The following is a 57671-nucleotide window of genomic DNA, read 5'->3' on the forward strand; positions in this document are numbered from 1 at the left end:
ATCGTCGACTACATCACCGGCGAAGCCGTCAAGGAGACCCCTAAGGAGAAGGTCCGGCAGCGAATCGTACGGGGATTGCTGCACGAGTACGGCATCGCCGTGGAATACATGGCCAGTGACTTCCCGGTCACTGTCGACAATGGCGGTGGGCGTAAGCGGACCAAGAAAGCCGATATCGCGATCTTCGACTCGGAGGAGCACACCCAGGACAACCTGCGTCGGGTGGTCGTCTGCAAGCCCGAACCGAAGAACGGCAACACGGTCACCAAGATCCGCACCCATGAGCAAGCGACCAAGGAGCTCGACGAGCTCAAAGAGCTCATGGGCAACGAGAACGTCCCCGAGCTGAAGTACGGATTGTGGACCAACGGGGTCGACCTGTTCTACCTCCACAAGGAAATCGGACGCTGGGGAACTACCTACGAGCCGCGGGCGGACTGGCCACAGTCCAGCGAGTCGTTGGGCAGCCGTAGCGTCGCATCGCACGCCAGGCTGCGTAGCGGCGAAGAAGACATGCTGCGTACCGCGTTCCGCCGGTGCCACAACTACATCCACGGCAATGAAGGTCTGCCGAAAGACGCCGCGTTCTGGCAGTTCATGTACCTGCTCTACGCCAAGATCCACGACGAGCAGGTCAACCGCAACGGTGGTGCCCAGTTCTACGCCGCCTTCGACGAGCCGTTCACCGACGATGGACGCGGCAAGATCCGCGAGCGGATCGACAATCTGTTCGCCCAGGTCAAGAATGCCTATCCGCTGTTCAGCGCACGGGACGAGATCACGCTTTCGGATCGGGCGCTAGCGTTCATCGTCGGCCAGCTCGCCCCGTACAACCTCGCCGACACCGAGATCGACGCCAAGGGAGCGGCCTACCAGGAGCTGGTCGGCAACAACCTGCGCGGTGACCGGGGCCAGTACTTCACGCCGGTGCGTGCGGTGCGGCTGATGGTCGACATCCTCGCGCCGCAGGAGCACGAGCGGGTACTGGACCCTGCGTGCGGCACCGGCGGTTTCCTGCGCGAAACCCTCGCGGCGCTGCTGAAGCAGTGGCGCGAGAACGAAGGCATAGGAGACGAGCTCGATGCCGAGGAACAACGCGAGCGACACCGGCAACGGCTGAAGCGGTACGTGGAGAACAACCTCTTCGGCGCCGACTTCGACCCTTTCCTGGTGCGCGCGACGAGCCTCAACCTGATGACGGTCGCCGGAACGCAGGGCAACGTCTATCACATGAATTCCTTGGCGTTTCCGGACGGCACACTGCCCGGCGTGGAACCCGCGCGAGCGGAGATTCGGTTCGGCAGCGTCGACGTGTTGATGACCAACCCGCCGTTCGGTTCCGACATCAAGATCACCGACGAGGATGTTCTGAACCGCTACCGCGACGGGGTCGCCCAGTCCTGGACGCGCAGCAAGGAGACCGGGCTGCCGGTGGCAAGTAGTACTCCGGTGACAGGTGTGTCACCGGAGCAGCTGTTCATCCAGCGTGCCGTGCAGTGGGTCAAGCCGGGTGGACGGATCGGTATCGTGCTACCCAACGGCATCCTTTCTAACCCAGGACCGTCGGACGAAGCCATCCGGCGCTGGATCCTGGAGAACTGCTGGGTGCTGGCCAGCGTGGAACTGCCGGTGGAGGCATTCATTTACGAGGCCGGGGTCAACATCCTCACCACCCTGCTGTTTTTGAAGAAGAAGACCGATGAGGAACGAATGGCCAAGGACATGGGTGCCGACCAGGAGTACCCGGTGTTCATGGCCATCGCCGAGAAGGTCGGCGTCGACCGTCGAGGAAACCCTGTGTACAAGCGTCATCCGGACGGCGAGATCGTTCTCGACTACGAGACCAAGCTGGAGACCTTCCGAATCGGCGGGCAAAAGCGGGAACGTACCCTGCATCGCACCGTCAAGGTCATCGACGATGACCTGCCCGAGATCGGTAGGCAATACCATCAGTTCCGCGTTGCGCACCCCGAACCAGGCTTCACACCGGAGGGCACACGGTGAAGATCATCAACCCGGACAACCCGGTAAATTCCGCTTGGCTCGTCGAGCAGGGGTACCGTCTTGATCCGCGTCCCTACCTCTCCGGTGCTTTCGAAGCCCGCAAGCTCCTCGAACGGCTGCCCATGCGGAAAGATCCGCTCCAGAGTCTCACTGCAGGGTACAATGGTGGCATCTTCAATGGACCGAAGTTCCGCCGGATCTACGTTAAGGATCCGGAGTACGGCGTACCATTTCTGGGTAGCACGGACATTATGGAGGCAGACCTTAGTTGGCTTCCTTTGCTCTCCAAGGCTGACGCAAAAAAAATTCCCTACCTTGAAGTGCGTGAGGGTATGACACTCATATCATGCTCGGGCACGGTTGGGCGAATGGCGTATGTCCGTCCTGACATGTCAGGATTTTGGTCATCCCAGGATGTATTGAAAGTGGTGCCGGATGATAACAAGATTAAATCAGGGTACCTGCACGCTTTTCTCGCAAGCGAGTATGGGCAGTCGCTAATCACCGGCTCGGCGTACGGGGCGATAATTCAACACATCGAGCCATACCACATTGCTGATCTCGGAGTTCCTCGGTTCGAGGAAGCGCTGGAAAATCGGATTCACACTCTTATTCAAGAGGCAGCCGAGCTGCGCGCTTCATACCAGGCCGGTGTAGTCGCCGCCACGGAAGATCTTTTCACCAGCGCAGACCTGCCCGAGCTTACTAACTTTCAATGGCACAAGCAGCCACGCGATCTGGGTTTCAGCGTTTCTGGAGCGAACTCGACAACCTTGCGTGCTCTCAATTTCAGCCCACGTGTCCAGCAAGTTCTTGAGACTCTGCGTTCTGTCCCCCACTGGACCCTGGGTGAAATTTGCGAGGGTGGTCAACTCAGTCGTGGTAACAGGTTTACGCGGATCGATAGCGGCCCCGAACATGGGGTTCAACTTGTTGGTCAGAGGCAAGGATTTTGGTTGCGCCCGCAAGGGCGGTGGGTGACTGTTTCTGACGGTCGTGCCTCGCAGCTGCTGCCAGTTAAGGAAACTATACTTATCGCGGCCCAAGGTACCCTGGGTGAAAATGAAGTATACTGCCGACCGATATTTGCGGCAGGGCGTTGGTTGAACTATGCATTCTCTGAGCACTTTTTGCGAGTATTGCCAGGTGCAAACGATCTGCCTGGCGCGTACCTGTTCGCTTTGCTACGTTCCAATGCAGTGTTTCGTGTCTTTCGCTCAATGAGTGCTGGCGGTAAGCAGCAGGACATCAACGCTGAACTTCGCAAGGGTCTGCCTGTACCACTGTGCACCCCCGAGGACCGGGAGCGGATCGCGGAGAAAGTTCGTCAAGCCTATCGCGAGCGGGACCTCGCGGATGATAAAGAAGACGAAGCGTTGCGGTTGCTGGATGAGGCGGTGCGAGAGGCGGCACGTTAATGGCGGAGATCCTGGGGGGCGGGCCTCCGGTCAACGATGACGAGCGAGCGGTGCTTGCACGACTGCGGGACCATGGGCCGGAGCACTGGTTGGTGCTGCACAACATCGAGATCCCAGCCAGGAACGAGACCTTCGAAGTCGATTTGGTGGTAGTCACCGACCGCGCGGTGTTCGTGGCAGACGTCAAGGGCACTCGGGGCCGCATCGAGGTGGCTGGGTCGAAGTGGCTCCCTTCGCGTAGGCAGCCGTTTCACTCGCCGGTCGCGAAGCTGCGTGGGCACGCTCGCAGGCTCAAGGGCCTGCTTGAAAACCACCGCACTGAACTCACCCGTGCCTACACCGCCCCGCTGGTCGTCCTCACCGGACGAGATGCCGAGCTCGTCGACCCGCAGCAGCGGGATGCGGACAACGTCACCACATTCGATGAATTCATCGCTTACATGGATACCGGCTTCGAAATTCCCAGCAGGTTTGCCGATGGCGTTGCCGAACTGGGCCAAGCAATCGTCGAAGCCCTGCACGGTGCGGTGCGCCGCCCACAAGGACCCCCGAAGATCGGCGGCTGGGAGATCGTTGAACGCCTCGGTGGGAACAGTGAGGTCACCGAATACCGGGCACGCAACCTCGACGCGCCGGAAGGTGCAGGCACGGTCCTGCTGCGCGTCTACCGCGCCGACCCGTTCCTGCCGGAAGCCGAACTCTCGGCACAGCAGCGTCGCCTCGGCAACGCCTACGTCGCTCTCTCCCGCATGCCGCCGCACCCGAACATCGTCACCGCGCGACATTTCACCAGCGTGGAAGACGGAGCCCGGTTCGTGCTCGAACTCGACGACACGCACGGCAGACCGCTGCTGCGCTGTCTCAACGAGCCGGAGCTGGCACTGGGCACGGACACCAAGCTGCGCGTGATCCGCGATGTCTTCGCCGGGCTCGCACACGCGCACTACAACAAGGTGATTCACCGGGCACTGAGCCCGTCGACCGTGGTCATCGCTGACGACGGCCGCTCGCTGTTGACCGGATTCGACCATGCTCGGCTCGGCCCGCCTCGAACGGAAACTGTGGTCGATCAGATCCCCGAAGTCGTCGATCCGAACTACCGCGCCCCGGAGTGCCACCGTGATCTTCAGGCGCACAGCCCAGCCTCGGACGTATACGCGGCTGGGATCCTTGCCTATCAGTTACTCACCGGCGAACTGCCGTTCGGCTCGTCGACCGAACAGTACAGTCAGGCCAGCGTGCTACCGCCGACTCCACTGGCCGAGGCCGGAGTGGACGCCAAGCTCACTGAGCTGTTCACCGCCATGTGCGCACAGCAGCCGGATGAACGACCTCGCGCCGCCGACGCGCTACGCGAATTCACCCGCATCGTCGGTGCCGGCAAACGCAACCGTCGCAGTATGCCGAAACAGGTAGAGAACACCGGCAGTTCTGGCACCACGCGCAGCAAGGACTTTTTGCTCAATCTGCCGGAAGGCCACGAGCTGACCCGCAAGTTCACCATCCGCCGCAAACTCGGCAAGGGCCACTTCGGTGCCGCTTACCACGTGTTCGACATGATCGCCGACACCGACTGGGTGCTCAAGCTGATCCTGCGGGACCGCGACTCGGTGATTGAGCGCATGAAGCATGAGTACCAGGTGTTGGTGAACCTCGAACGACACCCGAACGTGGTGCGCGTCGCAGACGCGAACTTCCTGCCCGACAACGAAACCCCGTACCTGCAGTTCGAATACGTCGACGGTCGCGACCTCGGATCCCTGACCTCCGGCGAACAACCGCTCGGCCCAGCCGACGTGCTGCGGTTCGGCATAGAAGCTGCACGCGGAATCGCACACCTACACCGGCACGGTGTGTATCACTGCGACATCAAGCCCAGCAATCTGCTGTGGACAGAACAAGGCTGCAAGATCATCGACTTCAATGTTGCGGTCACCTCGGACTCCACCTTGCGCCACGGTGGTGGATCCACGCGTTACCTACCACCCGACCTCGACATCAGTGCGCAACCGTCGGCCGCCGACCTGGCCGACCGGGACACCTACGCTCTCGCGCTGAGCCTGTACGAGGCGCTCACCGGTGCCTACCCATGGGATACCGGACACCCGCCACCGGGTGAAGAACCTGCACACCCAGCCGTGTGGTCCGGAGTGCCTCCGTTGGCGCCCGCCTTCGTGGAGGCACTGCTCAAGGCCATCGCGCCACAACGCAGCCAGCGATACGGCTCGGTGAGTGAATTCCTCGATGCCTTGTCCGGGATCACCACGGTCTGGGTGGAACCACCGGAAAGGCAGTTGCCCGAGCCGGGCGAGTCCGCAAGGGAGTCCACCAACGCTTTCGTGGACTACCTCCGCACGCTGTACAGCCAGAGCACAAGTACCAACCAGGGAACCAGAGGCAAGGATCCCACTCGCAGTGACCTCTACGTCACCAGCGCTCTGGATGATCGTCTGCTGCCGGACGTGCTCGCAGGGCATTACCGGCTGGTGATCATCACCGGCAACGCCGGCGACGGCAAGACCGCGTTCCTGGAACATCTGCTTGAGCGGGCACGTGACGAGCAGGCTTCATTCTCGACCGCCCGAGAAAACGGCGCGAGTTTCACCCTCGGTGGCATGGAGTTTCACACCAACCATGATGGCAGCCAGGACGAGGGGGAACGCGCCAACAATGCCGTGCTGGCGGAGTTCTTCGGTCCGTTCTCGGGTGAACCCACCGGTTGGCCGGACGACCAGAGCAGGGTTATCGCGATCAACGAAGGCAGACTCGTCGACTTCCTCACCGAACACGCAGGCGATTTCACCGAGCTCGGTAAGCTGGTCAACGCCGGGCTCGCCGGACACAGGCTGGACAGCGGCGTTGCGGTGGTCAACCTGAACAACCGTAGCGTGCTCGCCGACCCTGAGGGCACCGGCTCGATCTTCAGTCGAATGCTCGACCGGATGACCAGACCCGAATTCTGGCAAGACTGCGCATCGTGCGAGATCTCGACGCACTGTTACGCCCTGCACAACGCTCGCACCTTCGCCGACCCCACGGCGGGCCAACGCACGATCGAACGGCTGCGTTCGCTGTACCAGCTCGCTCACCTGCGCGGTCGCCTGCACATCACGTTGCGCGACCTGCGTTCCGCGCTGGCTTACACGTTGACCTCCGGACGTTCCTGCGCTCAGATCAAGTCGCTGTACGAGCGCGGACGTGGACAGGAGATCCTGGACGCCTACTACTTCAACAGCTGGATCGGCCCTGAAGGAGGCCATGACCGGCTGCTCGCCGAGTTACGTGAGCTCGACGTCGCCGAAGTGCCAGCACCGTCACTGGAGCGCCGTTTCGACTACGCCGGTCCGGACACTGGCAGCGCCACCATGAGCTTCGACCAGCGTTCCGGTTACGACCTGGAACTGCTGAGCGCCCGGTTTGAACAGCTTCCGCGCGGCAGCGCCCCCGACCTCACTGCGCATCGCGACTACATCGCCGCAGCGAAACGCCGATTCTTCTTCGAATCCCTCGAGGATATCCGGTCGGCGAGCCTGCTGCCGTACCAATCAGCACGGATGTTCCTGGACGTGTTGGCGAGCCCCAACTCAGTGGGCGAGCACCTCGGCGAGATCATCGATGCGATCAATCGTGGCGAGGGCCTGACCACGCCGGATGCCCTCGGTGACGCTGTAGCCTTACGCGTGCGGCACGTGCCGAACGGCACGATCAGCAGCTACCGGTTGTTCGACAAGGACAAGTTCACCCTGCACACCGCAGGCGCGCCCGAATCGCGGTATCTGGAAGGGGAGCACGACCACCTGCTGCTGCGCTATGTCGATCCCGGGGGCCAGCAGGCAGGGCTTGCCATCAAAATCGACTTGTATGAGCTGCTGTACCTGCTGCGCAGAGGTCACGTGCCCAACACCAGTGACAGCCAGGGGCGCTACCTGAGCCTGACAATGTTCAAGAACGCACTCTCCGCCGTGCCGTATCAAGAAGTGCTGCTTACCAACACCGGACGTGATCTGCATCGTGTACGCAGGGAGCCCGGCGGCAGGCTCGTCATGGAAGCGCTCTCGGAGGTGCGATGATGGGATTCGACCGTAAGGACCGCGAGTTCCGCCATCCCGGCGTGAGCTACCTCGAATTCAAGCAGATGGACATGGATCGGGTCCTTACCGCCTTCCTGGCCCGTCTGCGACACAATGGGTTGCCCAGCAGGCTCGCCCGCTCCACAGACTTGACCGTAGAGCCGTTCGTCTCTGAGTTTCTCGAACACCCCGAGTCGTTCTCCGGCTTCGATACCGAAACCACCCAGCGCTGGGTTTCGACACACCTGCTCGACATGGTCAACCGGGGCAAAGCCAACGAGGCGGTGGCCGGACCGCGGCCGCTCCACGGATTCACCTACCGCTTCCGCAACAGCAAACGCTCCCGCCCGTACGGGGCGGACGAGCAGCTCTACGAGATGCTGCTCCACGCCAGAGGCGATGTGGGTAAGCAGGCATTGGAACACCTGCGGAGCTTCTTCTTCGCAGGCATCGATCCGAGCACCGACGCACCGGTCACTGACGCCGAGATCGACGTCGAAACGCAAGCATTGCTGCACTTGTCCACAGTGGATAAAGTGGAGGACCGTCCGGACACCAGCAAGCCACGCAAACCACACCCCCCACTGTGCCAGGCAGCCGTGGACCTGCTCGTCGACGACGTGCTGCGGTTGCTGTTCCACAAGCGGTTCATACCGCGTTCGGTGCTCGTGGAGTACCTGAAGACGCTGTTCGCCTTCCACCTGGCGCTGTATCACCTACGGTTGATCAAGCTACTGCCGAACCTGGTGTGGCGCGAGAACACTGGCATTCGGTGTGTACGCAGCGAATGCGGCACTGACCTCAGTCTGGCCGCACACGGCTGCGGCTGCCCTGTGGGGCTGTTCCTCGATGTTGCGGGAGAGCCCGGAACCCGTGCGGCGGAACTCGCCGAACGTAGCGCAGAAGTGTGGTTCGGTCGCATACCGGAGTTCGTGCGCTCGGCCTACGCCATCAAAAAACTCGACGAGTTCGCTGAGAACCAGGCGAGAGTTGGCAAGCTACGGAGGCCGGCATCCGGGGTGTTCGGCGTGGCCGATGTGCTGAAGCTGCTCAGCAGTGCACGCAAAACCGACCGCAACAACTACTTCGATATGCGCATCCGCGGCATCGTCGAGGATTCGGCCGGTGCGGATGGTGAGCTGGATCCCGAGATCAGCACCATTCTCGGGCTGGGGCTGGACACCTTTACTACATACGTGGAAATGATCACTGCGCATCGTGGCCAGTACCACCGTGGCTACATCGTCGATGCGCTGGACTCACTGCTGCTGAAGAACCGGTCCGGCGCCCTGATCACTCAACCCCGGGGCGGCAATCGTCGATTCATCCTGGACTCGCGGCTGCTGGAGGTGCTGCTGCAGGTCTCTCTGCTCGCGCCCGGCGGGCCGACGGGGTTTCGGACAAAGGCGATGCGCGTCGACGAGTTTCTCACTGTGCTGCGTCGTCGATACGGTCTCCACATCAGCCAGCTTCCGGAAGGCGACGGATTTTCGTCGGTGAGTATCGCCGATCGTGCGGCGTTGCGGGAGAACGAAACGGCGTTCAGCACGAAACTGCGCGAGATCGGATTCTTCTCCGACCTCTCCGATGCCTACCTGACGCAGACCATCAGCCCCCGTTACGCGGTGGGCGAAGAGGGGAACAAGTGAGCACGACCGGTTTGCGGGAACTCCGGCAAGAAGACTTGTATGCCGAGTTGGAAGAATTGCTCGTGCCTTGGCTGGCCAGGGTGGCGGGGCAACGCGAACCCGGCCACTGCATGCGCGTCGGAGATCTGGACACCTCCCTGGCCATCCGGCTGTGCCGCAGGACGCGCCGCTGCGTACCGGCCGCGCAGGTCTACGTGCTGCGTTCCGGTTCTGAAGGCGCCGACGATGTAAGCGTCACGAGCACCAAACTGGTCGAACTGCGTAATCCGGAGACCGACGGTTCAGCTCGACCGCCGCTGCTGGTTTTTGTGCCCGCAGGTACCAAGGCCAGTGCGGAAGACTCGTTCGGCCTGGCCACCTTCGAAGAGCTCGACCTCGGTGATGTCTACACCGAGCTTTGCGAGGCTCTGCGCGCTGAACTACCCGCCCAATTGCGCTCGGCAGTCGATGAGCTCTTCGGTCTCATTACCGAGGCGCAGTGGCCCCATGCCGACGAACTGGCACGCACTCGGTACCTGCTCACGCTCAAACTCAACGACTTCGACAACACTGCGGCAGGCGCCGCATTATTCGAACTGGGACTCATCCCCGACTTTGGCTTGTTCACGGACCTCAGCCAAGTGCTGCGTCGCGCTGCGTGCAACATCCACCACGCCAGATCAATGGCAACACCGACGCGCCCCGAACGTGGTCGCGTGATCGACCTCGGCTTGACCGACCCCGCCTACACAGCTCGCCTGGCAGAGTTTGCCGTGAGGGCTGGTCTGGAAGACCCCAAAGCATGGACACGACGCATCGTTGTCGACCGAGAAAACTGGGGACTGGCATTTCAACACTGGCCGTTGCCGGAAGAACTCACCCATGAACGAGTGCGAGTCGACGTCGGTGAACTGCCGCTGCGCCGTGCCGGAGAAAATCCCGGGGACCACGACGACCAGATCCGCAGCACGATCATCGGCCAACAGTACCTTCCCACGGGTGCACAAGGGACGAACCAGCTCGCCGTGAGCTTTCAAGTCTCGCCCGCCCCACGGCAGGTTGCTGGCCTGTCCCGATTCATTGTCGCTCTCATCTCCGAAGACAGCGGACCCACTGGCGTCGTGACGTCCGTGCGGGTCGGAACGAAAAGCAAAACCGAATACAAGGCGACGCTGAAAAAACTCAAGAAATCTCAGCTTGAGAACGGCTGGCACTTTATCCGCGTCTCCGGTGTTGATACCGAAGGTGTCCCATATCCCATGGAGACAGCGGGCGAATCCGGTGCACCGCCGCATGAAAGTCAGCGCTTCTTCGTCATCGCCGACGGTGACGCGGAAGAACCCGCGGAACCACGAGTGCGCCGGGAAGAAGGCCTTACCCAAGCCAAACTCCGGTTGAGCTTCGACGTGCTCGCCGATGGCCGGGCACCGACGGGCATCACCTGTACGGCAACGGGCTGGAAGAACGGTCCCGAAAGCAACGTGGTACGTGCTGTATTCGCTGGTGAAGCCATTGTGGATATCCGGCTGGCTGCAAGGCTGCGCGAGATAGAACGAGCCATCCTCACCGAATCGGCCGAAGCCGCTGCACGACGACTGACCACGGCTGGAACACTGCTGCACGAACCCGGTGTGAGCCAAGCCGACGACGAAGTGTGGCGAAAGTTTCTCGTGGCGCGTCGTAACCTGTTCGAACAAATCAGTGGTACTGATCAGCTGGTTGTCGAAGGACGCGATCTCGCGGATATGGCCGAGTTGGCACTCGACTACGGACGTGCGTACCAGGCGCTCGTGGCGCATCGACTGCAGCAGACTGAAGAGGGCAGGATCGCACGGGCCTGCCTGGCAGCCGTGCTCGCCATCGACACGGTGGTTGTCGAATTGCCCGGCGAGGGTATGGACGCCGGTGAGGAAGTCGCGATTGTCTCGCCCACGCACCCGCTGCGGCTGCTGTGGCTCGTCACATGGACCAAACTCGGTTGGTCATGGTTGAACTCGGAACTTCCTGCCAGTGGCGCCGCACTCCGTTCTGCCAAGTCCGCGCTCTTCGACGATCTGGCTCCCCTGGGATTTCCGCTGGCAGTACCGCGTGCTGACGGTAGATTGCTGATGGCGGCAGACGATCTCAACCCGTACTGGGGCGCGCTTGCCGCCACCGACAGTCCCGATCCGCAAGGCACGCTGCGAGCTTTGACGAGCGTCCTCGGTAAGAGCGCGCAAAGTTCTTCGCGTCCACCGGTGAGTGGTCAGGCGCTCGCCGACCGAGTTGAGAGATACCTGCGAGCTCATCCGTATGTCACGACACTGACCATCGCCGCAGTGAACCCCGGACGCGCGGAGGCCCTGGCCGACATGCTGGTGCAGCTGCAACGGCGGGCAGAATTCAGCGATCTACGCTATGACCTCCGACTGTTCTTCCGCGACCCGGATGTCCCCGATGCGGGCGGTGCGCTGGTAGAGCTGTTGCACGGCGAATGGAACACCGCACACGAGGTAGAACGATTCCGTGAGCCAAGCGCGGGGCTGACACCGAAGCTTTCGGTGTCGCTGCGTCCGCTGGAAGAGTTCAGTTCTGCTTCCACCGAGCACACCGTGCACCTCACTATCTTGTTCGACGCGTTCGGCGGAGAGACTTTCGAGGTGGGAACGGGAGCCGAGCGCCATCACGTCACAGTGCACGGCCTTGCTCAGGAGATGCGCTCGCACTACCAGGTTGCCGAGGAAATCGCTTCCTGGCGCAAGGTGCCGGTACACGGAAGTGCCCATCCACTGCCGGGAAGTTCAGAATTCAGCGATCTCATGGGGCAGTTGCCAGGACTGATGTCGACCGCGGCGGCAACTGTGAGTTCGGGACAGGTCAGCCGGCAGTTCGTTCCGTGCGTGACGTTGAACCTCGACGCCGCCGACCGTACTCTCTTGCACCAGGCGCATCGCAGCAGTGACTGGGTCATCACCATCGACCGCACCATGGGCATGGAGCTCTTCGACTCTCCCAGCAGTGCGCAGCGCAGCGAGTATGTTATCGACCACAGTGCTCCCGATACCAGCACGCTCGGTCACCATATTGTGGTGAGCTCACGCTCGGTCGATGAGCTACGGGCGCTGCTGCTGCCCGCCATGAGCCAACACGACGTGAACATCGAGGCCCGTCATGTTGGTACTTTCTTCGACCAGTTGCGCCAGCTTTCCGGCAGACTCGCTTTCAAGATCGCCTCAGCAGCTCCCAACCAGCGCACCGAAATCCTCGGGCTCGCCCTGGCGCGGCTTTACCTCGCTTACCAAGGAGTGCTTGCCAACCAGTTGCTCGTTCCGCTGGACGCGCATCTGGAACTCTACAGGGATGCGAGGGCGCAATCGAGTGAGTTCGCGGTACGTCTGGACCGCACGGATCTGGCTTTGTTCGATCTCGATGCAGAGCAGCGCGTCATCACCTGCAGCCTGGTGGAGGTGAAATGCGCCTCCTCGGTGCCGGATCTGGCTGCTTACCAGCGACTCAAGGATCGCATTACCGAGCAGCTCAATCGCAGCGCCGAAGTGCTCGCCGAACATTTCGACCCACGCCACCGACGTCCTGACCGACCGGACCGAGTTGTCAAGAATGCCGAGTTCTCTGCGATGCTGCGCTTCTACCTCGATCGCGCACAACGCCACGAAATTATCGGCGAATCCGCCACGCGCGAAGCGAGCTGGCTCCTGGATCGGCTTGATGAGGGGTACCGGATGGAGTTCACGCGTACCGGTCTGATCTTTGATCTGGCCGGCACCGACACCGGTGTCGAACTGGAAGGCGGCATCGAGTTTCATCGAGTGGGTCGTCAGCTTATCGATGAGCTCATCGAACACATCCCCACAGACCCCGTGCTCGCGCGCCAGGGTGGCGAAGAAGGTACCTCTGCCGATGTTCGCTCCATTGAGCTCACGACACCGCGCTTGGAAGATGCTGCATTCCTGCGTCCTGCTCGGGAACGCAGCACTCGCGACGAGGACGAGATGCTCGATGATTCACCGATCGAACTCTCGCCGGAAGAAGGTATGCCCAACGCAGCGGAGGAAGATCAGGAGGCAGCGTCACCTGTTTCGGATGTGGAAGAGCAACACTTCGGTGACGAGGGGCAGCAACTCGTCTCGCAGCCGGACATCATCACCGGTACGGACAAAGGCACACCACAGTACGGGGTGATTGGAGAGGTAGCCGGACGTAAGGTCGGCATCGATCTCAACGAAACACACACGATCAGCTTGTTCGGTGTTCAAGGAGGCGGCAAGAGCTACACGCTAGGTTCGCTCATCGAAATGGCCTCGCTTTCCGCGCCGCCCGTGAACCAGTTGCCGCAACCACTCGCGACGATCGTCTTCCACTACAGCAAGACCAAGGATTATCCGCCAGAGTTCACCAGCATGACTGCGGCGAACGATGACCTGGGGCAGATTGAGCAACTACGTGAGCGCTATGGCGTCGCCCCTCGGGCGCTCGAGGATGTCGTGCTTCTCACTCCAGAGGACCAGGTGGATGCACGGCGGAGAGAGCACCCCAATGTACAAGTGCTTCCGCTGAAGTTCGGGTCTTCTGAGCTCAGGGTTGACCATTGGAAATTTCTTATGGGAGCTGTTGGAAACCAGGCAAACTACATCCGACAGGTTCAGCAGATCCTTCGCAAGAACCGGTCGAATCTTACTCTGGGAAAGATCCTGGATGACGTGGATCAGTCCGGTATGCAGGATCACCTGAAGCGGCTTGTCCAGGACAGGCTCAATTTCGCTTCCGAGTACATCGACGACAGTGTTCGAATAAAAGAGATTGTCCAGCCTGGTCGCATGATTATTGTTGACCTGCGTGATGAGCTGATCAGTAAAGACGAAGCGCTGGGTCTGTTCGTTGTACTCATGGAAATATTCGCTGAAGCTCAGTCCGGCGAGAGCAGATTTAACAAGCTCGTTGTTTTGGATGAGGCGCACAAGTACATTGACAGCCCCGAATTAGTGTCCGGTCTTGTCGAGAGTGTGCGCGAGATGCGACACAAAGGCATGAGTGTTCTTGTGGCTAGCCAAGATCCTCTTTCGGTGCCAGCGCAACTGATATCACTGTCGGATCACATCATCCTGCACAAGTTGAACTCGCCTGCATGGTTGAAGCACATCCAACGTGCCAATGACCCGTTGTCGTCGCTTACAATGACCAAGATGGCCAATCTTCGGCCGGGTGAGGCGTATGTTTGGGCTAATAAGGCCACCGACTCTGCTGTAATGAACGGGGCGGTTAAGATCGACTGCAGACCTAGGCTGACCAAGCACGGCGGGGCGACCAAGACTGCGGTCGATCCGTAATAGCGCGACGGTGAGCATGAGCGGACTGCGGCTTGAGCCAGGGGAATCAACCGTATGCGTCTCGCGCATGTCACCGGATGATACTCGTAAGATCACCAGTTGTGACGGAGCAGTTGATGGCAGTGGGGCGTCGTGCGGCCAGGGCGATTTTGATCGATGACCGTAGTCGGTTGGTGTTGATCAAGCGCACGAAGCCGGGGCAGGAGCCGTATTGGACGGCGCCGGGCGGTGGTGTTGAGGACAGCGATAGCTCGGTCGAGGAGGCGCTGTACCGGGAGCTGATTGAAGAGCTGGGGGCGGAGGTGGCTGGGGCTTCGCAGGTGTTCCTGGTCAGTTCTCCTTCGGATGCGGGAATCGCGGTTCAGTACTTTTTCGTAGCTCGCCTGACCAGGCTGGATGAAGCAGCGCGGAGTGGCCCTGAGTTCAGCGATCCGTCTCGAGGCGGTTATGAGGTGGACCGGATCGACCTGCGTGGTGATGACTTGGCATCGGTCGACTTGAAGCCAACTGCGCTGAAGGAGTTCGTCCTGGCCAATCGTGAAGCGCTCCTGGCCGAATCAGCTACCCTCTGTTGAGTCTCGGTAGGGAGCTCACCGCGGCTACGCAGTAACCCGGCCCGTACTGGCGTGGTATCTGTTGCTCATCGCGGTCACCGCTGCTGTTACCGGTGTTCTTCTTGCTCAAGGCTCCATAGTTGGGCAGGGGCAAGTCGAAAATCGCGCGCGTGACTGAAGATCTCTGCGGGATGCTGATACCCGCGGTTCAAGGCGCTGACGGCTCCGATGAGCATCCGATGGGACACGACAAGTACGTGGCCGTTTTCGTTGGCGAAGCTGCGGGCAGCAGTCATGGCTTCGGCTGCTCGTTCGGCAAAGGCACGGAGACTTTCGCCGCCGGGAAGTGAGCTGTCCGGCTCTTGGGAGCGCTGCTTGCGCCACTCCTGGTAGTCGGGAGGGTATTCAACAGCATTCCGGCCGAGTACGCAGTACGGGGCGCACCATTCGGCGAACGCCGCGAGTGGTTCTGCCAAGTGTGCGCCGAGCGTGCCGGCCACGATGGAGGCCGTTTGCCGAGCTCTGCGTAGCGGGCTGGGAACGACGAGGGACAGCAGCCGATCGCGTTGGCGAAGGTATCGAGCGGTGACTTCAGCTTCGACAGTGCCGCAGATGGTGAGGGGACTGTCAGGGCGGGCGTGGGATCCGGAGCGACGGAGCCCGTCGTCGCAAGTGCCGTGGCGCATCCAGAGCACGGTGGTGGTCATGTCATGCACCATCCTCCGTCGACGGTCAGGCATTGACCGGTTATGAATCCAGCGTCGGACGATCCCAGGAAGTCGACAGCGGCTGCGATATCGCCGGGCTGGCCGCGCTGTTTGATGCATTGGCGGTCGAGTTGGCGGGCAACCATCGCTTCATGGTCGGAAACCACGGTGTGCTCAGCGGGTACTTCGATGGATCCCGCACGGATGCAGTTGACGGTGACACCGTGCGGTCCGAGTTCTCGGGCCAGTGCACGGATGAGCCCTTCGAGTCCGCTCTTGGCGGCAATGTATCCGGCGAGATCCACGCGGCCGAGCTGGGTAAGTACCGAGGACACGGCGATGAGGCGACCGTGTCCACGTGCAGCGAATGCCGGAGTGGCGATCCGGGCACAGGCGGCATGGGTGATCAAGTTGGTCTCGATCTGTTGACGGAAAGCGCCGAGGCTCAGATCACTCCACGAGATACGTGGATAGGCGCCTGCGTTGGAGACGAGGACCGAGAGTCGAGCGGCCACGTGGGTGATTTCCGCTTCGAGGGCGAAGAGGTGATCATCGCAGGTGAGGTCACCTATCACGCTTGTGACCGTGGCACCGGCGCGTTCGGCACTGGCTACGACGCTTCGGAGATCGTCGTCGTAGGTGAGGTGAGTGAGGACCAGGTCGTAGCGCGCCGCCAGGCGGGTGGTGATGGCGGCACCGATGCCGGAGCCGGCTCCGGTGATTACGGCGACAGGGCGGGGCACGGCAGGTGGTCTCCATTCTCCAATGGGGTAAGGGCAAGGAAGCGCGGGAGCGTGATGGCCGGGTCGAGCGCTTCGGCCAGCAAGGCCAGCGAGAGCGCGGCGTCGCGTGTTTCGAGGTCGGCGAGGTGGTAGACAGCAAGCAGCCGCATCACGAGGTAGGGGCGCAGCCAAGCCATGAGGTCGTCGACGCCGAGATACTCGGCGAATGGATGGACGATCTCGTTGAGATAGCGGTGCATAACATGTCGACGAGCCGTACTGGGGATGTGCCGATAGACGATCCTCAGGCAGGAGTTGTCGTACTCGGTATCGAGGATGGGCTCGGCAAGGCTGCTCGCGGCGAGTGCGGACGGGTGGTCGCGGAATACCGTGGGGTTGTAGTGCGGTGTGAGCCAGGCACCGTGGAGGCGTTGATAGAGCAGGAAGCAGGCGAACTCGCCCGCCAGTGCGTTGAGTCCGCCAGTGTCGTAGTCGAACCACACTGGTCCGGTAGTCGGTGACCAACCGATGTTGACGTCGGTGGGATCGCCCTGAGTGAGAGCTGCCCACACCGGGTTGTGATTGGCGAAATAAACCCGTAGCCAGGCCATCAGGTCGGCGAAGTCGAGTGTGTGCTCTCGACTGTTGATCAGCAACCGAAGCGCGGATAGGTCCGACGGGCGCAACTTCCGAGCGCCTGTTGTGATACGCCATGGTGTATCGGGTCGGTAATAACGGTCCAGTCTGCCCTCCGAGCCGGCGCGGTCTCCGTAGAGCTTGCTGACCGTGTTGGCATTGGTGGTACGGCACAACGTGCGTGGGATGACCTGGCGGTAGTGGCCGAAGACAGCGGAGAGGCAGACATCGAGGCGGCGTGTGTCGTCGGTGCGATCGACACGAGTGATCTCGTCGAGCAGCAGTCCGGCATCGTGGCCGAGAGGGGGCCACCGTCTGTACACGTGCACGGTCCACCGGCCGAATCGCCGCGACCCGAATAACTTCGGTACCGGGTAATACGCGCGAAGCCGTTCGTGTCCGGCGCGTTCATCGCGCGCTTCAGCGTGGTGCGGATTGGCTTTGACGAAAAACTGATGTCCTGCCCACTCGACGTGCCAGGTGTGGTTGGCGGTGAAACGTCGGTGATGTGCGATCCTCAGCATGATTGCCTACCTGGTGGCGAGTTGACCGGCGAAGTCGGCAATGAGCTTGGCTGGGATGTCGGTCAACTTCGCCGCATCCGACCACAGGGCATCGTCGAGATGGTCGCGAACGGGGCATCGATCGGCTGCCGCGAGCATCTGGGAGAAAGGGGTGGCGATGGCGTGATGGCGATCGACGCCGGTAGTCCACTTGGTATACGCGTGGCGGCCGTAGAGTCCGATGACTTGGGGGCCGGTTCCGTCGAGACGCTTGGTGAGTGCGGCCAAGTGGGTGAGTCCGGTGTCGTTGCCGATCACGATGTCGGCCGAAGCGAACACATCGAGGCAATCCACGGCATCCAGTCCTGCCAGCACCTCGAACTCGGCACGGTGAACAGATGTTGCCTCGGTGCTGGTGATCATGGTGAAGCGCCATGGTGCGGGGTATCTGTTCGCGAGGACCTGAGCGATGTGAGCGAAACCGTCTGCCCCGTAGTCCTTCCGATTCGGTCGGCTGGTCGCCGAGACGAATACGAGATGGAAAGGCCGTGCTTGTTCATGGGAAATGAACTGCGGCAGCGGCGCATGGTCAGCAGGTAGCCGAACACCGAGGGTTTGCTCAGCGGCCAGGTAGTAACGCATCGGCAGTGCGGCGTGGACCTCGACCTGCCCACCGTCCAGCAAATCCAGCCATGCCTGGGGTTTCTCGGGAATTGCGTAAAAGGCCGGTCCATTGCCGTGCCTGCTGCGGACCGTATGCGCCCCCTCGTGGTGCTCCGTGTTCAACGGCAATCGGCATCGTCGCATCAGACGTGCTCGCGGACCTCGATAGTGCAACTTCCCGTCGTTTCCGGCACTCTCTGCGAGAGCACGAACCAACGCCAGCGCAAGAAGAACATCACCGAGCCCGCGGTCGCCCAGAACGACCGACCAACCATGGCGCTGTATCACTTCCGCATGGCCGGTGTGCGTAGGACCTTCACCGGCAGCACGCCGATACGGCAGCGAGCGGGCCAAGGGAGCATGCTCGCGAGGAACGACGAAGCGTCCCCCTCGGCGACGAATCACGGTGCCGACCGTCCATGGGGTCACAGTCGAGTCAGGCTGCACAGCGGAACTCCCAGGGATTCAAGCAATGCTCGGGCATTACCAGTGGTGTCTTCGATCAGGCAGACAATGCCGACTACCTCGACTTCTGCCTCGCGAAGCACGGCAACGAGATTGCTCAGCGTGCCGCCCGTTGTGCTCTCGTCATCCACGATCAACACACGGGTACCGGCGAGGTGGCCGTAGGTGAAGACCTCGGTACGTCTTGCGTGAGGCTCGGTGAACTGGTGCTTGTCGGGAAGGTCGAGATCGAGCTTCCACGCCAGTCGATAGGGCAAGTCGCCGGCCAGTGCGACGGCGATGGTGGGCAGGATGCCGCCAGCGTCCAATCCGAGCAGCACATCGGGCCTGGTGAATTCAGGATGGTGACACCACGCTTGCCACAAGGTATTGCCCGTGCGCATCAGTCGTTCCGGACCCACCTGATCGCAGATACCGTCGAGTTCGTGCACGATTCGGACATCGCGTGTGCCGGAAGCCACTCCGAGGCGGCGCACACGCTGGGCATGGTAGGCAAGGTTCTCAGGTGTGCTTGGTTCGGGAATGGATATCTCGCAAGAGTGTGCTGCGAACAAATTTTCGGTGGTCATGCGTCGGTCCTCACGATGTGATCGAGTTGGTCGATATAGGTCATCAGTCGATCCGTTGCCTCGGCGAGTTGCTGGCACAAGAGCGGATCTTCAGGACTACGGACGAGCTCGTCGAGTTGCGGAGGTGAACATCCGGCAGTCGAGTGGAGTTCTCGGAAGGCCGCGAGCACATCCTGTGGATCGTCGAAGTGGTAGCCGTCAGCGCGCAGCAGGATCTTCGCCAGCAGCACCAGGTGCTTGTACACCGCACGGACGTCGATCTGCTCGTTCGCGAGCAGACGCCGTGTGGTCATCAACACCAGACCGAGCTCGCCGCGACTGGTGCGGTCTCCGCACGCAGTGACCGGGAGAGGAGCCAAGTAGCCCGGACGCTGATAGAGCACGCCGACGCCTTCTGCAGCGCGACGAAGCGATTGCACAACCCGCGGTGGTACACGCAGAGCATCGAAGTCTCCGGTGGTGAAGGAGCTGACTCCGACTTTGATGTCATCCGGGGTCGGTAAGCTGCCGATGGTGTGGCGCAGCCACTCCAAAGGCACGGTGTCGCGAACGACAAGCAGGTCCAGATCGCTCCATCCGTTCCGCCAGCTCGCCCTCCCGGTGCTGCCGGTGGCGAGTACGAGCGCGACCTGTTCGTCGAGAATGTGATCGGTAACCTGCCTCAACCACTCGCCTTGGGTCACTGGTCCACTGGCATAGAGGGGAACCCGTCGATTGCCCTCTGTGGATACAAGTCGGGTGACGACGAGCTTCAATGCGCTCAGTGGCCCGGTGTTGTCGATGACGTGATCGGCGATGTCGATGATCCGATGAGTGCCGCGTTCGTACTTGGTGGCATCGCGGGCGCGCAGGCGTGTCTCGGTTTCCGCTGCTCGGTTCGCCCGGACGGCAGAGTCCGCATCGACGTAGATCACCCGGCAGCGGTCACCCCAGATGCGCTTGAGGTATGCGGTCGCCTCGAAGCGGTGGGCACTTTCCACGCTGATCGTGCATGCCTTGCTGGTCTCGGCGAAGCGCAGAACCTCCTCGGTGAATTGTTCGGCTTGCCGAGGTTCCGGCCAGCCATATGGATCGGTCACACCGGCACGTAAGGCGGCGACTTCAAGCAGGTAACCGATCTTTATCCGGGTAACGCCGTGCTCGTCGCGCAACAACTCGCCGACACGGCTCTTGCCGCTCTCCGACATGCCGGCCAGCACCCACAGCCGATCCAGCGCCTGGTCCGATAGAGGCTGGATTTGGAGGCCGAACTCACGCAGTTGTTCACGGAGCCGTCGCTGGACATCGAGAATCGGGTCATTACCGAGGTCGAGTACTGCATGGTAATCACCTCGTTCGGCCTGAAGTGAGAGAATCTCGGCGAGTGCGTGCTGGTAAGCGGAATATCGCTCATCTACTGGCCGTGTCTCGCGGCATAGGGATTCGGCGGCCTCACTCGCGGGGTCACAAGACCACCGCAGAAGTACGTGCACTTCACGGCGATGGTCCGCAGCCGGGAAGTTGATCGCGATGCGATCGACGAGTTGAAGCGCTTCGGTCGGAGAGAGGGCATCCTTGATGGCGGCGGTAGCCGCGCAGGTTGCCCGTAGCATGGGTATTCCCCGGTCCTCCAAGGCCAGACGACCGCTTCCAGCACGGCGAGCAGTGTGGCTACTCATCATCAAGTCGACATGTTCAGCCGTGGTGGAATCGACGAACCACCACTGCGCGAAATCTCCGGAGGCGACTTCGCGCCAGCGGGAATCCCAAGCGTCGACAGTGCCAACGGCATGTGCACTTGGCATCCCGCGCCGTAGCCAGGCCAGTTGAGTTGTTTTTCCCACGTTGTCGACGCCGTTGAGCGACACCGCAAGGTGGTCCGTGCTTACGGTCATGATGTTCTCCGGTAACTCTTCAGGGAGCGCCACGCCGGTAGCCGTCGATGGCCAGCGACCACATCGCGAACCAGGTCGTCATAGGCATCGGCCAGCTCGGCAAGCTGTCGCAGGGCCAAGCGGGCACGCTCGCGGGTATCGGTGGCATTGATCAGGTTATTGGTTCGCACCCATGCAATAGCCAGCCGATCGATCACAGAGCCCAGAGTTTCGGTGTGTAGCGAGGCGTCGGCGCGACTGTGAATTTCCTGCGCTGCCCAGGCATCAATCCGCTCCACCAGGGCGACACGGCGGGCGTTGAGCTCGTCAATGAGCTGTTTGCAAGCGGCAACATCCTCCGCCGAGGTATCGTCTGCTCTGCTGACATCCTCGGCATGCCATTGCCTCCTGTGCTGGGAGGCCAGGTCGTTGGCAATATCTAGGACGATCTGTCCCGAGTGATCGGTACTGACAACCTGGCGGAAAGCCTCGATGACCGATGCGGACCGAGGCAAGGTTTCCCGAAGATGCCCTGTCATCTGTACGTCCGTGGTCGTCTCACCGCCGTCAACCATCGTGTACGTCCTTTGCATTGACTTCTCGTATTTGGATGCGCTTGCGCCGAGGGGCGGGGCGCTTCCTCGGCGCAAGCGCGGCTCTTTCCAGGCAGTGCCTGCTTGTCGCTGCTCGGTTAGTGCAAGAACTCGACCAGGCCCGTTGCACGTCGTCTGGTCGGTGTGGTCGTTCATCGGCTATCGCCACCCTTGGTAAGCACGGCGTTACTGCCTGCTGACACTAGGGAGCAGCTGCTGATGTGGGAGGCCGTTATCCGCATGATCGCTATGCGCGATGCGCATAACCGGCATATGCGAAGTTAGCCTGGTTCGGAAACGAAGCGAGAGCGATTACCGGCGAAGGCGGAAATCATGGCCCACGGCGACGCGCAATACTGCGCGAGATGTGGTGCACGGCTGGCCCGCGACAACACCACGTCGCTGTGCTCGCCATGCGGCCATACTGGTGAAAGTAACGAGGCTCCCCGACTGAGTGCCGATTTCTGGAACAGCGACCAGATGCGCGACGCGCTGGCCAGCCAAGATATGGGCGTGGTCGTGCGTGTCTATCGTCGTCATCCCGCACATGGGCGCAAACCACTTCCGCAGAGCGATGTAGCTCGTTGGCTGAACATCACACAAGGTCAGCTTAGCCGTATCGAGTCGGGCCGAAACCGTGTGCGTGATCTTGACAAGCTCATCCACTACGCTCGACGTCTGCACATACCCGCCGAGATGCTGTGGTTCGACGTGGGCGGCACCGGCTTTGAGCCGCCGAAGCCCTCCGATGTTCTCCGGCTCCCCGGTGGCCCTGTGGTCCCCGCTGCGGCCACGCGCACTGAGCCAGTGTTAGCCGAGTCTCTGCTGATGACTCTGCAGCAGTACGTGACCACGGATAACCTAGCCGGACCGCATTCCCTGCTACCCATCGCCACACAGCAGGCAAGCTTCGCGGAACAGCTTCTGACCGAAAGTCATGGACACGGCCATGCTCCCCTGCTCTATGTTGCTGCCCGGTTCGCCGAGTTCACCGGCTGGCTATATCAGGATGCCGGCGACCTCCACACAGCCATGCAGTGGTCGAACACCGCCCTTGACCTCTCGCAAGAGGCCGGCGACGCGCACTTGTCCTCCTACATCCGGATGCGCAAGAGCAATATTGCCAGCGATGCTCGCAAGCCCGACCTGACCATCGCCTTTGCCCGCGCGGCCTTGCAGAATCCCGGAGCGTTGCCACCGCGCCTCAAAGCCGTGGCGCTGCGTCAAGAGGCACACGGATACGCTCTCGCCGGAAACTACGACACCTGTGCCCGCGCTCTCGATCATGCCTTCCAGTACGCATCAGAAGCACCGAATGACGATACGGACATCGCACGCTACTGCACCCCCAGCTACATCGAAATGGAAGCCGCCCATTGCTGGGTCGAACTTGGCAAACCGGCCAAAGCGCTCACTACGCTTCAGCAGGGACTCGCCGACTGGCAATCAGATTTCCGACGTGACCTCGGGCTGTGCCTGGCACGTCTGGCCGTCGCGCACGCAGGCACTGGCCAGCCCAACGAGGCCCTTACCGTCGCGCAACATTCGCTGGCCATCGCCTCCGAGACACGCTCCCACCGCACAAAACACCAGCTCCATCGGGCATCCGAACTGCTGACCACGGTAGGTGCGCACGAGCACGCTCACTACCTGCGCCACGTGCTGCGGAACACGCTGCGGTGATGCCCAGGCCGATCGACACCAAGGAGAATCGCGTGAACCTGCTTACCAGCGCCACCGCCACTGATGAAGCCCGCCGCAGTGCCCGCGTTGCCGTCCTCCCGGTCGGCAGCTTCGAACAGCATGGAGATCACCTCCCGCTCGTCACGGACACCGTGATCGCCGGCCTGATCGCCGCGCGCATCGCCGAGACCTACGATCTCTTCCTGCTGCCGCCCATTCCCCTCTCGTGCTCGCACGAGCACGAGAGCTTCCCCGGAACTGTCAGCATCGGTGCAGGCACCCTGATCACCGTCATCGACGACATCCGCGCCTCACTGGCACGTTCGGGCGTGTTCAAGCTGGTCCTGGTCAACGGGCACGGCGGTAACTATGTCCTGTCCAACATCACTCAGCAGGCCAACGTCGATGGTCGATACGTCACCTTGTTCCCCGGCCGTGATGACTGGAGCGCTGCCCGCGAGTACGCCGGGGCGGTCACCAGTAGCCACGACGACATGCACGGCGGTGAAATGGAGACCTCGATCCTGCTGCACGCCCACCCGGAACTGGTCGGCGATACCTATGCAGATGCCGATCACGAAGCCGGCAACCGCCCACACCTGCTCGTGTCCGGGATGCAGGCATACACCACCAGCGGCATCATCGGCCGTCCCTCCGCAGCTACCTCGGCCAAGGGCAAAGCCGCGCTGGACAGCCTGGTCAGCTCCTTCGCCGACCACCTCACCGTTATCGACGGATGACATGCGTGCAGAAGCCATGAAGGAGCCAGTGAGTGCCGCAGTATCGAGATCATCAAGGATGTCGTTTACCGAGAGGGAATTTCGCTTGCATGTCGAGTCAAGAGATTCTGATCGACGCTCTTCGAGACCGCCTCACTGCCGTCTATCGCAGTTCCATGATGGCCGCGTAGCTTGCGCCTGCATCGCGTTGGATCTCGGTCAGTCGCCAGGAGCGCGGCAAAGTCGTTTGAGGTGCGCGCTGGGGATGGTGAGGGCAGGCACGGCCTTTGTTGATCATGTGGTTATCGAAGTCCACGATCATAAGAGAAGTACCGTGCCTGCTGTTGCATCATCGCCGATCCCTGCTTTCCTCGACCAACTGACCACTCTCGTCTCGACCGACCATGCCGGTGGTGATCCTGATGACCTGCAGGAAAACCGGGTCCACCACGAAATTGTCTACGGCGTAACCAGCCTGACCGCCACTCAAGCCAGCCCCACCCAACTGGCCGCCTACATCCGCAGACACTGGACGGTCGAAAACCGCGTGCACTGGGTCCGCGACGTCACTTTCGCCGAAGACGTCTCCCAAATCCGTACCGGCAACGCGCCCCGCGTGATGGCCAGCCTGCGCAACCTCACCATCGGTGCCCTCCGCTTGGCCGGACACACCAACATCGCCGTCGGACTCCGCTACGCCGCCCGAGAATTCACCCGCCCACTCCAACTCCTCGGTCTACCAACATGACTTTGCCGAATCCCTGCCTACGCGGCATTATTCTAATGGGCGTTTGTTCGGTAGTGTCCAAATGTTTCGGTTCTTGTCCGTGATGTCTGTGTGCTTATTCATCCGGATAATCAGGTCACCGTCAGACGGTTCCCTGTCTCGGTATGCGAACCCACCGTATTTCGCTGATATGTTCGGTTTGATCGACGGGTCGTATTCAACCACGAGATCGTATTCTTTCAGTCGGTCGTAGAATCCACCCAGATTCTTTAACCGCTCGTACGACAGTTCATCCTCACCTCCGACCATGTAGTGACCGTGGTCCCTCAGCCTGTGGTATATCCCTGCCTCAGTGAAGCGAGTCTGGATGTACCGGAACGGGAACAGTTCGTTCGCGATCTCTCGCTTGGTCCGGTAGCTGATCTCCTTGGCGTACCTTCTCTTCATGGCACTGACAGCGGAATCGCTGACGCCGTACATGGCGGCAATCTGTCGTTGTGTGAACCCCTTCCGTCGCAGGTTATCAATGGCGTCTGGTGTCAACCCCGACTCTTGAGCGAACATGGCCTTACCTCCAGGGATGTTCGTAAACGCTGTGAATGTTAACGCAGTACGTGCCACTGTATCGACATCCAGCCCCCATATTTTCTTTCTCGTGTCTCGTTTGGTACCTCTCGGAGATTGCACGGGGTTCGGGGCTACGGCAACGGACCGGGGCTGGCGAACCGCTTTCACTCTCTCGGTCGGTGCTGTCGATGTGTAAGTCTTGGGAGCGAGTGGCGGTGTGTGAAGGCACCGAGAGTGATTCGCCGATTCTGGTGGATGATTTCGTTCAGTCGGTTTCCCGGTGGCGTGCTCTGGGTGGGGCGATCTGGTCGCTGCGATCTCGTCGTTCGGTCAGCGCGGCGCACCGTGGGCAGGGAGTGCCGCCGGTGTCGAGGCGTTCGATGTGGTCGGTGCGGAGTTCGCGTCCGCAGGCGGTGCGGATCAGGCGTGCGGGGAGTTGCTCGACGGATTCGTGCACCAGCGGATTGGTTTCGTGCGTGAGGTCGGGGCGATGGCGTATGCGCATCAGTCCTGCACCGCCCGAAGCTGCCGGGGCTGGGACCTCTGCTGCGATGTGGCCTGCGGTGGGTGCTGCGATGCCGCGGCTTCGTACGAGAAACCGACGGATGGGTGGGTGCGCATCCAGTGGCCGAGCAGTTGGGTGCCGCGCAGGGTGAGCTCGGCGGGGATCCAGGATTCGGTTCCGGTGCGGTGCTGCGTGCCGAGTTGGATGTAGCCGTCTCGCCGGAGCATGAACAGGGCGCTGATCAGGCGGGGTGACAGTTCGTCGGTGCGGTGTCGTAGCGCTCCGGTGGGGCCGACGGCGCCGATCTCGCTGCGTGCCACTTTGCGAAGAGCGCGGTAGAGGAACGGGGTGAAGCTCGGAGCATCAGACATCGTCTGTCCTTTGTGGTGTATCGACGTGTGGGTGTGCTTGATCGGCGCAGTGCTCGTGAGGGTCTTTGCCCTGGCTGTTCGGGAGGTTGCGCAGTGCGGTCAACAGCCGGGACAGGAGCTCGTGGTCGATGGTGGCCCATCGGTTGCTGTGGACGGCATCGTCGGCTCCGTCGGGAGGTGGGTGGCCGTAGGCGATGTGCCAGTAGGTCAGGCACTGTGGGCAGGCCGGGCCGTAGCGGGTGAACAGGGCGGAGCGGTACGTGATTGCGGTGCCGCAGCAGGCGTGCAGCTCGGCGCCCACGGTTTCGCCTGCGGCCAGCAGAGCTATGTGCACCTCTCCTGCGGGCTCGTCAAAGGCAACTTGGTGACGTACGAACACCGGCACCGGCCATGGTTGCCCGTCCGGGCTTGTTGTCGGCCCCCACCGGGCCCGGCAGCCGGGATCGCGCAATAACAGTTGTTCGGTGATCTGTGCGGCCGCTGGTGGATTGGGTGCGGAGAACCGGCTCGATTCTCCGGCGAGCGGATCGAGGTCGGCGAAGGCGGTGAACGGGGCAGCCTCGGGGCCGGGCGGTGATTGTGAGGTGTTCATCGGAGGTGTCTCCGGTGGTGGTTTCCGGGTTGAGCGGGGGCGCTGGTCCGCACGCCCGCTGTCGGGGCGCGGTAACTCCGGGCGACAGGCGGGAATGTCGGCCGGAACTGCGTGCGGACCAGCGCAGCGGGTGTGCCCGACGGCCAGGCGCACTCCGCATCGTTGCGGGCGCGGCATCTGGTCGGGGCCCGTCGGGCACACCGAGCTTGTGCGAGGTGAGGCCCTGCGATGGAGGCAAGGTCGGTTGAATCACCTGTGGCATTGCGATGCCTCCTCCGGGGGCTACTTGCGGAACACTCATTGATTGAGAATCATCGTGAGTACAATCAAAGTACGATCAATGTACTCATGAGTGAATAGCCCATTCGGGTGTACTTGGAGCGGAGAGCGGAGTAACCTACCGGCACGTCAGCGACCTACGTGTCGCATCATGATGAGCAACAGGAGTTTGTGTGCGCGATGGGACAACAGCCGATCTCCAGCACTGTTCAGGCCGTTGAACTGGGATTGCGGCTGCGCGAGAGGCGTGAACAACTGGGGTTGACCGCCTCGTCCGTCGGCAAGCAAACAGGGATTGGCGGAAACAACCTCTCGTCGATCGAGATCGCCAAGCGTCGGCTGACATCGACGAAGTTGGCCGAGTTGGCCAAGGTGTACGAGCTGCCCGACGAAGAGCAGCACGAGCTTGAGGTGCTGCGATCACACACCGAGCGGCGGGAGTGGTGGCATGACTACACCCGCCTGTACTCGGAGGACTTCCTGCGCTTTATCGGTCTGGAGGCCGGAGCAACACAGCTGCGCGAGTACGCAGCCGAAACCATCCCAGGTCTACTGCAGACAGCCGATTACGCGCGGGCGATGATTCGGGGTGGTTCTCCCTACATTAAGCCGGTCGAGGTTGGGCCCCGCGTGGAATCACGTCTGGCACGGCAGAACCGCCTCGCCGATACGGACCCTGCCCAGTTCACCGTGGTGATCGGTCAGACGGCACTGCGGCAGGAAGTCGGCGGACGAGAGGTCATGCAGCGTCAACTCGACCGTCTTTCTCGAGCAGTCCAGGACGAGAGCATGCGGGTCGACATCCGTGTCGTGCCCTACAGCGCCGGAGCGCATCCCGTCATCGGAGGCGGACTCAAGATCCTGTCATTCGACTCCCGCTGGGTGCCCGACATGGTCTGGCAAGAAGCTGTCACCACCGGAAATCTCATCGACAAGCACCATGTTGTGGAGGTGCTGACTGCCAGTTTCGATGAGGCGCTCGACCGCGCTCTTGGGCGCGAGGACTCTCTTGCGATGATCAACGAGATACGTCAAGAGATGGAGAACCCATGACCTACGATGCCTTAGCCCGCACCGACTGGTTCAAGAGCTCGCACAGCAACCCGTCACAAGACTGCGTCGAGGTGAAGTTCGGGGAAGGGCTCGTCTCGATCCGGGACAGCAAGTACCGCCGTGACCCGGCCAACTCTCCGGCCAATGAGCCGATCATCAGGGTGACGTCCGAGGAGTGGCTCGCCTTCCTGGGCGAGCTGACCGGCAGCAGAACAGTCGGTGGTGGTGTGCTGAGCGTCGAAACGACAGCACAAGGCATGAGGCTGCTCCGCTCCGCTCGAAGTGGCACCACCTTGCTCTACACCGAGCCGGAGTGGCAGAGCTTTCTGGCTGGGGTGCGAGCTCATGAGTTCGACGGGCCCGCTGCCATTGTGGCGCCGAGCTCCTCGGCGGCATAGGAGATCAGAGTGGGGCTCGTCGGAAAACGCCGCAGTGCCCGACGAGCCCGGTCGGCCACGCGTGCGTGGTGATTCCCTGGTCGGTGCTTGTCGATCGGAGGACTTGGACACGCTGATGCTTCCAGTACGAGCATGCGGCCAGCATCGATGAACCACAACGAGCCACAGCTCGGCGACACGCCCACCTCTCGGGCCGCTGCGGCCCCCTTGTAACCCTGCCGCAGTAGCTCGAAGTAACGCTTCTTGACTGCCACCGACATCTTGTTGTGCGCCCACCGGGGCATCGAACATCCCTTCTCGGGACCGTTCGCAACCACCGATAGAACTCAAGCCTCTCCCGGGACAAGGGGCTGGAGGTGCTGCTGCTGACCGACCCGGTCGACGAGATGTGGGTGGAGTCGGCTCCCGAGTTCGACGGCAAGCGGTTCCAGTCGATCGCCAAGGGCCAGGTCGACCTCGACGAGCAGGACGAGGACGGCTCCGGTACCGAGCGGGCACAGCAGGAGCAGGAGTTCGCCGAGGTGCTGTCCTGGATGTCGACCAAGCTCGCCGACGACGTGAAGGAAGTGCGGCTGTCCTCGCGCCTGAGCACGTCACCGGCCTGCGTGGTCGGCGACAACGACGACATCGGACCCACGCTGGAGAAGATGTACCGCGCCATGGGCCACGAGGTGCCGCAGGTGAAACGCATCCTCGAGGTCAATCCCAACCATCCCCTCGTGAGCGGGATGCGCGATGCCTACGACAAGAACGGCGAGAGCCAGGAACTGAAAGAGACGGCCGAACTCGTCCACGGCATGGCGCTGCTGGCCGAGGGCGGTGAGCTCCGGGAACCCGCAGAATTCACCACCCTGCTGGCCACCAGGCTCGCCCGGACGCTGTAACCGCTCCCGCGCGCCTGCCGGGTTCGGAAAGCAGTCGCTCTCCGAACCCGGCAGGGCACCCGGTACCTCTTTATTGCCAATATTGCCGAATCTCCCCCGTCTCATTTGGTGGCGGCCCTGGACACCTGCGCGACGACCGGAAAGAAGAAACAGCTGGAGTGGAGTCGGTGGCCGGGTCCGATCGGCGATTCCGGCCGTCCCGCCACCGGCGGTTCTCCCGTCACCCACCTCCTCCCGCGCGCCGGCCAGCAGCGTCCAGGATCGCCCGCGCCCAGTCGATGTCGTTCTTGCCGGCAAGCTCGTTCAGGGCTTGTTGGTGCAAACGCAACCACACCCCTTCCGCGTGCCAGCGGACGAACCACCGATGAGCGGTTGGCACAGTCACTCCGAACGATGCCGGGAGATGTCGCCACCCGCACTCGCTTGTCAGCACGAACACGATCGCGGTGAACACCGCCCGAGCATTCGTCGGAGCCCGCCCTCCGCCCTGTGGACGAACGCTGGCTCGCGGGAGCATCGGCTCGACCAGTTCCCACAACTCGTCCGGCACCAATCGGCGCGACAGCTCGTTCACGAGCCGAAATCCTCCCACATTGCACGCTCCATGTGAGACACGACCACCACCGGCCATCATCGGCGACTTCGCCACGGGAGTGACCTCGGGAAACCGTCAATTTCCGGCGAGCAACCGCTCACGTCCAAACGTTCGAGCAGCGTCAACAAGTGTCGTCATCGGCTCTTTCGATGAGCCAAACGGGGGTGATAGAACTTTCAGGGAAGAAGAACAGCGATGAAACACCGTGCGAATTTGGAGGCAAGGAGGGAGTGCAGAATGGCGGGTAGCAAAACAGGAGTCCTTCTGTAGAAGTTTGGTAGTTGACCGTTCGAAGAAGCATGGTGCGAGCGCCTCCGGGGGCTCGTGCGAGATTGGGAGGAAACACTTTTATGGCCCGCGAGGTCGATGAGTTCATTCAGCGACTCGACGAAGACAATGAGTCATATTTCGCTAGCCTTCCGGAAACCGACACCGTGTACTGGGACCGTCCGCTGGAAGGCCTTGCCGCAGCTCAGTCGTTGCTGCCTCGTTGGTATAATGAGATCCGCGGTGTTGACATCATCGGGCGTTTCATCAGTCGAATCCCCGACATGAGCTTGAAGGCCCTTGTTGGTAGGCAGGTCGGCGATGAAGCCAAGCACGCTCGCCACTGTCGCCGTCGGATCGAGGCGCTCGGTGGTTCGATCATCGACTTTCAACCAACGAGTGAGCAAGTGCACTTCGGTGACCTCCTTGACTCCATGGCGTATCCAGAGGAGTTCTTCGCGGCGCAACAACTGACTGTTGAGACTCAAAGTCTCAAACGGAACGAACTCGCGCTGTCGCGCTTCGATCCCGAAACTGCTGCGATGTTCAAAAAGCACATCAATCCCGACGAGCACTTCCACTCAAAGCTCGGACGTGTCGGCCTGCAGGTGTTCGCCCGCACCGACGCTGCCCAGGAACGCGCGTGGCGGGCTGCGGAGATCATTCGGGACGCGCACGTCGCCATGGTTCGCTCGTACAGCGGCAACGAAACGACAGTCGCTGTTCTCGACGGATGAGTCGACGGGTAAGTGTCTTCGGTGCCGGAAGCATCGGTTCGGCAGTAGCCCACCGGTTGTCGGAGTGCGGGGTCCATGTCGCTCTGGCCGACCGAGACGAAGCGCAACAGGTCGTCCGGTACCCCGCCGAGCTGATCGTCCTTGCCCTCACCCACGGCTTGGAGGTTCCCACGCTGCTGGACGAGCTTCCCGCCGAAAGCACCGTCGTCGATCTGACAACGCAGTCCTCGGAATCCGCGCTTCGATGTTGCGAGCGTGCCGTACTACGCGATCTGGAGTACCACGGGGGCGGACTCACCGGAGGCGCCGACCAGGTGAACCGCGGGGAGGCCGTTCTGTTGCTCGGTCCTCCGCTCGGCAACACCGATCCACTCTTGGCTCTGCTCGGACAGGTCATCAGTTTCGACGACGTCCGGCAGGCTGCGCGCGCGAAAATCATACATAACGCGTATCTTTTGCTGCAACAGACGCTGTTGACGTACTTCGGAGAAGGAGGCGTTGGTCTGGAAGCCGAGCAGGTACTGACCGTACTCGAAACAGGAACAGCGGGGCGAAGCCTCGGCGACTCGTCGGTGGTGCGAGACCTACGGTCGGGGGCACCGAGCAGTTCGTACCGAGCGAGACTCGCACTGAAGGATATCGCCGAGATTCGACAGGAATTACCCGGATTGCCGTCTCCTGCTCGGCATATTATGGACACTTTGAAGGACATGCTGGAAACTGTGGACCCTCAGTCCCCCTTCACTACTGCTCTGATTGAGAATTTCTATGACAGATAAGCCACTCGTCGGTCCCAATCTGAGTCCCGCGCACACGAGCGCGGTGCTCGACGCGAGCGAGGTGTCCGTGCGGGCTCAGCTACACGAACGGTTCATGGAGCTCTTCGAGCATCCGAAAGCTCGTGTTGCTGCGGAGACGTTGGACCTGTTGCCCTTGCTCGACCGTGACGTAGATTCCTGTCGGACCGCGGATCTGGCTGTAGCCATTTATCGGCTGGAAACGGTGCTCGCAACCAGTCGGGCACCGTTGCCGGAGTTGTCCCTCGTGGACGAGGACGATGCAGTGCGGAATCCGGGATTCGATGACGTCGAGCAGGAGGCGTTCGACGAGGAGGAGGCGTTGCTTTCCGCAAGAAGGAGCCTCGCATGACCCGTTCCGACGAGTACTGGGAAATCGCGATCGCGGTTAACGCTGCGTTCAAGGGCATTCTCGGGAGTATGGGAGAGTCCGGCCATATCTGCGGGAGTGTCGAATCACCTTCCGCGCAATTGGACCTGGAGTCCGGCTGGCCGCATGTTCGCACGGAACTCGTCGAGCTGGCCGCTCCTCTCCTCGAGGACGGCGATGTCCTCGTGGTCGCGGACAAGGTGGTCGCCGCGAGTCTGGGGCGCACAGCGGACCGACGGGTACTGACGGATCCGGACCCGAAGATGATCACCGAGCAGCGACGAGCGGAACTGGCCGTCGAACTGGAACAGAGGACTGGCTTGCTCGTCGGGTCGACGCACCTCCTGATCGCCGACGAGTACGGCGATGACCAGGCGTGCCTGGGCACTGACGAGCCGAACCGCCGATGCGCCGAGATCGCGGAGTTCGTGGAGACAACCACCGGACGCAGCGTTGATGTCGTGATTTCCGACACTGACACCGGGCTCGACGTCCGACAACCGCTCATCGGCACGCTGACCATTGCTGCGACCCCGATCGGGGCGACCTCGGGGCTCAACCTCTACGAAGCCATGCGCTGCGCGGTTGCTTCGGAGTTTGCGCGCGGACACGAACGCAAACGCCCGATCACCATTTGCAAGCCGGCGGAGCGCCGCAGGGAGCGTACGGATATCGGTGCGGCGAGACGGTACGACGGATTCCTGCATATCGACGACGAAGAGGGATTGACCTACGAATGACGAAGAGCACGACGTTCATCTGGGAAGGTCGATTTCAGCCGATACACCGAGGCCATGTCGCTTATGTTCGCGAACTGCTGAAGCTGTGTGACGACCTGATCATCGTAGTCGTCGCGAACGAAGTGTCCGAGGTGTCGTCGTCTCCGGTTCCCGAATTCTCGGCGATCGTCGACGAGCACCACCGCAGTGAGAACAACCCGTGGCCCCTCTGGCAACGTCGGAAGCTCGTGTCCAAGACGTTGACGGCGACTTTTCCCGAGGCCAACATCACGGTACTCGCCGGTCACCGCCTTGACCTCGACTGGAACCTGTACGACCAGCTACTACCACCGGACCGCGTGTTCGCTGTTCCGACGCGGGACGATTTCGAGGACGCCAAGGCGGAGGCATGGACGTCCCTCGGTGAACGCGTGCATCGTGTCGATACGAGCCATGTGATGTCGGTGAGCGGCACGCTCGTACGTGAGCGGATGCAGGAAGGAAAAGAACTGGAAAGTGTTCTCGAACCGATCACCGCGGAACTGATTAGTTCTGGTGTGACACATTCATGACCACGGCCGCCCCCTCCGGAAGACCGAAGGCGTTACTGCTGACCGAGCTGCGGGTCACCGATACGGAGGTCGCTGGCCTGTTGCCCGACGATGTCACGAGCCGCGCCACTACTGCCGGCGAAGTGAGTCCGGAGTTGCTGAAGGACGTGGTCGTGGTGGTGCTGCGATCGGGGCCAGAAGTGCGCGCCCGGGAACTGTCGCTGCTTCCCGCTCTGCGGAGTGTTGTCCGTCCGGGAAGCGGGATTGACGATATCGACCTGAAAGCGTTGGACGAGCGGCAGATCGATCTGTACCGCGACCAGGATACTTCGTCGGCCGCGGTCGCCGAGATGGCGACTCTGGCGCTGACAAGTCTTTGCCGGTCCATGGTGGTCGGGCACAACCTGGTCATGCGTGGGGTCTGGGCAAAAGACAAGCTCATGGGTGAGCCCGTCGACGAGCTGGCTGTGTGTGTCCGGGGTGCGGGTCCGGTAGGACGTTCGGTCTCGCGAGCTCTTCGCACGGTTGGCTGAACATCCTCGTTACACAGCATCAGGGTGCTCAACGGTCAGATGGATGTCCGGGCCAAGCTCGACGAGTGGGCGAGGAGGCTTGCTGCGGTGCTCCTCGACGACGCCGCCGAGCGAGTCGAATAGCACGGCCGGATCGTACGGCTGTCGTGCGACGGCCGAGGGAGCACTGACGATGTGCCGGCTCTGGGGTTGTCGCCGCGGAGCTGATAATGCCAGCCGCCCGAAGTCGGACCGACGAGTGCGTCAAGGCGCCATAGTCACCAGTTCGTCGCGCAGTGAGGTCGTAGCTGTGGCGGATCGGAATTAGGTCTCTTGATTGGGAGATGCGGTAAACATGATAAACTCGAATGCGCACGGTCTTCGTCACCTGCTCCGCGAGGGCCGAGCTTGCCGGATGCTCGGGGTCTACGACGGCCTCGGCTCTCGCCTGGCCGAGGAGTCAGGGGCGGACGCTCTCTGGGCGAGCAGCCTGGGTATTTCCGCCGCGGACGCGGTACCGGATGCCAACATCAGAACGATGACCGACTTTCTCGCGGCCCTGCGCTCGATCCGGTCCGGAAGCGACCTACCGGTCGTTGCGGATTGCGACTCCGGGTTCGGCGACGTCAACAACGTTGCCCACATGGTTACCGAGTACGAACGGGCCGGCGCCTCAGCTGTTTGCATCGAAGATAAAATGTTTCCGAAGAGAAACAGTTTCAGTGACAACCAGAAACTATGCGATCCCGAAGAGTTCGCCGCGAAGGTCCGCGTGGCAAAACAGACGCAGAGGGACCCCGGTTTCATGGTCCGGGCTCGCCTCGAATCGCTCATCGCGGGCGCCGGCATGCGGGACGCCCTCGCCAGAGGAAAACTGTACGAGTCCGCCGGCGCGGACGTGATTCTCATTCACAGCAAGTCCGCCGGACCCGACGAGGTTCTGGAGTTCATGAAGCGCTTCAGGGATACGGGATCAACGACTCCTTTGGCGATTGTTCCGACGACCTACCCGCAGTTGACGTTCGATGACTCGGTTGCTGCGGGAGCGAGCGTGGTCGTTTATGCCAATCACGACCTCCGTGCGCGCATTGCCGCGAGCATAAGTGTTCGAATCTCTCGTGCGAGACGGCGGAAGCGACGGGGCCGAGGATCAGATCGCGAGCGTGGACAGGGTTCTCGAGATTATCGGGACCCCGGATCTTCGGCAACGCGAAGAGCGGGCGGCTCTGCTGAGCGCGACATTTGCGGAGGAAATCGATACGTACGATCAATGATGGCGCCGGCGCGTCGTCTCCGGGCGGAACCCCTGCGGAAGCGACTAGTGCGCCGAGAACATCTGCACTGTGACAAGAGTCGGTAACTGCCAGTACCTGTGACGAACATACCCCCATGTCACCAGATGGTCGGCGGGGGCACGTGGTGGTGCGGCCACGGCCCGGAGGCGAGCGGAACACGATCACGACGGATACAGGGAACTGATGATCTCACTTCGGCCACGCGTTCGACACCGCATAGTGACGAACAACGGAACTCGTGGGTCGGATGTTCCGATGCCCGCGAAGATGCGGTTTCTGCTGAGTGCCTTCCTTGTTTCCAGCATCGGAACGGGAATGGTTTACCCCTTTTCCGCCGTCTATATCAGCGAAAAGCTCGGGCTGCGCTCCGTCGGGGCCTCGATGTTCTTCGTGGGAATAGCCCTGTTCACGTTCGTCGGGGCGGGGTTGTCTGGCCGATTCGTCGACCGAAATGCCAGGCTGGTCTGCCTCGTCGGACTTGCTGTTCAGACGGTCGGCTATCTGGCCATGGCCACACTGTCGACGTTGACGACGTTGTCCATTACCACACTGGTCATCGGACTGAGTGCGGGCGTTTTCCAGACAGCGTTCCTGACGATACTGGCCGAGGTCCGTGACAACAAGGCCCTCCTGGCGAAGGTATACAGCTATCGCTACGGGGCCATGAACTGTGGTATGTCCGCCGGCGCGGTATTGGGCGGGATCCTGGTTACGTTCCTTGACGATCAACCGGGCTACCGGCTGATCTACGTGTGCAATGCCGTGAGCTTCGTGCCATTGCTTGTCGTCGTGGCGATGCAGCGTACGCATTCGCCGATTCGAGCCGGTTCCAAGGCCGGCGTCGGTCGCAGCACGGATGTGCTACGGAAGAGCCGGGTCGTTGTCCTGATTTCAGTACAAGCGATGTTGGTGCTCGCGGGCTACGGCCAGCTGAACTCCACGGTGCCGCTGCAGGTCGTGCGCGATCTTGACCTGCAGGACATCGTGTTGTCGGTCTTCTTTGCCGTGAACACAATTACCATTGTGGTGTTCCTTCCGATCCTGTCTCGGTGGCTGATCCACGTTCGTCCGACCATGGTGCTGCGTCACGTACCAATCGTTTGGATTTGTGCGGCTGCGACGCTAATGCTGTCCTCGCTGACGGACGGGCGTACGCGCATCGTCCTTGTCGTGTTGTTCGCCGTGATATTCGGAATCGGCGAGGTCCTGTATTCGATGTCCTTCCAGACCGTCCTCACACTCGCGGTCAGCGAGAAGGAAGTAGGCCGCGCCAACGCGGTGTCCTCCGCTGTCTGGGCCGCGGCTATGGGGATTGGACCCGCCTGTGGCATTGCGCTCGCCTCGGTTGTTTCTGTCCCGCTTTTCTGGGGTGTTGTGGTCGTCGTGCACATGGTGACGCTGTTGATCACCGCTCGTTTCCTGAGCGACGACGGAACCACTCCAGAGCCCGGTGGTGGGAGCGTCTGAGCCCGTACGGAGGTATTGTGATGACCGAACGTGACAGCACGAACATCTGGGGCCGGGTGAAAAGCATCGCCGCAGATCACCCGAACCTCCCTGCTCTGAGGTTCAGTCGCGGTCGCGAAATAAGCTACGGAGACCTGGCGGAACGAACGGAGGAACTCGCTGGACGACTGCACGACACCCATGTCGAACGCTTGTGCATCCATGCGACTCGTGGTGAGACGAGCAGTGTCGGAGTACTGGCCGCGCTAGCTTCCGGAGTGGATTTCTTCCTGTGCGACCCGAACCTGGCGAAACAGCGGCGTGTCGAAATGCGGAATCAGTTGCGGCCGGACTACGTGCTGGACCGTGGCGAGTCCTCGGGGCTTCCCGTTCTCACACGGATCGATGGCATCTCTGCCTTGCACGGCCACGAGTCGGGCTCGACTGTGCGTGACCGCCCCAATCGCTATTTCGTTTTCACGTCTGGGAGCACCGGAACTCCGAAAGCAGTGGTCGGAAACATTGCCGGTATAGAGAATTTCGTGCGGTGGCAGTCCTACGAGTTCGGAATCGGTCCTGGCGACCGTTTCGCCGCGCTCACGTCCACCGGATTCGACGTCTTTTTCCGCGACTTGCTTACCCCGCTTTTTTCCGGAGCCACCATTGTCCACCCCGACGATGACGACACCAATCGTCTCGACTGGTTGGAGAGGGAACGCATCTCCGCGTTGCACACGGTGCCGAGCTTGGTCCGATCCTGGTTGCACGCAAACACGGTGTCACGCGCCCCGGAAGCGGAGACATCCGCACTACGGATCACGTTCTTTGCCGGTGAACCGCTCGACCGGGATTTGGTCGATCGGTGGCGGCAGCATCATTCGTCCAGCAGGGTCATCAACTTCTACGGCCCCAGCGAGACGACCTTGGCTGCCTGCTGGGCCGATGTCACTCACCCGTCCGCCAGCGGTACCCAGGATGTCGGAACTCCCGTCCCCGGAGGGGCTGTGCTGGTGGTCGACAGCGCACTCGAAAAGGTTCCCGACGGCGAACTCGGACAGATCGCGGTACTCAAGCGGGACGCGTCCATGGGATATCTTCACGACTCGGAGGAGGGATTCGTTCAGCTCAACGGTGAACGTGCCTACCTGACCGGGGACGAGGGTCGTGTTGTCGATGGCCGCCTGCACGTGACAGGGCGCCTTGACGACCAGGTCAAGATCGACGGCGTCCGTGTGGAGCCGACGGGTGTTACCGCGACACTTCGCCGCCACCCTGCGGTGCTCGACGCGGTCGTGCTGGCCGAACAGGCTCCCACTGCGCACCTCATCGCGTTCCTGGTTCCTCGGGGGGAAGCCACGATCGATGTGAACGAGGTGCGTGGCTATCTGGCCGAACGGTTACTGAACGCGGAGGTCCCGTCACGGTTCAGAGTCATGACGGAACGACTTCCGCTGACTGACAGCGGAAAGATCGATCGGCAGCAGTTGCTGGCCGTCCTGAACTCCGATCCGACACGCGAGAGCGTGGACGATACTTCGTCGAACGACGAACACGCCTGGCTCACTCTCGCCGACTTCGAGTCGATCCTGGAGACACCTGTGGATCTCGACTCCGACTTTCTCGAGTGCGGGGGAACGTCCATGGGCGCGGCCGCCCTCGCGGTGCGACTGTCCGAACGGACCAATCGTCTCGTGCGAGGCGCCGAGATCATGAGCCTCCGGACGCCGCGGGCGCTTGCTTCGGTGACAGCGATGGAGCAGGACGACGAGATCGGCTGGCCCGATGAGGATGACGTGGGTGAACAGTCCGAGATGCTGTCTCCGGCACAGCGCCGCTACTGGGCCACGTTCGGGTCCGACGTCCCGTCCTCGGCCAGCACGATGTCGTTGCGGGTGGAGTTGGATGACGACGTCGAAGGTGCGTTACTGCGGCGATCCCTGGACGCGGTCGTCCAAAGGCACGACGCGTTGCGCACCGTATTCCGGGAAACCCCACAGGGACTTCGACAAGTTCGTATACCGGTGGACGAACTCACGTCGATCGAGCTTGCAGAACGTGACGTTGGCACGGATGCGGACGTGGACGAGGCATGCCGCTGTGTTGGTTATGCACTGGAGCGTGAACCTCTGAATATTTTCGTGTGGCCGCTGCACCGTTTCGTCTTGGTTCGTGGTCCGCGCAGGCGGGTTCTGGTGGGTCTTGTGCACCACCTTGTTTTCGACGGCGTGTCCCGTTCTATTTTCACGGATGAATTGCGCTGCTTTCTCAGTGGGCTGGAAAACGAGTTGGGGGAATCCACATCCTACGCCCAGTACACCGAATGGGCCCATCGTCAGGAAGAACGTGCGCTGCAGGAAAAATCCACCGCGCGGAGGCTTCGGGGAGCCGATTCTCCGATGCATCTTCCTCTTGGTCCGTCCGGACCAGCCTATGACGGCGCAGCGGTGTGGCTCACACTTCCACGGGAGCTCGTCAACGCGGTCAACGAAGCAGCTCAACGCTTTCGTGTGACACCCTTCGCGATTCGCAGTGCCGCTTTCGCGATGGCGTGTTCGGTACTTTACGGCCGGACCGAAGTACTGATCGGAACACCTTACGAGGGTCGTAGTCATCCGAGACTGAGGCGCGCCGTCGGGATGTTCCTGTCATTGCTGACGTTGCGTGTTCGGGTAAGCTCCCGCGATACGATCGAAAGCATGGTCAATAGCCTGGGCGAACAGATCGGCGCGGCGGCCCTGGCCGAGCACGAGCAGATAGACCGAACGGCACTGGAATTGGGCGTAACACCGCAACCGGGTCGCCTGCCCCTGACAGGAGCATTTATCAACACCGCATTCCTCGAAACGTCCGCCAACCCGTGTGCCACCAACATCCAACACGCGCACTCCGGGAAGGCCGTTGCATTCGATGCAATGGCCTGTTTTTGGGATTACTCGGATGGCCGGAGTGATCTGGAATTGCAGTTCAGGCGGGACGCGTTGTCACCGGAGTGCGCCGAAGACACATTGCGCGTGCTCGTCAACAAACTGGATGAACTGGCGACCGGAAACGGTCACGGCGCTCTTCGTTTGGAGGATCCATGAGTAATGTGTTCCTGCTGTTTGGCAGCGATATGGTTTTCGCTCGTTACGAACCGCTCTACCGGTCGCTGGAAGCGAGGGGATTGGAGGTGGTTGAAGTCGTCCTCGGCGGACACGGTGAGGTCCACGGCCTCGGTTCCCGTCGCTTCGCACACCCCGAACTGGAGCGCGACCCACTGAAGGCGGCACAAGACATCGTGGCCTGGCTCGGCTCCGGTCCGGTGTCGGACCGAGCGATCGGTGGCGCGGTACTCGGCGAACAGTCGGTCATCGCGGGCAGTCTCACCCTGGAACTGTTGGGTTTGCCCGGTCCTGGTGTTCGTGCGGCGGTGAGTAGTCGGGACAAGAGTCTGCAGCGCAGCCTGTGTCGGGACGGAGTTACATGGGTTCGGGTTTCCACGGACAGTCCGGAACGAGACATCGCCGGCTACGAGGGCAGGTGGCCCGCGATAATGAAGCCGACCGCAGGTCACTCGAGTTCGGGGGTCGTGCGGGTTCACTCGGCCCGGGAAGCGGCCGACGTTGCAAGGAGTCATGATCCTTCCGGCGAGACGCTCCTACTGGAGTCCGAAATAGTCGGCGACGAGGTCTCGGTGGAGTCTGTCGTCGCGGACAGGCGGATAGTCCGGAGCGAAACGACGCTCAAGCTGACAACCGAAAACTCGGATAGATTCGTCGAGATGGGTCACCATGTCGGGCCGACCGCGCTGAGCGAGGAACTGGAAGCCGCTGTTCAGGATGCGAACGCGAGAGTTGTCGGAGAACTTGGCGTCCGGACCGCCGCAACCCATGCGGAATTCCGGCTGGGTGACGCAGGGCCGGTGCTGATGGAGACGGCGGTGCGGCCAGGAGGCGACGCCGTCTGGTTACTTCACCACCTCGCGACGGGCGTGCCGTTGGAGAGCACGTTGTGTGCGGCTGCACTCGGAGAGATCACGGAGCCCGTGTGTGCGGAGGCGCAGAGGTGGGCAGCGCAACACTATGCGCGTGCTACGCCGGGACACGAAGTGGCTGTCACCTGGAATGGTCCCCCGACAACGGTCGTCAGTGTGGCCAACGCGGCACCGTGGCCTCGGCTGTCGAGCCTGCCTGCGGATGCCGAACCCCAAGTACGCTGCGTTCTTCGGCACAAGCCGGACGGCGACCCCGTACCTGCACTGAGCAAATCCGGTGATCGTGTGTGTTCGGTGGTCGTGGACGCACCCACCGGACGTGAGCTCGACGCCGTACGAAGCCGTGCGGAGGAATACCTTGTCTCGTCACAACCGGTTTCGCACGGCGAAGAAGACCGGTGCGCGTCCACGAACCGGGGGAGGAATCGATCGTGATCACTGTCCGTTCTGTCGGCTCGCTGACGGGAGATGATGCCGCAGCATGGGATGCGATTGCCTCGAAGGTCTCGCTGTACCTCAGCTCCGCGTGGTTGCGGTCGGTGGAATCGGGTGATCCCACCTGCGAGGTTCGCTACCTGCTGGTCGAGGAGGACCGCCGGTTGGTGGCCGGAATGCCGGTATACGAGGTAGTCCGGGAAACGAACAGGTTCTATGACGTCGCGACACAGCTGCGCGATTCCGCGACCGTTGTCGGCTCCGGGAAGCGACGGATACTGGGGAATCGCCGGGGATACGAATCGCGTGTTCTGGTCGCTGATTCGTTCCCCCGGCAAACCTGTGATGCCGCGGTTGAGGCGCTGAAAAGCCACCTCGACGGCCTCAAACCGGCCACCGCGATGTACGTTCCTGACGGTGATCTCGCTGCGTTCTCCCGGCTGGGTATGGACGCGTCCCCGGCATTGATCAATGCGAGGGCGCAACTGCGGTGCACCGGCGGCTCCTTCGACGACTATCTCTCTACTGTGAGCCGGAACCGCCGGGCGCAAGTGCGGAAGGAGCGCCGGGAATTTGTGAAGGCGGACCACGAGATGGGGAGGGAACGTCTCAGTGCTTGTTACGAGGAGGCAGCACCTCTGCTGGGTAACCTGCAGCGGGAGTACGGTCACCCCACGACCGATGACGGGGCACGGTCGCTGCTGGCTGGGCAGGCGAGGTACCTGGACGACTTGAGTTGCGTGCACACGGTACGCAAGAGCGGTCGACTCGTTGGTTTCGCGCTGACGTTCTCCTTTGCCGACTGGATCTGGGTTCGCGCCGTCGGTTTTGATCGGGCCGGGCTTGCTGATGCGTTCGAGTATTTCAATCTCTCGTTCTACGAGCCGCTGGAGGTGTGCTACGAAAGGCGGTACAAGGGTCTGCAGCTCGGAATGGAGTCCCTTCGGGCCAAGAAGCTACGTGGCGCCACGATCGAGCCGCTTTGGATGGTGCCGCATGGATGGTCCTGCGGTAGCGAAGAACAGCTGTCCCAGCGTAACGCGCAGGTCGCCGCGGAGTTGACCGCACCTTTGCAGGATGCAGGACTCAGCGGACTTGATCGGTACCTGGTTTCTGCGGTGGACGTTCGGGGGACGAGTAGTGAGCTGGTGCAGGCGGAAGAAGAGCGCGGAACTCCTCGTGAAGATGATCTGTGGTGAGATCACCTGACTCCTTGCGGCTGTCGCGGAGACGGCGAAACGCCATCGGATGTGATTGATGCCGTTGCTGTCACGACGCAGCAGTCCGTGGGTGACCATGGCCGCGACCGTCGGTGGGCGGTGGGAACGGCGAGCCCGAGATGGTGGGCGAGCTCGCTCGGGTGATCTCGGCCTTGAGCTGTTCGTCGCGGCGATCCCGAGCCGAGGGCGTGCGGGTCAGGTGGTCGTAGTAGGTCGATGGGGCGATCGCACACCCGTGCTCGGACAGCCCCAGGCCACCATGAACGGCCGCTACCGAGTAGCGAAGCCAGCCTTACCGGAGGTCTTGGCAGGCCGAGAACGTGTCAGGCCTCCGCGATCAACAGCGACCGTTCAGATGTCATGAGGGACACGGCCCCTGCGGGGGTCTGTGCGTGACGTGGGTGCTGGCTGCCAGCGTCGATGTTGCCGTGCTCGTGGGCGGCGCCCAGGTCGTGTCGGACCTGGGACATACAGCGGGTGAGACTCGGACTCGAATGCGGTAATAATTTCTATGCCATACCGGGTCGGAGAGGGTGGCTGTGGATGGAGTTCGAGTTTGATCCGAGTAAGAGCCAAGCCAACCGGGACAAGCATGGCATCGATTTCGTCCACGCCCAAGATCCCTGGCGGGACCCGTTCCGGGCTGTTGACGTGGGCGGTGACGAAGTCGGTCTCGCTGAGCAAGGCCGGGTGGCCACCCCTCGAGTGCTATCATGTGATAGCAGGAGGTGGGCCATGTCTGATGTGTTGATTCGCGATGTGCCCGAGGAGGTCCTCGCGGCTATCGATGCCCATGCCGCTGAGCTCGGGCTGTCCCGCAGCGAGTATCTACGCAGGCGTCTGGACCAGGACGCCCGCCGTTCTGCTGCGTCCGTGGGGGTGGCCGACCTGGAGCAGTTCGGAGAGTTGTTCGACGACCTGGCGGACCCGGAGGTCATGGAACGGGCATGGTCATGACCGGCAGGGTCGAGAACCGCACGGAGTCTGTCCAGTGGTTGATTGACAAGTCGGCGCTGGTGCGCCTGGGCCGTGCTGCCCAGGCCCAGCAGTGGGCCAACCGGATCGAGCGGGGGCTGGTTCGTATCACCTCGCTGACTCTGCTGGAGGTGGGTTACTCGGCCCGCTCCGCGGACGAGCTGCATCAAGGCCTGCACCGACCACCGGTTTCCGCCATGCCGGTGGAGTACCTGACTCCCACCATCGAAGATCGTGCCGTGACCGTGCAGACCACGCTGGCCGAACGCGGTCATCACCGGGCTCCCTCCGTGCCCGTTCTGCTCATCGCGGCCACCGCTGAACTGGCCGGACTTACCGTGCTGCATCTGGACAAGGACTTCGACCTGATTGCCGAGACCACGGGACAAGCCGTGCAGCGACTCCCGCTGTCCACGGGGTAAGAAGCGCTCAAGGAAGTCCATCGGGGCGGGACTGTCGGACTGGCTGGCACGGAGGTAAGAAGCGCGGTGAGGTTCGCACGGCTTGCATGTCGCCAGCTCCCGGTCTTGTCCGAGTAGCGTCGACGTCCCAGGCCCGTTCCAGGGCCGGGTGATCCCGGGCCAACACTCCGCGAATGCGGTTGCGCAGGCGGACAGTCCTGCCAGACCAGGCGACCAGGCTCTCCTCGATCAGGGACCACGAACACGGCAACAGGGGGTGTCGCGGGAGAGGCGGCGAGAGCTGATGTTCTCGTGGGCCACACCAGTGGTACGAGCGAGTCGAGGTCTCATCGGTGGTAGGAGCCGTTGTGACGGCATGCTGCATGGTGCCTCACCACGATCAGCTGGGCGTGATCCGTTCGCTCGATGTCGACGTGGCGGAGTGTTGCGCCGCGACTTGGTCGGCGAGCGGGATGCGCGCACCAGGTCGGGAGCCGGGTGAGCATGTGGCGTGCCGGTGTTCGCGGGGATGCCGGTGTCACGTTGCCGCTCGAGGCTGAAGCCTGTCGGGGTGGGTGGTCATGCCGTTTCGGGTCGGGTGCGTCGGGCGTAGGCGCGGGCGGCGCGGGCGCGGTCGCCGCAGCGGGTGGAGCACCAGTGGCGGCGGCCGTGCCGGAGCAGGTAGCGGTTGCAGGGATCGGAGCCGCAGGCGGTGAGCCGTTCGGCGTCGGGGCCGGTGAGCAGGTCGGCGGCGTCGGCGGCCAGTGTCGCCAGGGCGTGGTCGACAACCTGCGTGGTGGGGTGCGGGGTGGCGCGGTAGGGACCGGTCTTGTCGTCCCACTGCAGCAGCGGGGCGGTCGGCACCCTGGTCAGCGCGTCGTTGATCGCAGTCAGTGCGGCGGGCAGGGCGGGTAGTCCGGCCACGCGCGAGGCGAGCAGTGCTCTGATCTGTTCGCGTAGCGAGCGCAGCTGCGTTGCGCACATCTCCCGCATGTCGGCATCGAGCGGCGCGAGGTCGCGTTCGGTCAGCCACTGGTTCGTCGCCGCGGGAGTGCCGAGGAGGTCGATGATGTGCCCGCCGGGCAGTGCGATGGCACTGTTGGCCAGGGCGAGAGAGAGGTATTGCTCCGCGCCCGGTGCGGGCGGCAAGTCGGGCTCGGCGGTCATGGTCTCCTCCATGAATCTCATGGTACGACCTCCTCGCACCCATGTTCTCACGTTTTAGTTTGCAGTGATCCGTGATGACAGCTACCGTGTATCACGGATCAATCTTACATATCCGTGAGGAGTTCTTCGTGTCTTCTTCCGCTGCAGCAACTGCGCAGTTCCCCGTCCGCGTCTTCGGGGGGCCGACCGCCCTGTTCGAGTACGGCGGTCTACGTTTTGTGACCGACCCGACCTTCGACGCGCCCGGTGACTATCAGGTACCGAACGGCCCGGTCCTGACCAAGACCGCGCCGTCGGAGGGCGTCCCGGCTGACCTCGGCCGCGTGGACGTGGTGCTGCTCTCCCACGATGAGCACGCCGACAATCTCGACGACTCCGGCCGTGCGCTGTTGGCCGACGTCCCGCTCACGCTGACCACCCCCGACGGCGGGCAGCGCCTCGGAGAGAAGGCGAAAGGTCTGGCGGACTGGGAGGCCGTCGAGCTGGAGCGTCCCGGAGGTGGCACGGTCACGGTGACCGCCGTCCCGGCCATCCACGGGCCGGCCTCCCGCGAGGAGGTCGAGCCATTCGCCGGTCAGGTCGTCGGCTTCGTGCTCACCGGCGACGACCTGCCCACCGTTTACGTCAGCGGCGACAATGCCTCGCTGGAACTGGTCCGCGAGATCGCCGAGCGCTTCGCCCCGGTGGACACCGCCATCATGTTCGCCGGCGCTCCGAGCTTCTCCGTGCTCTTCGACGGCAAGCCAGTCGTGTTCGACAGTGCCCAGGCCGCCGAAGCCAGTCGGATCGTCGAGGCCCGCCGCGTGGTGCCGGTGCACTACGACAGCTGGGCCCACATCACCGAAGGCCGCCGGCACCTGGAGAACGCCTTCGCCGAGGCCGGAATGGCCGACCGCCTCGACTGGGGCCGGGACCACTGAGCCTCGCCTGCTGCGCGAGTTCTGCGACGCTCATTGCCGCGGGGCCTGGTGACATGCCAGATCCCGCGACCCCGCCCCCGCAAGGAGCCGATATGTCCCTTGAGGACAGCAAGAGTCTGGTGCACCGCTTCTACGACGCCCTCGAGAACGGCGACTACGCGACGGTGACCGGCATGTTCCACGACGACTTCGTCTTCTGATGTCGCGGTGTCCGGTCACGGTGACTCCGATGGCCACGTAGATCGACTGGTTGCCGACCTGCCCGTCACGGATCTTGACGTGGATGGCGTCGATGAACACCACGGGATAGATGCGTTCGAGCGGCAGGCTGCACCAGTCGGCCATCTCGCCGAGGACCTTGTCGGTGATGCGCGAGATCGTGTCCTTGGAGACTGTGGCGCCGTGGACATCGGCGAAGTGCGCGGCGATTTCGCCGGTGGTCAGCCCCTTGGCCGTCAGGGACAGCACGATCTCGTCGATACCGGTCAGGCGTCGTTGCCGCTTTTTGACGATCTGGGGCTCAAACGTCGAGGCCGTGTCGCGGGGCACCTCGATGGCCACCGGGCCGATCTCGGTGAACACGGTCTTGGCCCGGGTGCCGTTGCGCGAGTTCCCGGAGTCACGCCCGGCCGGATCGTGCTTGCCATAGCCCAAATGCTCGGTCATCTCGGCATCCAGCGCGGTCTCCAGCACATCCCTGGTCAGCTGGTTGAGCAGCCCGTTCGGACCGGTCAGCTCCACCCCCTCGGCCTGGGCCTGCTCCAGCAGCCGGCGCGCCAACTCCTGCGTGTTACCCGTCTCGTTGCTCACGGACTCCAGTGTTTCGGTCATGGTCATCCCATCCCGCCAAGCACGCTGCTCGGCGTGTCAGACCAAGCCCCGGATCCACCGATCATCAGGCAGTCCCTCTGCTGGAGCGCTTGTCGATGACTTTGGGGAGCGGTAGGGCTTTCGCCGGGCGTCGCAATGTTGATGAGTTCCAGCAGCCGGCAGTGGGTGGTGTCGAGCTGGCTGCTCGTGTCGGGATTTCCATACCGTGCAGCCGTTGTCAGAGCTCGCTTGAGTGCGCTGCTTTTCGGGCCGTGAATGCGACGCTGCCGGGACCGGGCTGCACGCTTGTGGACTCCACGTGGATTCTGCCGTCGTCGGTGACCCGGAGTGCGACCGGCCCGGTTCCGGGGAGCCGGCCGAGGTAGCGCCCGGGTGCGGGCACTGCCGTGCCGGGTGCGGAAACGAGTTCCGTCGTACCGCGTCCGGTGGGGCGTAGCGTGCCGTCGACGTGGTGCGGGCGGCCGAGCACGCGAGTGGCGCCGTGGATGTCGCCGCGACGCAGGCACTCGCGCACGGTGCTCGATGAGCAGCGCGTTTCTGCTTGGTGCACCAGGTCGATGCTGTGCGTGGTGAAGCTGTGCCGCTGGCCGAGTTCGCGCAGCGTGTCGACGGTGCCCGCGGCGCGGTGCCCGAAGGTGAAGTTGGCTCCGACCACGACCGCCTGCGCGCCCACCCCGGTCACGAGCACGTGTTCGACGAACTCGGCGGGGCCGAGCTTGGCGAACTCGGTCGTGAACGGCAGCACGCAGATCGCGTCCACCCCGTGTCTGCGGGCCAGTTCGGCGCGGCGCTCGACGGTGCTCAGTTGTGCGGTGTCGCGGGCCAGCCCGAGCACGCGCGCGGGATGCGGGTCGAAGGTGACCAGGACTGCCGGCAGGCCACGGGCATCACCGGCGCGTACTGCCTGGTCGATGAGCCGGATGTGGCCGCGGTGCAGGCCGTCGAAGACGCCGAGGGTGGCCACGCACGGACCGAACCCGGCGGGTACTTCACCGGTGCCGTGCCACAACGGTGCTGCGGCCTCCGCGGTAGGTGTGCTCATGACTGCACCGTCGGCTGCTCGGGTGTTTGCTGGTCGGGAGCGTGCGGGATGGAGGCATCCGTGCGGGCGTGCAACGACATGCTGGGATCAGCTCCTGGTGACGGCGCGGATGGATTGAGGCGGGCGGGCCTGGCCGGTACCGGCCAGGCCCGCCGTGGGAGTTCAGCGCTTGCCGTGGATGGTGACGTCGTCGGGATTGATGAGGTCCGGTGCGGTCCAGCCGTCGAGGTCGTACTCGGCCATGCACTGCTCGGCGAAGCCCTTCATCTCGTCGGCTTTGCCCGAGTTCTGGTGCGCGAACAGCATCTCGGCGCGCACGCCCTCGTGGTTGCCGGAGTAGTTGACCTCGTAGAGCTCGTGGCGGCTGCCGAACTCGCTGCCGATCGAGTCCCAGATCAGCTTCATCAGTTTGACCCGCTCGACCGCGTCGTACCCGTTCGAGCCGCGCACGTACTGGTCCAGGTAGGGGCGGATCTCGGGCTGTTTGAAGTCCCGCGCGTGCGAGTTGAGGTAGATCAGCGAACTGCCGAGGTCCTTCTGGATGATCTCCTTGATGCGCGGGTATCCCTGGGTCATGAACCACCGGTAGGCCATGCCGTAGTCCACGTTCGGCAGGACCGTGCCGGCCTTCCACGTCTCCGGGGTCTTGGCCATCGCGTCGGTCAGGCCCCAGAACATGTTGCGCCAGCCGAGGACCTCGCCGATGCGGGTCTGGATGCCGCGGAAGTCCTTGGTGCCGGTGACCTCGACACCCTTCATGAGCAGACCCGCGATGAAGTCGAGCTTGACGGCCAGCCGGGTGACGCCCTGGAAGGTGAACCGGGGCAGGAAGCCGGAGTTGGGCATGAACGTGCTGGCCTTCTCGGTGTCGCCGTAGATGAACACGTTCTCCCACGGGATCTTGACCCGGTCCAGGATGAAGATCGTGTCGTTTTCGTCCATGCGTGAGGACAGCGGGTTGTCGAACGGGCTGCCCATCACTTCCGACTGCATGGAGTACGAGTGCCGGCAGATGAGCTTCATGCCGGGTGCGTTCATCGGCACGGTGCACACCAGCGCGAACTCGCGCTCCTTGATCGGCAGGGCGTAGTGGCCGAGGAAGTTGTAGTGCGTCAGCGCCGAGCCGGTGGCCACGACCTTCGCCCCGGAGACGATCAGCCCGTCGTCGCGTTCCTCGTCGACGTGCATGAACACGTCCTTGACCTCTTCGGGATCGCGGTGCCGGTCCACCGGCGGGTTGATGATCGCGTGGTTCCAGTACAGCACCTTCTCCTGCGATTCGGTGTACCAGCGCCGGGCGTTGTCGGAGAACGGCTCGTAGAAGTCGGCGTTGGCCCCGAGCGTGCCGAGGAAGCTGGCCTTGTAGTCGGGGCTGCGGCCCATCCACCCGTAGGACATCCGCGCCCACTCGGCGATCGCGTCGCGGTCGGCGACCATGTCCTCCGCGCTGTGCGGCGCGCGGAAGAACGGGTGCGTGAACCCTCCGTTGCCGGTGTCGGTGGGGGTGGTCAGCACGTCCTGCTTGTCCGGGTCGTGCAGCGCGTCGTAGAGCCGTGCGGTCATCCGCACCGGGTTGCGGAACGCCGGGTGGGTGGTGACGTCGTCGACGCGTTCGCCGTACAACCACAGTTCCCGGCCGTCTCGCAGGCTCTCGATGTACTCGTCGCCGGTCATCGGCCGCTGCTGGGCGTTCGGGGCAGGGTCGGGGTTGCCGACGCGTTCGTCCTGCTGGGTCATCGCGTGCTCCTTTGCTGCGAATTCCGTCTTTCGAGGTTTTCGGTCGGAGGGGAGTGCACGTCTCGGGCGGACGTGGCGGGTCAGGCCAACACGAAACGGGTTTGGCCCGTGGGGCAGTCGAGCGATTCCAACCACGGCGCGGCGTGGAACGCTTTGCCCAGGTGCCGGAACGCACCGAGGTAGAACACGAGCGGATCGCCCTCGGCGAGGGCGAAGGAGTCCACTTCGCCGAGGTGGATCACGTGGTCCCCGCCGTCGTAGGAGCGCCACGGCCGGCACGAGATGCGTGCCAGCGATCCGCGCAGGTACGGCGCTGAATCAGCGGGGCGCACCCATTCGATCGGCTCGTCGGTGGGCTTGCCCGCGAAGTGCAGCGCCACTGCGTCCTGCTGTTCACCGAGCACGTTCACCGCGAACGGCCGGTTCTCCAGGTGTTCGCACGCCTTGCTGCGGCGGTCGAGCGAGACCAGCACCAGCGGTGGGTCCAAGGAGACCGCGCTGAACGCGTTGACCGTCGCACCGTGCGGGTGTCCGTCGACCTCGCAGCTGACGACGGTGATTCCGCTGGCGAAGTGGCCGAGGCAGTTCCTGAGTTCTCGCGGATCCAGGTGCATGACGTCTCCAGTCACGGGCGGGGACCGAAGGACCCGGCCGCGCGGCGGGCGGGTTCCTCCACCGGTCTGTGGGTGTCCGGAAGACTGGCCCACCTCGCCACGCGGTGAAAGACGTCACGCCGACGATGTCCGCTGAGTGCTAAAACACGGCGGCTCAGTGCGAAGCGGCGCGCAACTGCTGCCGCGCTCGGCGCGGCGTCATGTCGAAGCGGTTCCGGAAGGCCCGGCTGAAGTAGTTGTGCGAGGAGAAACCCAGTCGCGGGGCGAGCTCGCCGAGGGCGAGGTCGTCGCCCTCGGGTGAGGTGAGCAGTTCCCACGCCCGGTCGAGGCGGCGGTTGCGGATGTGCTCGCGCAGCGTCAGGCCCGCTTCGGCGAACGCCCGGGCCAGATGCCGCGGGCTGATGCCGACGGCGGCTGCGACCTCGTGGGCGGACAGGTCCGGATCGGCCAGGTGCCGTTCGACGTAGTCCTTCGCAGCCGTCACGTAGCAGGGACCCTTGCCGGCTTGCCGGTGCACGACCAGCGAGCTGATGAGGTCGAGCAGGCAGCGTTCGGTGCCAGGGTCGACGGGGGTGGGCGGGGCGCTGCCGTCCGCGTGCGGCGCCACGGTGCTGCGGACCAGCTTGGCCAGCGCGTGCGCGGTGGCCTGCGAACCGGATCCGAACGGGAAGACCACCGGCTCCCGCAGCGATTCCGCGCCGGTGAGCTCGCGGTAGACCACACGAGGGATCGTCAGAACCAGCTCTTCGAGCCCGTGCGCGAACCCGCGGGTGAACGGCAGGTCCGTGTCGTACATGATGGCTTGGCCGGGCTTGAGGGATTCGTTGCCGCCGCGGTGGAAGAAGAACGCATCACCCCGGGTGGCGAAGTAGATCGCGACCGCGTCCTTGGGGTTGTCGCTGATGAACGATTCCGAACGCTCCACGATCTGCGGGGAACCGTTCACCTGCGCGAGACCGAGATTCGGCAGGTGGACGTTGATCTCACGGGCTTGCAGCGGTGACTCGTCGATCGTGTGAATGTCGAGCGGGATGAGAGCTCGAGCGTTGTGATGCTCCCACATGTGCACCCGGCTCACCGGTGCGATCCCCCGCGTGGTGAAGTGCAACGTCCGGGGATGTATCAACTGCTCCTCGTGCGGCTCGGACATGGGCATCGCCCCCACTCACGGACGGTCGACCGATATGCTGTGCGTCTGAAAAACCCAGGAAAGCGGCGTACAATCTTGGCTCGGCACTATGCGGGCCCGCCCGCGACGCGTCAATACCGCCACCCGAGGAGGCCAGGAGGCCTCCGCCGCCAGAGGTGCGAGCGAGGAGCAGCCCGAACGGACAGTCAAATCGGGGCTGGGCATGGTGAGGGACGCGCTTCGGCTGACGGAGGGACACCCCGCACGAGTGCGCACCTTCTCCGCACGGTGGGCTTGAGTCATCGACAGCGCCGCGACCTCGTATGTGATCTCGAGCGCAGCATTGAGCGTGGTGGTAAGGATCATCGAGGTGGCCTTCCTAGCCATTGTCCGGACGACATGACCGCGACCACCTGGTGCGCCTGGTCCAGGGCCACCAAGTCGGCACGCCGACCGACGCGGATGCTTCCCGCCTGGTCCTCGAGACCGAGCGTGCGAGCCGGCGTGCGACTGGCAGCGGTGAGCACGCTGTGCCGGTCGCCACCTGCGGTGAGGCTGTGGCGCACGGCATCCGACAACGTGATGGCGCTTCCCGCCAGCGGCCCACCTCCGGTAAGCCGGGCCTCACCGTCGTGAACGGTTACCTCCAATCCGTCCACGTCGTACCTGCCCGTGTCGAGACCGGCTGCGGCGATCGCGTCACTGACCAGCGCCAGTCTGCCTGAGGGCAGGCGCGAGAACAGGCCCGTCACGATCGAGTCGTGCAGATGCTTGCGATCGTGGATGATCTCGATGGTGCCCCCGGGATCCTCCAGCAGCGCAACTGCGGGGCCCGGCTCGCGGTGGTGAATCGGTCGCATCCCGTTGAACAGATGCGTGGCAACGCGAGCCCCCGCACCGATTGCACGACGAGCCGTGTCGTACGAGGCGTTCGTGTGGCCGATGGCCGGGAGGACGCCGGCATCCGAAATTCTGCGGACCGCCGCGATTCCGCCCGGCAACTCCGGGGCGAGCGTGATCATGGCAAGGGTGCCTTCGCCGGCGCTGAGCAGCGCGTCGACCGCTGCCGGAGACGGTGCCCGGAGTAGGTCGGGAGAATGCGCTCCACAATGTGCCGCTGCGAGGAACGGCCCTTCCACGTGGACACCGGCGACGATCCCGTCGGCCACGAGTTCGCGCAATGCTGCCAGCGAGTGCACCAGGTCGGCGAGTGGGCGCGTCATCAAGCTGGCGACCATGGTGGTCGTACCGCGCCGGCGATGGAAGTCCGCCACCGCGGCCACGTCTCCGGGATCGGCGTCCTGGAAGGAGGAACCACCGCCGCCGTGCACGTGTATGTCGACAAAGCCCGGAGCGAGAGTGTGCCCGCCGAGGCGCACCATGGCTGCCGAGGTCGGCGGCGCACCTTCACCGATCTCGGCGATGATGTTTCCATCGCCCCGCAACCAGCCGTCCTCGAGCACGCGGTCGGGCAGCACGATGTCGGTATTGGCGATGACGGTGCTCATGAGTCGAGACCCTCCGTCTCGGGCAACGGGGTCTGCCGCGTCGGCAGAGCGGTCCCGAGACAGCCCGACCATGTGTCGAACTTCGCCGGGACGGTCTTCGGAGTCTTCAGCGCGGTGAGTTGCCCGGTCGCCGACCGCAGGCCCCCGCACGCGGCCAGCGCCCCACGTCTACCTGAGGCGTTCGCCTGTGGCGCTGTCGAAGGCCAGCACTCGTTCGGGATCGACGCCGAGGTGCACCGTGGCACCCTTGGCCGGTGGCTGGCGGGGGCCGACACGGACGACCACGTTCTCGGTCCCGGCGTCGGTGCGGGTGGTGCCGTGCACGAACGCGTCGACGCCCAGCTCCTCGACGAGGGTGACCTCGACCGGCAAGCCTCCTTCCTCGGCGCCGACCAGGCGCCACGCTTCGGGACGGATGCCCACCGTGAGTGGGTGGCCCTCCGACAGCGCAACAGTGTCGCGAGGCAGGGAAACCACGTTCTCGCCGAGGCGTGCGCCGTGCTCGTCCGGCTCGGCTCGCAGAAGGTTCATGGCGGGGGAGCCGATGAAGCCCGCCACGAACAGGTTGGCGGGGTTCTCGTAAAGTCCGAGGGGAGTGTCGACCTGCTGCAGGAGCCCTCCGTCGAGCACGGCGACGCGGTCTCCCATGGTCATCGCCTCGACCTGGTCGTGCGTGACGTACACGGTGGTCACCCCGAGCCTGCGTTGCAGCGAGGCGATCTGGGACCTGGTGGACACCCGCAGTTTGGCGTCGAGGTTGGACAGTGGCTCGTCCATGCAGAACACCTGGGGCTGCCGCACGATGGCCCGACCCATCGCGACCCGCTGCCGCTGGCCCCCGGACAGCGCCTTGGGCTTGCGGTCGAGGAAGTCCTGCAGCCCGAGCAGGTCCGCGGCCTCGCTGACCCGGCGTTTGCGCTCGGGTTTGGCCACGCCCGCCATCTTGAGCGCGAACCCCATGTTGTCGCCCACGCTCATGTGCGGGTACAGCGCGTAGTTCTGGAACACCATGGCGATGTCGCGGTCCTTGGGCGGCACGTCGGTGACGTCACGATCACCGATGTACACCGAACCGGAGGTGACTTGCTCCAGCCCGGCAAGCATCCGCAACGAGGTCGACTTGCCGCACCCCGACGGGCCGACCAGCACCATGAACTCCGCGTCCTCGATGCTCAGGTCGAGGGAGTCCACAGCAGCAGCGGTGCTACCGGGATAGAGCCGGCTGGCGCCGTGAAAACCGACGGTGGTCATACTGATCCCCTTCACCTGTCCGACGTTTGCCCGATGCCGTGGTGCCAGGGCAGCGACCACTGTCGCTGCCCTGACTTGAGCCGGCGAGGAAAACCTGGCACCGGCGTCTGCCTGCTCTAGTTCGTGCCGTAGATCCTGATCCGGTCGATGTGGCCGCCGAAGTGCCACTGCGGGCCCGCGTTGTCGACGTTGCGTCCGGCCCAGAGACCGTCGAGGCCGCCGACATGGCCGAAGAAGGCCTGGTCGCTACTCGACGCCACCCGTGTGCCGTTGACGTAGATCCGGGTTCCGCCCGCGTCCGACACCAGCGCCACCGTGTGTTCCCCGCCGTCGGCGACGGACTCGGTGGCGGAGACCCGGGCTGCGTAGCTACCGTCCTGCCGGGACTCGTAGTAGGGAACGCCGCTGTTGAGCGCCAGCGTCACGTTGGTCGACGGTTCGTCGGTGTCGGAGGAGGACAGCAGGGCGCCGGCGACCTGGATGTCGCTCGTGCGCAGGTCGACCGCGAGCACGCCCTGCTCGAGTTGACGCACCGAGTCGAGCCGCCCGGTCAGGTCGGTGTAGTCGTCAACGCCGTCATAGCCCCTGTCCGGCTGCGCAGCCAGGACGGGATCGGCGCCGAGGACGAGCACCGTGGGGGTGGCCGTCTTGCGCGTCGCGCCTGCCTTGATCTGGACTGCCAGCTCGTACTCGCCGGCTCGCGTGGACTCGCTTGGGGTGACCGTGAACGACAGCGTGGTGCTCGCGCCGGCCTCGAGTGGCGGCACATCCTGCTGAGGCTGCTGGACGCTCCAACTCCTGGGGACGTCGAGCGTCAGCGAGCCGGGGACGCTCGTGCGGTGCCCGTGGTTGGTCACTGACACCTCGACCGTGCCCTGCTGACCGGCGGTGAGATCGCCGGCATCGGTGATCTTCGTGCCGAGTTCGGGATGGCTGGGGGAGGCGGGGCAGTCGGCACCGAGCCATGCGGCGTTGAAACGGGCGAACGTGATGTGCTCGTAGTTGCCGCGCTCGTAGAGCAGCCCGAAGGTGCCATCGCCGAGTTCGACCATGGTGGAGTATGCCGACGCGCCGGGCTCGACGGTCCGGGCGATCGGCCACGTCTTACCGTCGTTGCAGCTCATCTTGATGGTGAGGTTACGGCGGGCATGGGGGTCGGCGGTGTTGGAGAACAGCAGCCGATGTGCCTGCGGCCGGCTGGGGTTGGCATCCTCGTCGTAGCGGATGATCGCCGCGTTGTTGGTCGGGTCGACCAGCTCGCGGTCGGGTTTGGGCTCGCTGTAGGTGACGCCGCCGTCGCGGGAGTAGGCGACGAGCCGGTACGGGCCGCTGGAGGTGCGGCTGTTGAGCATGATCCGGCCGTCGGCGAGCTCGACGGTCTTGTTCTCGTCCATCAGCGGACCGACCGGCCGACCCATCTGCCAGGTCCGACCGTGGTCGTCCGAGTAGGCGCTGACGGCCCAGATGCTGCCGTCGACCTTCTGGAAGGTGTACTGCTGGATCAGCCGACCGGCGTGCGGTCCGGTCTTGAGCTGGATGCCGGTGCCGGAGGAGGCGAAGATGCCCTTCCAGCCCGGGTCCTTCAGGGTTTCGGTGAGACGGCGCTCGGTCCAGGTCCTGCCGCCGTCGTCGGAGTAGGCGTGGTCGAGGTGGATCAGGTTCGGATTGTCGTTGTCGTTTCCGGTGCCGGACTGCCGGAAGCCGTTTCCGCTGGCGTAGAACAGGTGGATCCGACCTGTCTGGTCGTCGACGATGATGCTGGGGTCGCCGGAGCCGACCTCGGTGTCCGCGCCGGAGACGACGACCGGATCGGTCCAGGTGCGGCCGTTGTCGTAGCTGCGCTCGACGAGGACGTCGATGTCGCCGGGAAGGTCCGACGCGTCGTCGTTGCGGCGGTCGTAGGCTGCGATCAACGTGCCGTCGGGTAGCTTTTCCAGCGCCGGAATCCGGTAGGTGTGCGCGCCGATACCGGAGTTCGCGATGTCGACGGACTCGAACAGCGGCTCGTCTCCGGACGGCTTGGGAGCGGGCGGTCGTGCTGTCGAATCGGTGCCGGTCGCACTTGTGGACGGGATGGCGGTCAGAGCGCTCCCTGCTGCGACCACGGCCGCGAGCAGTAAGCGGTGGACGAACTTCACGGTGCCTCCACAGTCGATGGACGGCACCGGACATCAGGTCACCGACAACGTAACCACGCGCTCACCCACGGTCAAGACTGGCGAAGGTGGTAGTCGAGCTGTTCGCGGACGGGGGCGTAGTGGGTCTCGATGGCACGGACGAAGGCCGCCTCGTCCCCGTTGGCTGCGGCGGTGACGATGCCCGCGTGCGCGTCGACCGTCTCCCGGGCGTGTTCGAGGGAGGTCGAGAGCATGGGAGCCACGACGGCGTGGACGTCCCAGAACGCCGCGGTGAGCTGGCTGACCAGGTCGTTGCGCAGCGGCTGTATCAGCAGCAGGTGGAAGGCGCGGTCTGCCTCGACGAAGGGTTCTCCGAGGTCGGTGCGCCGTCGCATCTCCTCGACCTGGGCGTCGAGCGCGGCGCGTAGCTCGTCGTCGAAGGCAGCGAGGATGGGGCCCGCGAAGCCCTGTTCGAGCAGTTGCCGCACGCCGATCAACTCACCGAGCACGGCGAAGTCGTCCTGGCTGGACAGTTGTGCCCGAAACACCAGGCCCTCGACCAGAGCGGCCATCGACAGCCGGCCCACATACGTGCCGTGACCGTGCCGGACTTCGACGATGTCCAACGCGCTGAGGGTCTTGATCGCCTCTCGCACGCTGGAGCGGCTGGCGCCCAGCTCCTCGCACAGCGCCGACTCGGTCGGCAGCGGATCACCTGGTGCGAGACGGTGCCGCAGGATGTAGGCCTTGATCTGCTCGATGACGGTCTGCCCTCGCAACGGTGCTCGCGAGCTCGCCGACAGGTTCTGCGTAGACGTGGATACAGTTTCGGTCATCCTCTTGCGCCTCCCGTGGTGGGTGTCTAGTGTCACTAGCCTACCGGCATCGGACATCAGACGTCATACACCCTTCTGCCAGACGATATGGCCAGGGAGCGAACATGGGAAGAGCGCTGAGCCGACGGTACTTCGTCAGGCTTGCTGGAGCGGGAGCAGCCGGGACCGCACTCGTCGGGCTGGCAGGCTGCGGATCCGCAGGAAGCGGAAGCGGCAGTGGCCTGACGGTGTGGGACTACTACGGCCCCCCGGACAGCATCTACGGCCGGGCCCTGCAGGACCTCTACGAGCGCTACATGAAGGCGAACCCGAAGATCTCCGTTGACAAGCGGTTCGTCACCTTCGACGAGTTCAACCGCCTGCTCCTGCAAAGCGGCGCCGGCGGGAACCTACCTGACGTCGCGCTCGCCAACGCCTTCGACACCGGCAAGTTCGCCAAGGCGGGTGTCGCCAAGAACCTCAGCTCCAGGGTCGAGAAGTGGGGCAAGGCCGACACGTACTTCGAGACGAGCTGGGGCACCACGGTATGGCAGGGCGACAACTGCGCGTTGCCACACGTCGCCGACTGCTACGTGCTCTGGTACAACGTGGACCACTTCAGGGAGGCCGGCTTCGAGCAGCCGCCCCAGACCTGGCAGCAACTCGGAAGCATGGCCAGCAAGCTGTCCAACGGCGACCGCATCGGCTTCGCGTTCAGCGCTGTCGAGGGCGTCCAGGGAGCGACGGCGTGGGTGATCCG

46 protein-coding genes and 4 pseudogenes (2 of these 50 running past the window's edge) are annotated in these 57671 nt (G+C 63.2%); 27 read left to right on the forward strand and 23 right to left on the reverse strand.

What is annotated here, in order from left to right; genetic code table 11:
• The 6 genes from mads2 to JOF55_RS18365 all read left to right on the forward strand — a co-directional run.
• Window positions 1–2004 carry the 3' portion of a methylation-associated defense system DNA methyltransferase MAD2 gene (gene mads2 / locus JOF55_RS18340; RefSeq protein ID WP_310275854.1) on the forward strand. It extends 27 nt beyond the left edge of the window, so 2004 of the gene's 2031 nt are visible here — the last part of the coding sequence; its start codon lies beyond the left edge, outside the window; it ends in the stop codon at window positions 2002–2004.
• A complete protein-coding gene (gene mads5 / locus JOF55_RS18345) occupies window positions 2001–3422 on the forward strand; it encodes a methylation-associated defense system restriction endonuclease subunit S MAD5 (RefSeq protein ID WP_310275856.1) in 1422 nt (473 codons plus the stop codon). The genes mads2 and mads5 overlap by 4 nt, the downstream gene beginning before the upstream one ends.
• Entirely contained in the window at window positions 3422–7492 is a 4071-nt protein-coding gene (gene mads6, locus JOF55_RS18350; protein WP_310275857.1) for a methylation-associated defense system protein kinase MAD6, read from the forward strand. Before mads5 ends, mads6 begins: the two co-directional genes overlap by 1 nt.
• A complete protein-coding gene (mads7, locus tag JOF55_RS18355) occupies window positions 7489–9141 on the forward strand; it encodes a methylation-associated defense system protein MAD7 (RefSeq protein WP_310275859.1) in 1653 nt (550 codons plus the stop codon). Before mads6 ends, mads7 begins: the two co-directional genes overlap by 4 nt.
• A complete protein-coding gene (gene mads8 / locus JOF55_RS18360) occupies window positions 9138–14444 on the forward strand; it encodes a methylation-associated defense system ATP-binding protein MAD8 (RefSeq protein WP_310275861.1) in 5307 nt (1768 codons plus the stop codon). Before mads7 ends, mads8 begins: the two co-directional genes overlap by 4 nt.
• Before the next feature lie 116 nt (window positions 14445–14560).
• Window positions 14561–15019, forward strand: a complete 459-nt coding sequence (locus tag JOF55_RS18365) for an NUDIX domain-containing protein (protein WP_374727551.1) — start codon at window positions 14561–14563, stop codon at window positions 15017–15019.
• An 86-nt stretch (window positions 15020–15105) separates the two neighbouring features.
• Here the strand turns inward: JOF55_RS18365 and JOF55_RS18370 are convergent, their stop codons facing one another.
• From JOF55_RS18370 to JOF55_RS18400, 7 genes are all read right to left on the reverse strand, one after another.
• On the reverse strand, window positions 15106–15705 hold the full coding sequence (locus tag JOF55_RS18370) for a histidine phosphatase family protein (protein WP_310275864.1): 600 nt from the start codon (window positions 15703–15705) through the stop codon (window positions 15106–15108).
• Complete coding sequence (locus JOF55_RS18375; RefSeq protein WP_310275866.1) at window positions 15702–16448, reverse strand: SDR family NAD(P)-dependent oxidoreductase; 747 nt, start codon at window positions 16446–16448, stop codon at window positions 15702–15704. Before JOF55_RS18375 ends, JOF55_RS18370 begins: the two co-directional genes overlap by 4 nt.
• Entirely contained in the window at window positions 16427–17587 is a 1161-nt protein-coding gene (locus JOF55_RS18380) for a hypothetical protein (RefSeq protein WP_310275868.1), read from the reverse strand. Before JOF55_RS18380 ends, JOF55_RS18375 begins: the two co-directional genes overlap by 22 nt.
• Before the next feature lie 6 nt (window positions 17588–17593).
• Window positions 17594–18352 (reverse strand): glycosyltransferase family 9 protein, encoded by a 759-nt coding sequence (locus JOF55_RS18385; protein WP_310275870.1) that lies wholly within the window; start codon window positions 18350–18352, stop codon window positions 17594–17596.
• A gap of 302 nt (window positions 18353–18654) precedes the next feature.
• Window positions 18655–19263, reverse strand: a complete 609-nt coding sequence (locus JOF55_RS18390) for a phosphoribosyltransferase family protein (protein ID WP_310275872.1) — start codon at window positions 19261–19263, stop codon at window positions 18655–18657.
• On the reverse strand, window positions 19260–21137 hold the full coding sequence (locus JOF55_RS18395; RefSeq protein ID WP_310275874.1) for a nucleoside/nucleotide kinase family protein: 1878 nt from the start codon (window positions 21135–21137) through the stop codon (window positions 19260–19262). Before JOF55_RS18395 ends, JOF55_RS18390 begins: the two co-directional genes overlap by 4 nt.
• On the reverse strand, window positions 21134–21691 hold the full coding sequence (locus tag JOF55_RS18400) for a DUF4254 domain-containing protein (RefSeq protein ID WP_310275876.1): 558 nt from the start codon (window positions 21689–21691) through the stop codon (window positions 21134–21136). Before JOF55_RS18400 ends, JOF55_RS18395 begins: the two co-directional genes overlap by 4 nt.
• 351 nt (window positions 21692–22042) lie before the next feature.
• Here JOF55_RS18400 and JOF55_RS18405 point away from each other — a divergent pair, with 351 nt between their 5' ends.
• The 3 genes from JOF55_RS18405 to JOF55_RS18415 all read left to right on the forward strand — a co-directional run bounded on the left by JOF55_RS18405 (window position 22043) and on the right by JOF55_RS18415 (window position 24859).
• Window positions 22043–23392, forward strand: a complete 1350-nt coding sequence (locus JOF55_RS18405) for an NsdA family TPR-like regulatory protein (protein ID WP_310275878.1) — start codon at window positions 22043–22045, stop codon at window positions 23390–23392.
• A gap of 32 nt (window positions 23393–23424) precedes the next feature.
• Window positions 23425–24132 (forward strand): creatininase family protein, encoded by a 708-nt coding sequence (locus JOF55_RS18410; protein ID WP_374727552.1) that lies wholly within the window; start codon window positions 23425–23427, stop codon window positions 24130–24132.
• Window positions 24133–24445: 313 nt separating this feature from the next.
• Window positions 24446–24859: a transposase gene (locus JOF55_RS18415; RefSeq protein ID WP_445352011.1), complete on the forward strand. Its 414-nt coding sequence runs from the start codon at window positions 24446–24448 to the stop codon at window positions 24857–24859.
• A 27-nt stretch (window positions 24860–24886) separates the two neighbouring features.
• Here the strand turns inward: JOF55_RS18415 and JOF55_RS18420 are convergent, their stop codons facing one another.
• From JOF55_RS18420 to JOF55_RS18435, 4 genes are all read right to left on the reverse strand, one after another.
• Window positions 24887–25402 carry a helix-turn-helix domain-containing protein gene (locus tag JOF55_RS18420; RefSeq protein WP_310275884.1) on the reverse strand — a complete coding sequence of 172 codons (516 nt, stop codon included), beginning with the start codon at window positions 25400–25402 and terminating at the stop codon, window positions 24887–24889.
• 268 nt (window positions 25403–25670) lie between these two features.
• Window positions 25671–25910: a hypothetical protein gene (locus JOF55_RS18425; RefSeq protein WP_310275885.1), complete on the reverse strand. Its 240-nt coding sequence runs from the start codon at window positions 25908–25910 to the stop codon at window positions 25671–25673.
• Window positions 25910–26281 carry a hypothetical protein gene (locus JOF55_RS18430; RefSeq protein WP_310275888.1) on the reverse strand — a complete coding sequence of 124 codons (372 nt, stop codon included), beginning with the start codon at window positions 26279–26281 and terminating at the stop codon, window positions 25910–25912. The genes JOF55_RS18425 and JOF55_RS18430 overlap by 1 nt, the downstream gene beginning before the upstream one ends.
• Window positions 26274–26873: a hypothetical protein gene (locus tag JOF55_RS18435; protein ID WP_310275890.1), complete on the reverse strand. Its 600-nt coding sequence runs from the start codon at window positions 26871–26873 to the stop codon at window positions 26274–26276. The genes JOF55_RS18430 and JOF55_RS18435 overlap by 8 nt, the downstream gene beginning before the upstream one ends.
• 459 nt (window positions 26874–27332) lie before the next feature.
• Between JOF55_RS18435 and JOF55_RS18440 the strand changes: the two genes are divergently transcribed.
• Both JOF55_RS18440 and JOF55_RS18445 read left to right on the forward strand, forming a co-directional pair.
• A complete protein-coding gene (locus tag JOF55_RS18440) occupies window positions 27333–28205 on the forward strand; it encodes a helix-turn-helix domain-containing protein (protein WP_310275892.1) in 873 nt (290 codons plus the stop codon).
• Window positions 28202–28603, forward strand: coding sequence for a DUF397 domain-containing protein (locus JOF55_RS18445; RefSeq protein WP_310275894.1), 402 nt, complete (start codon window positions 28202–28204; stop codon window positions 28601–28603). Before JOF55_RS18440 ends, JOF55_RS18445 begins: the two co-directional genes overlap by 4 nt.
• Window positions 28604–28728: 125 nt before the next feature.
• Here JOF55_RS18445 and JOF55_RS24700 read toward each other — a convergent pair.
• Window positions 28729–28887, reverse strand: a pseudogene (locus JOF55_RS24700) (IS30 family transposase); the annotation flags it as partial.
• Between the two features lie 54 nt (window positions 28888–28941).
• On the opposite strand from JOF55_RS24700, the pseudogene JOF55_RS18450 reads away from it, so the two are divergent.
• A pseudogene (locus tag JOF55_RS18450) lies at window positions 28942–29487 on the forward strand (molecular chaperone HtpG); the annotation flags it as partial.
• Between the two features lie 223 nt (window positions 29488–29710).
• Here the strand turns inward: JOF55_RS18450 and JOF55_RS18455 are convergent.
• Window positions 29711–30118: pseudogene (locus tag JOF55_RS18455) on the reverse strand (transposase); the annotation flags it as partial.
• A gap of 314 nt (window positions 30119–30432) precedes the next feature.
• On the opposite strand from JOF55_RS18455, the gene JOF55_RS18460 reads away from it, so the two are divergent.
• From JOF55_RS18460 to JOF55_RS18510, 13 genes are all read left to right on the forward strand, one after another.
• Window positions 30433–31086, forward strand: a complete 654-nt coding sequence (locus JOF55_RS18460; protein WP_310275898.1) for a hypothetical protein — start codon at window positions 30433–30435, stop codon at window positions 31084–31086.
• Window positions 31083–31865 carry an SDR family oxidoreductase gene (locus JOF55_RS18465; RefSeq protein WP_310275900.1) on the forward strand — a complete coding sequence of 261 codons (783 nt, stop codon included), beginning with the start codon at window positions 31083–31085 and terminating at the stop codon, window positions 31863–31865. Before JOF55_RS18460 ends, JOF55_RS18465 begins: the two co-directional genes overlap by 4 nt.
• Window positions 31855–32235 carry a hypothetical protein gene (locus JOF55_RS18470; protein WP_310275902.1) on the forward strand — a complete coding sequence of 127 codons (381 nt, stop codon included), beginning with the start codon at window positions 31855–31857 and terminating at the stop codon, window positions 32233–32235. The genes JOF55_RS18465 and JOF55_RS18470 overlap by 11 nt, the downstream gene beginning before the upstream one ends.
• Window positions 32232–32993, forward strand: coding sequence for a coenzyme F420-0:L-glutamate ligase (locus JOF55_RS18475; protein ID WP_310275904.1), 762 nt, complete (start codon window positions 32232–32234; stop codon window positions 32991–32993). Before JOF55_RS18470 ends, JOF55_RS18475 begins: the two co-directional genes overlap by 4 nt.
• Complete coding sequence (locus JOF55_RS18480; RefSeq protein ID WP_310275906.1) at window positions 32990–33544, forward strand: adenylyltransferase/cytidyltransferase family protein; 555 nt, start codon at window positions 32990–32992, stop codon at window positions 33542–33544. The genes JOF55_RS18475 and JOF55_RS18480 overlap by 4 nt, the downstream gene beginning before the upstream one ends.
• The gene (locus JOF55_RS18485; protein ID WP_310275908.1) at window positions 33541–34056 is read left to right on the forward strand and encodes a hypothetical protein; all 516 of its coding nucleotides are present in this window, start codon (window positions 33541–33543) and stop codon (window positions 34054–34056) included. The genes JOF55_RS18480 and JOF55_RS18485 overlap by 4 nt, the downstream gene beginning before the upstream one ends.
• 394 nt (window positions 34057–34450) lie before the next feature.
• Window positions 34451–35395, forward strand: a complete 945-nt coding sequence (locus JOF55_RS24510) for an isocitrate lyase/phosphoenolpyruvate mutase family protein (RefSeq protein ID WP_374727313.1) — start codon at window positions 34451–34453, stop codon at window positions 35393–35395.
• A gap of 190 nt (window positions 35396–35585) precedes the next feature.
• Window positions 35586–36797, forward strand: coding sequence for an MFS transporter (locus tag JOF55_RS18490; protein ID WP_310275910.1), 1212 nt, complete (start codon window positions 35586–35588; stop codon window positions 36795–36797).
• 20 nt (window positions 36798–36817) lie between these two features.
• On the forward strand, window positions 36818–39859 hold the full coding sequence (locus tag JOF55_RS18495) for an AMP-binding protein (RefSeq protein ID WP_310275911.1): 3042 nt from the start codon (window positions 36818–36820) through the stop codon (window positions 39857–39859).
• 449 nt (window positions 39860–40308) lie between these two features.
• A complete protein-coding gene (locus tag JOF55_RS24515; RefSeq protein WP_374727553.1) occupies window positions 40309–41184 on the forward strand; it encodes an ATP-grasp domain-containing protein in 876 nt (291 codons plus the stop codon).
• Window positions 41185–41351: 167 nt separating this feature from the next.
• Window positions 41352–42383, forward strand: a complete 1032-nt coding sequence (locus JOF55_RS18500) for a peptidogalycan biosysnthesis protein (RefSeq protein ID WP_510184014.1) — start codon at window positions 41352–41354, stop codon at window positions 42381–42383.
• Window positions 42384–43139: 756 nt separating this feature from the next.
• Window positions 43140–43361 carry a type II toxin-antitoxin system VapB family antitoxin gene (vapB, locus tag JOF55_RS18505; RefSeq protein WP_310275913.1) on the forward strand — a complete coding sequence of 74 codons (222 nt, stop codon included), beginning with the start codon at window positions 43140–43142 and terminating at the stop codon, window positions 43359–43361.
• The gene (locus tag JOF55_RS18510; protein ID WP_374727314.1) at window positions 43358–43801 is read left to right on the forward strand and encodes a PIN domain nuclease; all 444 of its coding nucleotides are present in this window, start codon (window positions 43358–43360) and stop codon (window positions 43799–43801) included. Before vapB ends, JOF55_RS18510 begins: the two co-directional genes overlap by 4 nt.
• 558 nt (window positions 43802–44359) lie before the next feature.
• Here JOF55_RS18510 and JOF55_RS18515 read toward each other — a convergent pair.
• On the reverse strand, window positions 44360–44959 hold the full coding sequence (locus JOF55_RS18515; RefSeq protein WP_374727554.1) for a CGNR zinc finger domain-containing protein: 600 nt from the start codon (window positions 44957–44959) through the stop codon (window positions 44360–44362).
• Between the two features lie 116 nt (window positions 44960–45075).
• Here JOF55_RS18515 and JOF55_RS18520 point away from each other — a divergent pair, with 116 nt between their 5' ends.
• Complete coding sequence (locus JOF55_RS18520; RefSeq protein ID WP_310275917.1) at window positions 45076–45867, forward strand: MBL fold metallo-hydrolase; 792 nt, start codon at window positions 45076–45078, stop codon at window positions 45865–45867.
• Between the two features lie 198 nt (window positions 45868–46065).
• Here JOF55_RS18520 and JOF55_RS18525 read toward each other — a convergent pair.
• The 9 genes and pseudogenes from JOF55_RS18525 to JOF55_RS18565 all read right to left on the reverse strand — a co-directional run.
• A pseudogene (locus JOF55_RS18525) lies at window positions 46066–46698 on the reverse strand (IS256 family transposase); the annotation flags it as partial.
• 217 nt (window positions 46699–46915) lie between these two features.
• Complete coding sequence (locus JOF55_RS18530) at window positions 46916–47740, reverse strand: adenylyltransferase/cytidyltransferase family protein (RefSeq protein WP_310275919.1); 825 nt, start codon at window positions 47738–47740, stop codon at window positions 46916–46918.
• A 162-nt stretch (window positions 47741–47902) separates the two neighbouring features.
• Complete coding sequence (locus JOF55_RS18535) at window positions 47903–49477, reverse strand: 4-hydroxyphenylacetate 3-hydroxylase family protein (RefSeq protein WP_310275920.1); 1575 nt, start codon at window positions 49475–49477, stop codon at window positions 47903–47905.
• Between the two features lie 80 nt (window positions 49478–49557).
• The gene (locus JOF55_RS18540; protein WP_310275921.1) at window positions 49558–50091 is read right to left on the reverse strand and encodes a flavin reductase family protein; all 534 of its coding nucleotides are present in this window, start codon (window positions 50089–50091) and stop codon (window positions 49558–49560) included.
• 154 nt (window positions 50092–50245) lie between these two features.
• Window positions 50246–51241: an AraC family transcriptional regulator gene (locus tag JOF55_RS18545; RefSeq protein WP_310275922.1), complete on the reverse strand. Its 996-nt coding sequence runs from the start codon at window positions 51239–51241 to the stop codon at window positions 50246–50248.
• Window positions 51242–51582: 341 nt separating this feature from the next.
• Window positions 51583–52728 carry an N-acetylglucosamine-6-phosphate deacetylase gene (gene nagA, locus JOF55_RS18550; RefSeq protein ID WP_310275924.1) on the reverse strand — a complete coding sequence of 382 codons (1146 nt, stop codon included), beginning with the start codon at window positions 52726–52728 and terminating at the stop codon, window positions 51583–51585.
• A gap of 168 nt (window positions 52729–52896) precedes the next feature.
• Entirely contained in the window at window positions 52897–53979 is a 1083-nt protein-coding gene (locus JOF55_RS18555) for an ABC transporter ATP-binding protein (protein WP_310275926.1), read from the reverse strand.
• Between the two features lie 116 nt (window positions 53980–54095).
• The gene (locus JOF55_RS18560; RefSeq protein ID WP_310275929.1) at window positions 54096–56117 is read right to left on the reverse strand and encodes an exo-alpha-sialidase; all 2022 of its coding nucleotides are present in this window, start codon (window positions 56115–56117) and stop codon (window positions 54096–54098) included.
• 71 nt (window positions 56118–56188) lie between these two features.
• Complete coding sequence (locus tag JOF55_RS18565; protein WP_310275931.1) at window positions 56189–56932, reverse strand: FadR/GntR family transcriptional regulator; 744 nt, start codon at window positions 56930–56932, stop codon at window positions 56189–56191.
• A gap of 104 nt (window positions 56933–57036) precedes the next feature.
• Here JOF55_RS18565 and JOF55_RS18570 point away from each other — a divergent pair, with 104 nt between their 5' ends.
• A protein-coding gene (locus JOF55_RS18570; protein WP_310275933.1) for an extracellular solute-binding protein crosses the window boundary here: on the forward strand, window positions 57037–57671 show its 5' portion. The gene runs 625 nt beyond the window's last position; the window shows 635 of its 1260 coding nt (coding positions 1–635); it begins with the start codon at window positions 57037–57039; its stop codon lies off the right edge, out of view.

This window comes from Haloactinomyces albus (assembly GCF_031458135.1).
In the GTDB taxonomy this organism is placed as follows: domain Bacteria; phylum Actinomycetota; class Actinomycetes; order Mycobacteriales; family Pseudonocardiaceae; genus Haloactinomyces; species Haloactinomyces albus.

Excerpts from the sequence above, each read along its gene's own strand:
- JOF55_RS18465 (WP_310275900.1), top strand. The coding sequence starts at position 31,083 with ATGAGTCGACGGGTAAGTGTCTTCGGTGCCGGAAGCATCGGTTCGGCA.
- JOF55_RS18460 (WP_310275898.1), top strand. The coding sequence starts at position 30,433 with ATGGCCCGCGAGGTCGATGAGTTCATTCAGCGACTCGACGAAGACAAT.
- JOF55_RS24510 (WP_374727313.1), top strand. The coding sequence starts at position 34,451 with ATGCTCGGGGTCTACGACGGCCTCGGCTCTCGCCTGGCCGAGGAGTCA.
- JOF55_RS18380 (WP_310275868.1), bottom strand. The coding sequence starts at position 17,587 with ATGCTGAGGATCGCACATCACCGACGTTTCACCGCCAACCACACCTGG.
- JOF55_RS18480 (WP_310275906.1), top strand. The coding sequence starts at position 32,990 with ATGACGAAGAGCACGACGTTCATCTGGGAAGGTCGATTTCAGCCGATA.
- JOF55_RS18390 (WP_310275872.1), bottom strand. The coding sequence starts at position 19,263 with ATGACCACCGAAAATTTGTTCGCAGCACACTCTTGCGAGATATCCATT.
- JOF55_RS18430 (WP_310275888.1), bottom strand. The coding sequence starts at position 26,281 with ATGTCTGATGCTCCGAGCTTCACCCCGTTCCTCTACCGCGCTCTTCGC.
- mads6 (WP_310275857.1), top strand. The coding sequence starts at position 3,422 with ATGGCGGAGATCCTGGGGGGCGGGCCTCCGGTCAACGATGACGAGCGA.
- JOF55_RS18395 (WP_310275874.1), bottom strand. The coding sequence starts at position 21,137 with ATGACCGTAAGCACGGACCACCTTGCGGTGTCGCTCAACGGCGTCGAC.
- JOF55_RS18370 (WP_310275864.1), bottom strand. The coding sequence starts at position 15,705 with ATGACCACCACCGTGCTCTGGATGCGCCACGGCACTTGCGACGACGGG.
- JOF55_RS18425 (WP_310275885.1), bottom strand. The coding sequence starts at position 25,910 with ATGCGCATACGCCATCGCCCCGACCTCACGCACGAAACCAATCCGCTG.
- JOF55_RS18365 (WP_374727551.1), top strand. The coding sequence starts at position 14,561 with ATGGCAGTGGGGCGTCGTGCGGCCAGGGCGATTTTGATCGATGACCGT.
- JOF55_RS18420 (WP_310275884.1), bottom strand. The coding sequence starts at position 25,402 with ATGTTCGCTCAAGAGTCGGGGTTGACACCAGACGCCATTGATAACCTG.
- JOF55_RS18565 (WP_310275931.1), bottom strand. The coding sequence starts at position 56,932 with ATGACCGAAACTGTATCCACGTCTACGCAGAACCTGTCGGCGAGCTCG.
- JOF55_RS18515 (WP_374727554.1), bottom strand. The coding sequence starts at position 44,959 with ATGGAGGAGACCATGACCGCCGAGCCCGACTTGCCGCCCGCACCGGGC.
- JOF55_RS18475 (WP_310275904.1), top strand. The coding sequence starts at position 32,232 with ATGACCCGTTCCGACGAGTACTGGGAAATCGCGATCGCGGTTAACGCT.
- JOF55_RS18545 (WP_310275922.1), bottom strand. The coding sequence starts at position 51,241 with ATGTCCGAGCCGCACGAGGAGCAGTTGATACATCCCCGGACGTTGCAC.
- JOF55_RS18530 (WP_310275919.1), bottom strand. The coding sequence starts at position 47,740 with ATGAGCACACCTACCGCGGAGGCCGCAGCACCGTTGTGGCACGGCACC.
- vapB (WP_310275913.1), top strand. The coding sequence starts at position 43,140 with ATGTCTGATGTGTTGATTCGCGATGTGCCCGAGGAGGTCCTCGCGGCT.
- JOF55_RS18555 (WP_310275926.1), bottom strand. The coding sequence starts at position 53,979 with ATGACCACCGTCGGTTTTCACGGCGCCAGCCGGCTCTATCCCGGTAGC.
- nagA (WP_310275924.1), bottom strand. The coding sequence starts at position 52,728 with ATGAGCACCGTCATCGCCAATACCGACATCGTGCTGCCCGACCGCGTG.
- JOF55_RS18470 (WP_310275902.1), top strand. The coding sequence starts at position 31,855 with ATGACAGATAAGCCACTCGTCGGTCCCAATCTGAGTCCCGCGCACACG.
- JOF55_RS18400 (WP_310275876.1), bottom strand. The coding sequence starts at position 21,691 with ATGGTTGACGGCGGTGAGACGACCACGGACGTACAGATGACAGGGCAT.
- JOF55_RS18490 (WP_310275910.1), top strand. The coding sequence starts at position 35,586 with ATGCCCGCGAAGATGCGGTTTCTGCTGAGTGCCTTCCTTGTTTCCAGC.
- JOF55_RS18405 (WP_310275878.1), top strand. The coding sequence starts at position 22,043 with ATGGCCCACGGCGACGCGCAATACTGCGCGAGATGTGGTGCACGGCTG.
- JOF55_RS18440 (WP_310275892.1), top strand. The coding sequence starts at position 27,333 with ATGGGACAACAGCCGATCTCCAGCACTGTTCAGGCCGTTGAACTGGGA.
- JOF55_RS18435 (WP_310275890.1), bottom strand. The coding sequence starts at position 26,873 with ATGAACACCTCACAATCACCGCCCGGCCCCGAGGCTGCCCCGTTCACC.
- JOF55_RS18535 (WP_310275920.1), bottom strand. The coding sequence starts at position 49,477 with ATGACCCAGCAGGACGAACGCGTCGGCAACCCCGACCCTGCCCCGAAC.
- JOF55_RS24515 (WP_374727553.1), top strand. The coding sequence starts at position 40,309 with ATGAAGCCGACCGCAGGTCACTCGAGTTCGGGGGTCGTGCGGGTTCAC.
- JOF55_RS18485 (WP_310275908.1), top strand. The coding sequence starts at position 33,541 with ATGACCACGGCCGCCCCCTCCGGAAGACCGAAGGCGTTACTGCTGACC.
- JOF55_RS18540 (WP_310275921.1), bottom strand. The coding sequence starts at position 50,091 with ATGCACCTGGATCCGCGAGAACTCAGGAACTGCCTCGGCCACTTCGCC.
- JOF55_RS18510 (WP_374727314.1), top strand. The coding sequence starts at position 43,358 with ATGACCGGCAGGGTCGAGAACCGCACGGAGTCTGTCCAGTGGTTGATT.
- JOF55_RS18495 (WP_310275911.1), top strand. The coding sequence starts at position 36,818 with ATGACCGAACGTGACAGCACGAACATCTGGGGCCGGGTGAAAAGCATC.
- mads7 (WP_310275859.1), top strand. The coding sequence starts at position 7,489 with ATGATGGGATTCGACCGTAAGGACCGCGAGTTCCGCCATCCCGGCGTG.
- JOF55_RS18445 (WP_310275894.1), top strand. The coding sequence starts at position 28,202 with ATGACCTACGATGCCTTAGCCCGCACCGACTGGTTCAAGAGCTCGCAC.